Annotated in this window: 53 protein-coding genes; 35 read left to right on the top strand and 18 right to left on the bottom strand. The window is 47.4% G+C overall.

Annotation, left to right across the window (positions count from 1 at the left end):
* Positions 1-342: RNA-guided endonuclease InsQ/TnpB family protein (locus ACYVR3_RS10325; RefSeq protein ID WP_461244185.1), on the top strand; the 342-nt coding region annotated here is incomplete at its 5' end.
* Positions 343-915: 573 nt separating this feature from the next.
* On the opposite strand, the gene ACYVR3_RS10320 is transcribed toward ACYVR3_RS10325, so the two are convergent.
* Positions 916-2,304: an amino acid permease gene (locus tag ACYVR3_RS10320; RefSeq protein ID WP_461244184.1), complete on the bottom strand. Its 1,389-nt coding sequence runs from the start codon at positions 2,302-2,304 to the stop codon at positions 916-918.
* Between the two features lie 469 nt (positions 2,305-2,773).
* On the opposite strand from ACYVR3_RS10320, the gene ACYVR3_RS10315 reads away from it, so the two are divergent.
* Positions 2,774-4,393: a peptide ABC transporter substrate-binding protein gene (locus tag ACYVR3_RS10315; RefSeq protein WP_461244183.1), complete on the top strand. Its 1,620-nt coding sequence runs from the start codon at positions 2,774-2,776 to the stop codon at positions 4,391-4,393.
* Positions 4,394-4,490: 97 nt separating this feature from the next.
* On the opposite strand, the gene ACYVR3_RS10310 is transcribed toward ACYVR3_RS10315, so the two are convergent.
* Positions 4,491-4,847 (bottom strand): helix-turn-helix domain-containing protein, encoded by a 357-nt coding sequence (locus ACYVR3_RS10310; protein ID WP_461244182.1) that lies wholly within the window; start codon positions 4,845-4,847, stop codon positions 4,491-4,493.
* Positions 4,848-5,110: 263 nt separating this feature from the next.
* Between ACYVR3_RS10310 and ACYVR3_RS10305 the strand changes: the two genes are divergently transcribed.
* On the top strand, positions 5,111-6,037 hold the full coding sequence (locus ACYVR3_RS10305) for an EamA family transporter (RefSeq protein ID WP_461244181.1): 927 nt from the start codon (positions 5,111-5,113) through the stop codon (positions 6,035-6,037).
* Between the two features lie 106 nt (positions 6,038-6,143).
* Here the strand turns inward: ACYVR3_RS10305 and ACYVR3_RS10300 are convergent, their stop codons facing one another.
* Both ACYVR3_RS10300 and ACYVR3_RS10295 read right to left on the bottom strand, forming a co-directional pair.
* Complete coding sequence (locus ACYVR3_RS10300) at positions 6,144-6,581, bottom strand: hypothetical protein (RefSeq protein WP_461244180.1); 438 nt, start codon at positions 6,579-6,581, stop codon at positions 6,144-6,146.
* A 131-nt stretch (positions 6,582-6,712) separates the two neighbouring features.
* Positions 6,713-7,627 (bottom strand): LysR family transcriptional regulator, encoded by a 915-nt coding sequence (locus ACYVR3_RS10295; RefSeq protein ID WP_461244187.1) that lies wholly within the window; start codon positions 7,625-7,627, stop codon positions 6,713-6,715.
* A 192-nt stretch (positions 7,628-7,819) separates the two neighbouring features.
* On the opposite strand from ACYVR3_RS10295, the gene ACYVR3_RS10290 reads away from it, so the two are divergent.
* From ACYVR3_RS10290 to ACYVR3_RS10280, 3 genes are all read left to right on the top strand, one after another.
* Positions 7,820-9,295, top strand: a complete 1,476-nt coding sequence (locus ACYVR3_RS10290) for an FAD-dependent oxidoreductase (protein WP_461244179.1) — start codon at positions 7,820-7,822, stop codon at positions 9,293-9,295.
* Positions 9,292-9,840 carry an NADPH-dependent FMN reductase gene (locus ACYVR3_RS10285; protein WP_461244178.1) on the top strand — a complete coding sequence of 183 codons (549 nt, stop codon included), beginning with the start codon at positions 9,292-9,294 and terminating at the stop codon, positions 9,838-9,840. Before ACYVR3_RS10290 ends, ACYVR3_RS10285 begins: the two co-directional genes overlap by 4 nt.
* Before the next feature lie 1,008 nt (positions 9,841-10,848).
* Positions 10,849-11,424: a helix-turn-helix transcriptional regulator gene (locus ACYVR3_RS10280; protein WP_461244177.1), complete on the top strand. Its 576-nt coding sequence runs from the start codon at positions 10,849-10,851 to the stop codon at positions 11,422-11,424.
* A 72-nt stretch (positions 11,425-11,496) separates the two neighbouring features.
* On the opposite strand, the gene ACYVR3_RS10275 is transcribed toward ACYVR3_RS10280, so the two are convergent.
* Both ACYVR3_RS10275 and guaD read right to left on the bottom strand, forming a co-directional pair.
* Complete coding sequence (locus ACYVR3_RS10275; RefSeq protein ID WP_461244176.1) at positions 11,497-12,882, bottom strand: uracil-xanthine permease family protein; 1,386 nt, start codon at positions 12,880-12,882, stop codon at positions 11,497-11,499.
* A 19-nt stretch (positions 12,883-12,901) separates the two neighbouring features.
* A complete protein-coding gene (gene guaD, locus ACYVR3_RS10270; protein ID WP_461244175.1) occupies positions 12,902-14,179 on the bottom strand; it encodes a guanine deaminase in 1,278 nt (425 codons plus the stop codon).
* A 453-nt stretch (positions 14,180-14,632) separates the two neighbouring features.
* Here guaD and ACYVR3_RS10265 point away from each other — a divergent pair, with 453 nt between their 5' ends.
* Complete coding sequence (locus tag ACYVR3_RS10265) at positions 14,633-15,958, top strand: MFS transporter (RefSeq protein WP_461244174.1); 1,326 nt, start codon at positions 14,633-14,635, stop codon at positions 15,956-15,958.
* Between the two features lie 481 nt (positions 15,959-16,439).
* Here the strand turns inward: ACYVR3_RS10265 and ACYVR3_RS10260 are convergent, their stop codons facing one another.
* Positions 16,440-17,279 (bottom strand): aldo/keto reductase, encoded by an 840-nt coding sequence (locus tag ACYVR3_RS10260; protein WP_461244173.1) that lies wholly within the window; start codon positions 17,277-17,279, stop codon positions 16,440-16,442.
* A gap of 501 nt (positions 17,280-17,780) precedes the next feature.
* Between ACYVR3_RS10260 and ACYVR3_RS10255 the strand changes: the two genes are divergently transcribed.
* The 5 genes from ACYVR3_RS10255 (at position 17,781) to ACYVR3_RS10235 (ending at position 22,493) form a co-directional block, all read left to right on the top strand.
* Positions 17,781-18,701 carry an ABC transporter ATP-binding protein gene (locus ACYVR3_RS10255; RefSeq protein WP_461244172.1) on the top strand — a complete coding sequence of 307 codons (921 nt, stop codon included), beginning with the start codon at positions 17,781-17,783 and terminating at the stop codon, positions 18,699-18,701.
* Positions 18,691-20,310 carry an ABC transporter permease gene (locus ACYVR3_RS10250; protein ID WP_461244171.1) on the top strand — a complete coding sequence of 540 codons (1,620 nt, stop codon included), beginning with the start codon at positions 18,691-18,693 and terminating at the stop codon, positions 20,308-20,310. The genes ACYVR3_RS10255 and ACYVR3_RS10250 overlap by 11 nt, the downstream gene beginning before the upstream one ends.
* Before the next feature lie 24 nt (positions 20,311-20,334).
* Positions 20,335-20,979 (top strand): TetR/AcrR family transcriptional regulator, encoded by a 645-nt coding sequence (locus tag ACYVR3_RS10245; protein WP_461244170.1) that lies wholly within the window; start codon positions 20,335-20,337, stop codon positions 20,977-20,979.
* Between the two features lie 247 nt (positions 20,980-21,226).
* Positions 21,227-21,529, top strand: coding sequence for a type II toxin-antitoxin system MqsR family toxin (locus ACYVR3_RS10240; RefSeq protein ID WP_461244169.1), 303 nt, complete (start codon positions 21,227-21,229; stop codon positions 21,527-21,529).
* A 13-nt stretch (positions 21,530-21,542) separates the two neighbouring features.
* Positions 21,543-22,493: a type II toxin-antitoxin system antitoxin SocA domain-containing protein gene (locus tag ACYVR3_RS10235; protein ID WP_461244168.1), complete on the top strand. Its 951-nt coding sequence runs from the start codon at positions 21,543-21,545 to the stop codon at positions 22,491-22,493.
* Positions 22,494-22,600: 107 nt separating this feature from the next.
* Here the strand turns inward: ACYVR3_RS10235 and ACYVR3_RS10230 are convergent, their stop codons facing one another.
* The 3 genes from ACYVR3_RS10230 to ACYVR3_RS10220 all read right to left on the bottom strand — a co-directional run bounded on the left by ACYVR3_RS10230 (position 22,601) and on the right by ACYVR3_RS10220 (position 25,451).
* Positions 22,601-23,248: a DUF6198 family protein gene (locus ACYVR3_RS10230; RefSeq protein WP_461244186.1), complete on the bottom strand. Its 648-nt coding sequence runs from the start codon at positions 23,246-23,248 to the stop codon at positions 22,601-22,603.
* 1,052 nt (positions 23,249-24,300) lie between these two features.
* Complete coding sequence (locus ACYVR3_RS10225; protein ID WP_461244167.1) at positions 24,301-24,852, bottom strand: PadR family transcriptional regulator; 552 nt, start codon at positions 24,850-24,852, stop codon at positions 24,301-24,303.
* 62 nt (positions 24,853-24,914) lie between these two features.
* Positions 24,915-25,451, bottom strand: a complete 537-nt coding sequence (locus ACYVR3_RS10220; protein WP_461244166.1) for a phenolic acid decarboxylase — start codon at positions 25,449-25,451, stop codon at positions 24,915-24,917.
* 589 nt (positions 25,452-26,040) lie between these two features.
* Here ACYVR3_RS10220 and ACYVR3_RS10215 point away from each other — a divergent pair.
* From ACYVR3_RS10215 to ACYVR3_RS10160, 12 genes are all read left to right on the top strand, one after another.
* Entirely contained in the window at positions 26,041-26,514 is a 474-nt protein-coding gene (locus ACYVR3_RS10215) for a GAF domain-containing protein (protein WP_461244165.1), read from the top strand.
* A gap of 1 nt (position 26,515) precedes the next feature.
* Positions 26,516-27,592: a methionine ABC transporter ATP-binding protein gene (locus ACYVR3_RS10210; RefSeq protein WP_461244164.1), complete on the top strand. Its 1,077-nt coding sequence runs from the start codon at positions 26,516-26,518 to the stop codon at positions 27,590-27,592.
* Complete coding sequence (locus ACYVR3_RS10205) at positions 27,592-28,263, top strand: methionine ABC transporter permease (protein ID WP_054732428.1); 672 nt, start codon at positions 27,592-27,594, stop codon at positions 28,261-28,263. Before ACYVR3_RS10210 ends, ACYVR3_RS10205 begins: the two co-directional genes overlap by 1 nt.
* Before the next feature lie 34 nt (positions 28,264-28,297).
* Positions 28,298-29,158 (top strand): MetQ/NlpA family ABC transporter substrate-binding protein, encoded by an 861-nt coding sequence (locus tag ACYVR3_RS10200; protein ID WP_461244163.1) that lies wholly within the window; start codon positions 28,298-28,300, stop codon positions 29,156-29,158.
* A 91-nt stretch (positions 29,159-29,249) separates the two neighbouring features.
* Positions 29,250-29,723 (top strand): S-ribosylhomocysteine lyase, encoded by a 474-nt coding sequence (locus tag ACYVR3_RS10195; RefSeq protein WP_461244162.1) that lies wholly within the window; start codon positions 29,250-29,252, stop codon positions 29,721-29,723.
* 30 nt (positions 29,724-29,753) lie between these two features.
* Positions 29,754-30,536, top strand: coding sequence for an acetoin reductase (locus ACYVR3_RS10190; protein ID WP_054732437.1), 783 nt, complete (start codon positions 29,754-29,756; stop codon positions 30,534-30,536).
* 781 nt (positions 30,537-31,317) lie between these two features.
* The gene (gene pxpB / locus ACYVR3_RS10185) at positions 31,318-32,061 is read left to right on the top strand and encodes a 5-oxoprolinase subunit PxpB (protein WP_461244161.1); all 744 of its coding nucleotides are present in this window, start codon (positions 31,318-31,320) and stop codon (positions 32,059-32,061) included.
* Entirely contained in the window at positions 32,051-33,055 is a 1,005-nt protein-coding gene (locus tag ACYVR3_RS10180) for a 5-oxoprolinase subunit C family protein (RefSeq protein WP_461244160.1), read from the top strand. Before pxpB ends, ACYVR3_RS10180 begins: the two co-directional genes overlap by 11 nt.
* Positions 33,056-33,067: 12 nt before the next feature.
* Positions 33,068-33,490, top strand: coding sequence for an acetyl-CoA carboxylase biotin carboxyl carrier protein (accB, locus tag ACYVR3_RS10175; RefSeq protein WP_461244159.1), 423 nt, complete (start codon positions 33,068-33,070; stop codon positions 33,488-33,490).
* A gap of 158 nt (positions 33,491-33,648) precedes the next feature.
* A complete protein-coding gene (locus ACYVR3_RS10170) occupies positions 33,649-34,962 on the top strand; it encodes an acetyl-CoA carboxylase biotin carboxylase subunit (RefSeq protein WP_054732450.1) in 1,314 nt (437 codons plus the stop codon).
* 18 nt (positions 34,963-34,980) lie between these two features.
* A complete protein-coding gene (locus ACYVR3_RS10165; RefSeq protein WP_461244158.1) occupies positions 34,981-35,730 on the top strand; it encodes a LamB/YcsF family protein in 750 nt (249 codons plus the stop codon).
* A gap of 17 nt (positions 35,731-35,747) precedes the next feature.
* Positions 35,748-36,956 (top strand): NRAMP family divalent metal transporter, encoded by a 1,209-nt coding sequence (locus tag ACYVR3_RS10160; RefSeq protein WP_461244157.1) that lies wholly within the window; start codon positions 35,748-35,750, stop codon positions 36,954-36,956.
* Positions 36,957-37,066: 110 nt separating this feature from the next.
* On the opposite strand, the gene ACYVR3_RS10155 is transcribed toward ACYVR3_RS10160, so the two are convergent.
* Positions 37,067-38,185 (bottom strand): hypothetical protein, encoded by a 1,119-nt coding sequence (locus tag ACYVR3_RS10155; protein ID WP_461244156.1) that lies wholly within the window; start codon positions 38,183-38,185, stop codon positions 37,067-37,069.
* 206 nt (positions 38,186-38,391) lie between these two features.
* Between ACYVR3_RS10155 and ACYVR3_RS10150 the strand changes: the two genes are divergently transcribed.
* The 7 genes from ACYVR3_RS10150 (at position 38,392) to ACYVR3_RS10120 (ending at position 45,857) form a co-directional block, all read left to right on the top strand.
* Positions 38,392-38,877, top strand: a complete 486-nt coding sequence (locus tag ACYVR3_RS10150) for a hypothetical protein (RefSeq protein ID WP_461244155.1) — start codon at positions 38,392-38,394, stop codon at positions 38,875-38,877.
* A gap of 363 nt (positions 38,878-39,240) precedes the next feature.
* Entirely contained in the window at positions 39,241-39,891 is a 651-nt protein-coding gene (gene deoC, locus ACYVR3_RS10145; protein WP_054732465.1) for a deoxyribose-phosphate aldolase, read from the top strand.
* 18 nt (positions 39,892-39,909) lie between these two features.
* A complete protein-coding gene (locus ACYVR3_RS10140; RefSeq protein WP_461244154.1) occupies positions 39,910-41,100 on the top strand; it encodes a phosphopentomutase in 1,191 nt (396 codons plus the stop codon).
* A gap of 388 nt (positions 41,101-41,488) precedes the next feature.
* On the top strand, positions 41,489-42,196 hold the full coding sequence (gene deoD, locus ACYVR3_RS10135) for a purine-nucleoside phosphorylase (protein ID WP_461244153.1): 708 nt from the start codon (positions 41,489-41,491) through the stop codon (positions 42,194-42,196).
* Between the two features lie 23 nt (positions 42,197-42,219).
* Entirely contained in the window at positions 42,220-43,176 is a 957-nt protein-coding gene (locus tag ACYVR3_RS10130) for a sugar-binding transcriptional regulator (protein WP_054732470.1), read from the top strand.
* A gap of 13 nt (positions 43,177-43,189) precedes the next feature.
* On the top strand, positions 43,190-44,488 hold the full coding sequence (locus ACYVR3_RS10125) for a pyrimidine-nucleoside phosphorylase (protein ID WP_300562997.1): 1,299 nt from the start codon (positions 43,190-43,192) through the stop codon (positions 44,486-44,488).
* 247 nt (positions 44,489-44,735) lie between these two features.
* Positions 44,736-45,857, top strand: coding sequence for a hypothetical protein (locus ACYVR3_RS10120; protein ID WP_461244152.1), 1,122 nt, complete (start codon positions 44,736-44,738; stop codon positions 45,855-45,857).
* 98 nt (positions 45,858-45,955) lie between these two features.
* On the opposite strand, the gene ACYVR3_RS10115 is transcribed toward ACYVR3_RS10120, so the two are convergent.
* From ACYVR3_RS10115 to ACYVR3_RS10090, 6 genes are all read right to left on the bottom strand, one after another.
* On the bottom strand, positions 45,956-46,438 hold the full coding sequence (locus ACYVR3_RS10115; protein ID WP_461244151.1) for a hypothetical protein: 483 nt from the start codon (positions 46,436-46,438) through the stop codon (positions 45,956-45,958).
* Between the two features lie 308 nt (positions 46,439-46,746).
* A complete protein-coding gene (locus ACYVR3_RS10110) occupies positions 46,747-47,253 on the bottom strand; it encodes a hypothetical protein (RefSeq protein ID WP_461244150.1) in 507 nt (168 codons plus the stop codon).
* A 164-nt stretch (positions 47,254-47,417) separates the two neighbouring features.
* A complete protein-coding gene (locus ACYVR3_RS10105) occupies positions 47,418-47,912 on the bottom strand; it encodes a DUF2798 domain-containing protein (protein ID WP_057151744.1) in 495 nt (164 codons plus the stop codon).
* A gap of 651 nt (positions 47,913-48,563) precedes the next feature.
* Positions 48,564-48,971 (bottom strand): hypothetical protein, encoded by a 408-nt coding sequence (locus ACYVR3_RS10100; protein WP_461244149.1) that lies wholly within the window; start codon positions 48,969-48,971, stop codon positions 48,564-48,566.
* 26 nt (positions 48,972-48,997) lie between these two features.
* A complete protein-coding gene (locus tag ACYVR3_RS10095) occupies positions 48,998-49,999 on the bottom strand; it encodes a hypothetical protein (RefSeq protein WP_461244148.1) in 1,002 nt (333 codons plus the stop codon).
* Between the two features lie 294 nt (positions 50,000-50,293).
* Positions 50,294-50,680, bottom strand: a complete 387-nt coding sequence (locus tag ACYVR3_RS10090; RefSeq protein WP_461244147.1) for a hypothetical protein — start codon at positions 50,678-50,680, stop codon at positions 50,294-50,296.
* Positions 50,681-51,342: 662 nt separating this feature from the next.
* Here ACYVR3_RS10090 and ACYVR3_RS10085 point away from each other — a divergent pair.
* Together ACYVR3_RS10085 and ACYVR3_RS10080 are read left to right on the top strand one after the other, a co-directional pair.
* Complete coding sequence (locus ACYVR3_RS10085) at positions 51,343-51,789, top strand: hypothetical protein (protein ID WP_461244146.1); 447 nt, start codon at positions 51,343-51,345, stop codon at positions 51,787-51,789.
* 219 nt (positions 51,790-52,008) lie between these two features.
* Complete coding sequence (locus tag ACYVR3_RS10080; RefSeq protein WP_461244145.1) at positions 52,009-52,845, top strand: SinI family restriction endonuclease; 837 nt, start codon at positions 52,009-52,011, stop codon at positions 52,843-52,845.
* A 43-nt stretch (positions 52,846-52,888) separates the two neighbouring features.
* On the opposite strand, the gene ACYVR3_RS10075 is transcribed toward ACYVR3_RS10080, so the two are convergent.
* On the bottom strand, positions 52,889-54,307 hold the full coding sequence (locus tag ACYVR3_RS10075; protein WP_461244144.1) for a DNA cytosine methyltransferase: 1,419 nt from the start codon (positions 54,305-54,307) through the stop codon (positions 52,889-52,891).
* 236 nt (positions 54,308-54,543) lie between these two features.
* On the opposite strand from ACYVR3_RS10075, the gene ACYVR3_RS10070 reads away from it, so the two are divergent.
* A complete protein-coding gene (locus ACYVR3_RS10070; RefSeq protein ID WP_461244143.1) occupies positions 54,544-54,864 on the top strand; it encodes a nucleotide pyrophosphohydrolase in 321 nt (106 codons plus the stop codon).
* A gap of 17 nt (positions 54,865-54,881) precedes the next feature.
* Complete coding sequence (locus ACYVR3_RS10065; RefSeq protein WP_461244142.1) at positions 54,882-56,630, top strand: DUF2075 domain-containing protein; 1,749 nt, start codon at positions 54,882-54,884, stop codon at positions 56,628-56,630.
* The last annotated feature ends 69 nt before the right edge of the window (positions 56,631-56,699 follow it).

Here is a 56,699-nt window from a genome sequence, read left to right as displayed (position 1 = left end):
TCCACGGTACTGATCCAGAACCACGATTTGATCGTGTCCGAAGAACTACGCGGGAAGAATATGTTGAAAAATCATGCCCTGGCGATGAGTATCAGTGATGTGGGCTGGCGTACCTTCATTAGTCAGCTTGAGTATAAAGCTGACTTATATGGCCGAACCTATATCACGGTTAATCCGGCTTATACGACCAAACGTTGCCATTGCTGTCAGGCGATTAATCATCAAGTTAAACTAGGCCAAGAAGAATGGCGTTGTCCGAACTGTCATGTTTTTCATATTCGTGACCATAATGCCGCCATCAACATTAAAAATAAGGGATTAGCGTTGCTTCAAGAAGCTTAAGTTCCATGAATAATCCATCGGTGCCGTGGCAACTCCGGATTCCGACTCCAAATGGCTGGGGGTAACCCCGTAAATAGGTAATTAGCGTGTCAGACCAAAGTTGAACGATAACTGAGGCAGTGCTGTATCTAAGCAAGCGGAAACGGTTAGGTAGATTGATTATCGATCAGGAATGCTTCCGAAACGGTTAAACACGAAAGAAGATTGCTGCTCCATAACTACCGCTGTTTCAATCCACCTACTTTAGTGGGTGGTAGTTGAAAGCGTGAAACCCAAGTTTGGTAATGATTGCCACGATAGCGTTTGGAAGAGTAACGGTGGGCTAAATGATGGCTAAGGCGAGCGAAAATTAAGAAGCGCTGACGAAAATTAAGAAGCGCTGAATTAGTCTGGCGCTGAGCATATTTTTGAATGGCATATCACTTGGACACTAAAACTCAGGGAATCTAAGACAGCGTTGATGCTAAAATGACGCAAAAAAGAATTGTGGCTTTCCAAATCAGGAAGCGACAATTCTCATTAGTTTTTTCAAATATTAGTCATTTAATTATTTAACCATGAACAAGTTTCAACCTACCGCTCCGTCGACATTGTCGGCACCGTTGATTTCTCCCGTGATGCGAAGAACCCGAAGCCGGCACACCAGACGATACCTAAAACGGCAGGAACGAGGTTGCTGGCATCGAAGAAGAGGCTAAGATAGATGACGCCGAAGAAGACGATCAATAGCGGATCAAGGACCTTGTAGGCGGGCATCAGGAAGCCGTCTGGCATAAAGTCCGTTGATTGGCGGTAGCGATAGTGGGCAACGACTGTGAGGGCGTAAACAATGAGGTAGAGGTCGCTGGAGGCGGCTGTGATCAAACTGAAGGCATTTGACACCGCCGGCAACGCACTGATCACTGGGGCAAATAGGATCAAGACTGCTGAAATTAAGATGCCGTTGGCCGGAACACCGTGCGTTGAAATCGTTTTGAAATGGCGCATCAGTGGGCCGTGTGATTCAGTGGCCAGTTGATAGAAGTGACGTCCGGATGAGTAGATCATGCTATTCAGTGATGAAGCGGCAGAGGTTAAAACCACGAAGTTGATGACCGCGGCCGCTGCTTTTAGCCCAACTAACGCGAAAACTTGGACGAACGGACTTTGGTTCGTTGAGAGACTGTGCCAAGGATAAATCATCATAATGACGAGTAACGCACCAATGTAGAATAGTAAGATTCGGTAGATGATCTCGTTGATTGCTTTAGGTAAAACGTGTCGCGGATTCTTCGTTTCCGCCGTGGTGATGCCGATGAATTCCATGCCGAGAAACGCGAAGAACACCATTGGAAATGCGCCGATAAAGCTGTGAATACCATTTGGAAAGAGCGTGAAGCCGGTCGTCAGATTGCTCAAGCTGACCTGACCAGTCGGTGTTTTGAATTGAGAAAATACCATGAAGACGCCGGTGGCAATCATTGCCAGAATAGCTACGATTTTAATCATCGCAAACCAAAATTCAGCTTCACCGAAGAGTCGGACGGCAATCAAATTAACGCTGGTTAACACAGCTAGGAAGATGACTTGAATCACCCAACTAGCTGCATGGGGGAACCAAAACTGAACGTAAGTGGCAACGGCCGTTAACTCAGCCATGCCGACAAAGATTAACCCGATCCAGTAGGTCCAACCCGCAAAATAGCCGGTGCGTTGCCCCAAGTAACGACTAATAAACGCAATAAACGTATGTTGTGACGGGTCCTGGTAGAGCATTTCGCCAATACCGCGCATCATTAAGAAGAAAAAGAAGCCAATAATCAAATAGACCAAAATGATCGACGGCCCAGTTTTAGTAATTGACGTACTTGCCCCTAAGAAGAGACCAGTGCCAATCGTGCCACCAAGCGCAATCATTTGAACGTGTCGGTTAGATAAAGTCCGTTTCGTGCCATCAACATTTGTATCCGAATGTTTATCCATAGACTCACTCCTTTTAATTGAGTTTATTTAACCACTAAACGGTAAAATATTCAATAACTAAATTAAAAAATAATTAGAAAATTCGACAAAAACTTTGAGGCGAATTCACTACTATCCCTGTTAAATTAATGTTTCAGTGAGATTTAATTGTTAGCTAATTTAATTTTAATCGAATGGATAGTCATTTTATATATGAATAATTAGTTATATTGACGTGTGAGGTTCCGTTTCAATCTGGTTGAATCCGATAGTCCTTAAAACCGGTCACTTTACCTTGAAAGCTAATCATCGATTGAAAGCAGTCACGCCCCGTGGTCATGTCATGAGTGTTGTTCCACAGATGATTTCGACTTTAAACGGGTACCGTGATAAAAAATTTCAATCACGCGATAGAGATGATTGGCCAAATCTCGATGAGTTCGGTAAGATGAAGACAACGCAATGGTTAAACGAAAGTGGGGGAATCATTTTGAAACAATTTAGGGGCCTCATCGCTGGTACGGCGGTCTTAATCGCCGGACTGGTTTTAGCTGGCTGTGGAAAGAGCAGTACGCAGTCAAGTAAGCAAAGCATTTCACTGATGCAGACGTCCGACCTGACTAGTTTGGATAACACGAATCAGGCAACGATGCCGGAGTTCAACACGTTAACGAACATTTCGGAAGGGTTGTACCGCTTGAATGACAAGGATCAACCGGTGGCTGCTATGGCAACCCAAGTGGAAAAGCCAACGAATAACGGAACGAAGTACACCTTCCACATCCGTAAAACGGCCAAGTGGAGCAACGGTGACCCGGTAACGGCCGCCGACTTTGAATATTCTTGGAAACGGTCGCTCAATCCGGCCAACAATCCGGTGTACACCTATGTTTTTAGTGGTATCAAGAACGCCGATGCCATTATTGCCGGTAAGAAGTCTTACAAGACACTGGGCATCAAGGCAACGGCCAAGCGGACGCTGACGATCACGCTGGACCACCCGATGGCTTACTTCAACAAACTGGTCGCCATGCCAGTCTTCATGCCGCAGGACAAGACCTTCGTGCAAAAGGTTGGGGTTAAAAAATACGGGACCAACGCAGCCAACACCGTGTCTAACGGCGCCTTTAAGATCAGTGGCTGGACTGGGACTAACTCCAGTTACAAGTTGGTTAAAAACAACTACTACTGGGACAAAAAGGCGATTAAGCTGGATCAGATCAACTATCAAACGGTTAAGGACGCCAATACTGCGCATAACCTGTTCACTTCGGGTAAACTGGACGACGTCACGATTTCTGGGGTGACGGCGAAGAACCTTCAAGGCAACAAAAACTTGAAGCGGGTACCAAAGGCTTGGACCTACTACTTACAGTTGAACCAACGTAACGGCCAACCATTGGCGAACCAAAAGTTGCGTGAAGCACTCTCGTTGGTCATCAACAAGCGTCAGTTAGTGAACCAAGTCTTAGCGGATGGTTCTACCGCTGCCAGCAGTTTTGTCAGTCCGGGAACGGCAACTGATCCAACGACTGGCAAGGACTTCAGTGCCGAAACTAGTACCAGCACGGCGCGGAACGTGACGCGGGCTAAGCAACTGTGGGCGCAAGGGCTTAAAGAAGCCGGCATCAGCGGCACGGTCAAATTGTCAATTATTGGTGACGACCAAGACGTGACCCGAAACGTGGCTCAATTTGTTCAGAGTCAGGTCCAAGAAAACCTCAAGGGTGCCAAGGTCGATATCAACAACTTACCAGACAAGGGCTTCCAGGATCTTAAAACGACTGGGAAATTCGCGATGAGTCAGTGGTACTGGTTGGCGGACTTTGCGGATCCAATCAACTACTTGGGCATCTTAACGAGTGGCAATGCCATGAACCCGGGTCACTATAGTGATAAGGTTTACGACAACTACGTGGAAAAGGCCAAGTCGGCCACAACAACGGCGGCTTACTGGTCAAATCTGCGTCACGCGGAAGCGCGGTTGCAGTCACAGGCCGGGATCATTCCGTTGTACTACGTGAAGGAATCACACTTGGTTAACGACAAGCTAACTGGGGTCGCCTACCACATGGCGGGCTTTGCGGATTATACGCGGGCGTCGAAGTAACGCATTGTTAGCGTGAAAATTGAGAAATAAAAAGGTTAGTCCTGAATACCTCTTTTGAGATATTTAGCGACTAGCCTTTTTGAATTCTAAAATCAATTTATTTAAATGCCCGCACGATCTCCGGCACAAACCACGTCAGCCAACCACCAATTGCGAAAATCAACCACCAGTATTTGGCCGCAAACTCCCAGAAATTCATGTGGTGTTCTGGTATGGTAGGGGTAGTTGGTGCGGTAGTTACTGGCGATGCTGGTGCATCAACGCCCCTTACCAAACTATCCAAACTGACTTGGAACAGGTCGCTCATCTGAACGAGCCGTTCGACGTCTGGATAGGCGGTGCCCAGTTCCCACTTGGAGATCGCTTGACGACTAATATTGAGCTTATCAGCGAGAACGTCTTGCGTCCAAGCCAACTTTTCCCGTTCTGTTTTGATGCGTTGTCCTAGTAGCATCGTGTCGTCCTCCTATAAGTTGTTGTTATCTTTATTATCACGGACGGGTGGGGAAAATGCACGCGATTTGCTGATGCGTTTTTTGCCACCGACAGTTGCGCCGATAATCGGCGAGTTAACAACGTTTTAACGTGGTTGCGCAACTCAAAACAGCGCGAAATGGTGAGCCCGTGATAGAAATATTAGAAGGGGGTTTACTTTGGCGCCAAAACTTTCTAAACTGATACTCATGACATTTTAATTTAGAAAGTGAGGTGGCACGGATGACGGATAAAACAAAGGGCCTGTGGTTGGCGGTTTCAGGTTGTACTTGTTGGGGCATGTCGGGGGTCGCGGCGCAGTACCTATTCACAAAAACGACGGTCACACCGATGTGGTTAGTTGGCGTCCGACTCTTCATTGCGGGCGTCTTGCTGATTGTTTGGGGTCTGGTGACGTCGCCCAAGGAAGTTTTCGGTGTCTGGCGGCACTGGCAAGACGCCGTGATGATTGTAGTGTTCGCGTTTTGCGGCATGATTCCGTCCCAGTTTTCGTATTTTATGGCGATCAAATACGGCAATGCGCCAACTGCCACCATTCTGCAGTTCCTCGGACCACTCTTCATCATCGCTTACCTCGCCATTGCGCACTGGCGGCTGCCACGACGAATCGATGTGGTGTCGATGGCGATCGCCTTGTTCGGCACTTACCTGTTGGTGACCAAGGGCCAGTTTGACAGCCTAGAGCTAGCCCCGATTGCAGTTTTCTGGGGTGTGATGGCCGCGGTCGGTCAGGCGTTGTACACGTTGACACCGATTCGCTTACTGAAGCAGTTTGATGCTAAGCTAGTGACCGGTTGGGCGATGTTAGTTGGCAGTGTGGCGTTTACGCCCCACGTGGTGATCAGCCCAATGCCACATTTATCCGCGTTGGGCTGGGGTGCGGTGTTGTTTGTGGCAACGATTGGGACGATGCTGGCGTACATGCTTTACCTGCAGAGTCTCAAGTACATCTTGCCGGCAACAACGGGGATGTTGAGTTCATTCGAACCCCTCACCGCAACGGTGTTGTCGATCCTTATTCTACATACGGCGTTCGGCTTACCGGAGATGCTGGGTGGCTTATTTATTCTAGCCACCGCGTTTCTACAGGCGTGGGCGGTGCACCGGGTCCCAACGGTTAAAAAGAAGCGTCGTCCAAACCGCGTTTAGGTCCCGGAATATAAATAAAAGTGACGTTGTCCTTCGTTTATGGAAAGGCAACGTCACTTTTGTTTTACCTGGTTTGAACCCGATTTAGGCCAGATGATGAGGCTGCTTATTTAATCAGATGGGCAGTCTCAGTATGCTTAAAGCCGTGCTTTTGGTAATAGCTGTAGGGTGCCAGTTTCAGGTACTTCCCCTTACGGTAGATCATGTAGTTCTCAGTACCACCCAAGTACATGCCGGACTTGATACCGGTGCCCTTGAGGTGGTAGTACTTGCCACGCTTGACGTAGTAGGTGTTTTTAACCTTAACCTGAGGCATGCCGGAAGCTTGGTCAATTAGGTATTTGGAATTAATGGTAATGATTTCGCCGAACCCGAGGGCGGAATGTTTTGGCAGATTGTACTGAAACTTGCCGCGGAGTGCTTTGGGCGTACCCTTAGTAACGGCACTAGCGGTGGTGGGTTGCTGCGTCTCGATGACGGCTAGGCCACCAACGAGTGCGACTAGGACTAACGAACCAGACAGTAGGTGCTTTGCTTTAATCATGTAATTTTCCCCCAATGATCGTAATTGTTGTAACAACGACAGCTTTATTATAGCGCCGCCGACGGTTAAATACTGGTGTGAGGGTAGAGATGCCACGATAAAGGTGATGATAAACAAAACAGAGCCGGCAATTACCGGTGTATTGACTCGTCTTTTTCATTGCTCATAATCGCTAACAACCGCTTCAACATCGGGTTCGCATTTCCCGGGTTATGCAACGCGACGATCTGATAAGCCTGCGACACGTCACCCGCCATTGGTAAATACCGCACCTGACCATCAGCACTCTGTTGGTTGTCAGCCATTAACCCACTAGGATAAAACGCGAACGCTTGGTTCAACGCGACTAACATGTGCATCTGTTCCGCACTGCTGACCCGTTGAATCTGGTCGTAGTCGTGGAGAAAACTCATACTAGCGAGAAAGCTCTCCAGCAAAAAAGTGGAACTTTCGGGACTGTAGTAGAGAATCGGGCGTTCGGTCAGGTCTTCAGGCAGCAGTTCGGCCTTTTGACTGAGCGGGTTCAACGTGCTAACCCCCATCACCATGGTACTTTCGAACAGCGACTGTGAGACCAGCTCGGAGGTCGTTTCAACCGCGGATTTTCCGTAGCTGATGGACAACGCTAAGTCGAGGTTGCCATTGCGGACACTCTGGGTCAGGTGTTCGTTACTCCCTTCTGTGACGGTCAATGACAGATCTGGAACTTCCTTTAGTAGCGTAAACAGTGGTTGCTGCAGGAGTGGTTGCTCGAAAGCGGAAAAATAGCCCACTCGTAATGTATGCTGGGTATCGTTAAATTGTTGTAAATCTGTAAGCGCACTCACGTAATGATTCACAATGTCTTGCGCGGAAGACAGAAAGAGGTGTCCTTGGGGCGTAAGCGTAATTTTGTTTTTTCCTCGCCAAAACAACGTCACCCCAAGTTCGACCTCTAACTGGGTAATTTGTTTGGAAATGGCGCGTTGCGAAATGAATTCACGTTCAGCAACTTGCTTAAAACTGCCATACTGAGCAACTTTAAGAAACGTTTGGAGCCGGTTAATATCGATAAGAAGTCACCTACTTTAGTAGAACTAAAAGTTCGCCTGGGGAACAATTCGGCGGTTTAAGTCCGTCACCCGACTCGGTATGATTGAGGAGAAATCAAGTGAGTGACGATTACCATCCATTATACGGATGTGTTTTTTTAGCGTCAAATGCTCACTAATACACTTACCAATCAGGAGGACTCATCCATGTCATTTACCAAACAAGAACGCTATGATGTTGTCGTTGTCGGCACCGGTGCCGCCGGAACCAGTGCTGCGTTAGAAGCTGCCCAACACGGCGCTTCAGTGCTACTGTTGGAAAAGGGCCGTCACACAGGTGGTAGCAGTAACTACACCGAAGGCCTGTTTGCGGTTGATTCGTATTTGCAAAAGGAACAGGGCATCAAGGTTTCTGGGACCGATGTGTTGAAGGAAGAAGTCGAATACTCGAAGTACAAGGCCGATTCTCGCATCTGGCGCAACTACGTGGATGACAGTGCCAACACCGTCCAATGGTTAAAGGACCAAGGCGTTAAATACGAAGGCGTTCAAGCCATGGGTGCCGGTGAAGCCACTTGGCACATCTACGAAGGCATGGGCCAATCCGTGTTACACGATGCGCTCTTACCTCAAGCAGAAAAGTTAGGCGTTGAAGTCCGGACGTTGACGACCGCTATTGCGCTTCACCAGGATGCCGATGGTGCCATTAACGGTGTGACGATTCGCGATGAAGCCAGTCAAGAGACGCAAGACGTTGCTACGAGCGCAGTTGTGTTAGCTGCCGGTGGGTATTTGAACAACCCCGACATGATGGCTAAGTTGACCCAGTACGACACGTCACGGTTGATTCCAGTTAGTTCTGGTAAGGGAACCGGTGATGGCCTGCAATTAGGCTGGAAGGCCGGCGCAAAGCAGTACGGGACCGGGATGGCCATGCTGTTTGGTGGTTACTTGAAGGATCCAGACGAACCTTCATTTAAATTCATGGCCTCACAAATGAACACGGCTGCTGGCCAACAACCACTGCTGTGGGTCAACGAACACGGCGAACGGTTCGTGGATGAATCCGTTGTTTATAACTTCTCATACGCGGGTAACGCACTGTACACCCAAAACCAAGTTTACAGCATCTTGGACCAAGGCGTGATCGACAAGATGGCCAAAGACGGGAACTTCATGGGCTTGGGCGTTTACGTTAAGCGTGGCGAAAAGATGGACAAGTTACAAGCTGAAATCGATGGCGCTGTTGCAGCCAACAAGCCATTCATTTTCAAAGCTGATACCATCGAAGCATTAGCCGAAAAAATGAACGTGCCAGTTGACCAATTGACCAAGACCATCACGGACTACAACGACTATTGTGAAGCCGGCGATGACAAGGCATTTGGGAAAGACGCTGAATACTTGGTTAAGGTTGCAGAAGGCCCATTCTACGGCTTCAAGTTAAACGTTGGTGCGTTCTGCACTATGGGTGGCTTACAAGTTACGACCAGCAACGAAGTGTTAGCTGAAAACGGCTTGCCGGTGGCTGGCTTATACGCCGCTGGGAACGACGCTGCCGGCTTGACTGGTGACACTTACGGTCCTAACATGCCCGGCACTTGTGTGGGTTACGCCTTCTACTCAGGCCGCAACTCAGGTAAGCACGCAGCCGCCTACGCCAAAGCAGGGGTGACAGCATGAAGTTAATTGGATTAGTCGGGAACAATGCCAGTCAGTCCTATAACCGGATCTTGTTGCAGTACATGGCTCGCCATTTCGGCCCAGAAGTCGAAATTGAAGTTCGTGAAATACAGGACTTGCCACTATTCAATGAGGACATTCATGATGCGCCAGACAGTGTCATGGACTTGGCAGCCGCAATCGAAGCCGCGGATGGCGTCATCATTGCGACACCGGAATACGATCACTCGATTCCAGCTTGCTTGAAGAGCTGCATCGAATGGTTATCGTATGCTGCCCACCCGTTGACCGATAAGGCCGTGATGGTCATTGGCACTTCGCTGGGTCAACAGGGGACGTCGTTTGCACAAACCCAACTTCGCGAAATTTTGAACTCACCCGGCGTTAACGCGCGGGTGTTGTCCGGTCACCAGTTTATGCTGGGATTTGCCAAGAAGCAGTTTGACGAGGAACAAAACCTGACGGATGCCCGGACGGTGTCGTTTTTGGAACAGTGCTTTGACGCGTTCAAGGCGTTTGTCAACGCTGTGCCGGTAACTGAATAGGCTTGAATTGAAACACACTTGCTGATTGTTTAGTGAGTGTGTTTTTTGCTGTCGTTTGTGTCCAGCGTAAGCATGTTTAGCTTGTGAAATTCAGTGATTCTGGTTTTATATAGTGGGAGGGTGCCGCGGGAGGCTCCGGCGCTATGCGAGGCTGGAACGCAGTGGCGGGCCTACGAGCTAGGAACGGAAGAAGACCACTTCCGTGCCGGATCTCTCCGGACCCGCGTATGACTAAAGCAGTCGTAGCCCGAACCCCACGGACTACGACTGCTTTAGTCATACCGACACTGCTGAGCCTCGCGCGCCTCCGCCTCCCGCTACATAGTACGTTGTCGGTAACAAAACAGCTGACTGTCACATTCTGAAGTTGATGAAACTGCGCGATAGCAACGTTAGATGATAACTCAGCAACCGCAAGAAACGATTGTGGTCAATATTCGGCAACCACAATGAATCAATGATTGCGTGATACTAAATCTGTCAGTCGTGCATCATGTTTGCGTGGACTTATTACGTTCACCTCCAGACATCCATTGCGATTCTGAAGTGTTGATTGATGTTCAATTCTGTTGTTTGTTGAATCAACGATAGTCGTTGCAATACTGCCGTAAACCGTGCAGTTAAGCACTTGAGATGCTCTACAACAGTGGCGAATTGCGTCAATGTAAGATTCCGGTAAGCGGCTAGGTGGATGCTGTGTCGCGATAATTGGTGGTTGTTAATGATCTTTCAACAACCACCAATTATCGGGGACGAATTCAAGACTCGCACGGGTTTTGGCGAGGCTTGAATTCGAGGCCTGAGACCGCCCTTCGGCTCAGGCCGGCCCCACAGCAGGAACCTAGCTGCTTACCGGAATCGTAAGTCCACGCAAATCACCGCAATTCACAAACTGAACAGAAAAATGCTTACGCTGGACACAAGCATAAGTCATCGATGACCAAGAATTTTGACAGCAATCATCCCTCATACCTGTCATAATAAAGGCAACGAAGGGGAGTGAGCACCATGCGGTTAGGGAGCGTATTGGTTGAATACCGAAAGCAGGCCGGGTTGTCTCAGGAAGCGTTGGCGGAGAAGGTGTACGTGTCTCGGCAGACGATTTCCAACTGGGAAACGGGCAAGACGTATCCAGATGTGCAGAGTTTGGTGTTGTTGGCGACGATTTATCATACGACGGTGGATGTGTTGATCCATGATGATGTGGGAGAAATCCAACGCCGGGGCATGCAGCAGCGGACGCGTTGGTTGATGATTGGGGTTCTCGGCTGTATCGTGGCGACTTATTTAGCGTTTTTGAGTCAACGGTGGTTATCGCCGGTCATCAGTGCGCTGTTGATCGGGGCGTTCACAACGATTGGTATTGCGTTGATCGTGATAGGGAGCTTAACTGCCAAACGTCTCCAACTACACACGATGCGGCAGATTGCGGCTTATCTCAATAACGAGCCGGTGCAAGCGCACGACAAAGCTTCCCAAATTCGGGTTATTTCCCAGGCAATCTTGGGGGCCATTATCGGGTTAGCGCTAGGTGGCGGCTTGCTTTGGTGGTTGGCGACCACGTTTCTTGGGTGGTCATTCTAACAAAAATAACGACACGCAAAAAGGGTACCACCCGGTAATATTTCCCGGGTGATACCCTTTAAACTTTATCAATTAACGCCCAGTGACCTGAGCGGCAGTTTCAGAAGTTGACTCAGTTTTGGTTTCAGTTGCTTCAGCAGGCGCTTTGCTGCCCATGACTAAGTTCAAAATAATTGCGCTGATGGCTGCAATCGTAATTGGTGACCCCAACAGGTACTGAAGCATTTGTGGTGCTTCACTCACGACCTTGCTTGGAATCAAGACGAGAGCCATGGTCAACACGATTGGAATGCCGATCACGTAGATGGCACTTTCGCTGGTCTTCAAGTCACGGATCACGTTCAAGCCGTTTAACATGATGATGACGCAGATGATGGAGTAAACGCCACCGATAACGGGGGCAGGAACGGCTGCGAAGAAGGCCGATAACTTACCGCAGAAACCAAGGATCACGAACCAGATTCCGGCAGAAACGAAGACCCGCTTGCTGGCAACCCCAGTCACGGACACAACGCCGGCGTTGGTTGAGTAACCAGTCATTGGCGTTGCCCCTAATAGGGCTGAAATCAAACAGCTGAGGCCTTCACCAATGATGCCCATGTTCCACTGCTTTTTACTGATCTTTTCACCGGTAACGGCACTCATGGCGAACCAGGTCCCGGTGGTTTCAGTCGTTAAGACCAAGTAGATGACAACGAAGGTCAGAATAGCAGGAACGTTAAAGTTCAAGCCGTAATGCAGTGAGGTGAATTTAGGTAAACTGAACCAATGAGCTTGTTGCACCGTTGACCAGTCGAAGCGGCCCATAGCGGTCGCAACGGCTGAACCGACGATCAAGGCGATCACGATGGAGCTGACCTTGAGCGCTTTTTTCAGTTGTGGGACCCGGAGACTCAAAATAATGGCAATTAACATGACAACGCCGGTGGTCCCAGCAATAATAATGTTTTGGTTGACGTTACCGGTTGCTTCAAAAATGTTGTCGTTTAAAGCACCGGGCAAAAGTGATAGTCCCACGCAGGTGATGATCGTCCCACCAACGATGGCTGGCACGAGTTTGGAGATCACCTTTTGGAAGACGCCGGAAACCCCTAATGCAATCAGTAAGAACGAACCGACGACTAATGACCCTAATACCGTCGCCATACCGCCATGAGCCCCGCCATTTGCGAGGTAGATGCCGGCAACGGCGCCAACGGGAACGAAGGATGGTCCTTGTGAAACGGGCAGCTTCATGAAGAATCTGGTTTGTAAGATCGTTCCAATCCCACACGCGATAAAGGCGGCTTGTAAGAAGCCGGTCTTTTGCGCAGCGCCCATCGATAACAGTCCCGCCATGATGATCGGTGCGACGTAAACGTCCATCGCCAACACGTGTTGCAAGCCTAAAAAGCCGGATTGCACAACGGGTAACTTGTCTTCTGGTCCATACAGTAAGCCATTTTGTTTGCGGTTCATAATTTAGTTTATTCTCCCTTTATTTGACAGTTTTTCCTTGAACAAATACATGATCAATCGTGTGCTTAGTCGTTTGAATCATTAGCTTTTCAAAGATGGCCGAGGCGCTATCAGGTGGAATGGGGGTCGATAGCGAGACGACCTGTAAGTCGGCTAAGTAGCCGGGGGCGATTCTGCCAGTTTTGAGGTGCAAACTTTCAGCACCGCCCACAGTTGCGAGGTAAAACGCGGTTCGAAGGCCGATTGCACTATCGGCAACCCCGCGGTTAATTGGTGATAGTTGATTGTCAACGCCGTCAGTCAACTGTCTTGAGGACAGAACGGCTTGACGGATGTTTTGGTAGAGACTCGGTGAATACCCACCGGAAATGTCGGTGCCGAGGCCCAACTTCACGTGGTGCGCCATGACCCGCTTAACGGGCAACACAGCGTTACCAAAGTAGACGTTTGAGATAGGACAGTGCGCGATGGCGGTCTGTCGGTCGGCAAATAACTGGTAGTCAGCCTCGTTCAACATGGTGCCGTGCGCCATCACTGCCTTATCAGTCAATAACCCGTAACGGTCTAACACTTCAGCATCGCGGATGTGATAGTGCTCCCGGGCGTAGCCGTCTTCCCAGTCGCTTTCGCTGGCGTGGGATTGAACCGGCAAATCGTATTTGCGGGCTAAATCACCTAAACCAGCGAGACTTTCTGGGGTGCAACTTGGCACGAAGCGGGGTGTGATGACCGGCGTTTGTTTGAGGTCGGTCGTTCGGTTCAGTTCAGTCAGCTGTTGAATGAACTGTTCGGTGTCGGCAACCGCGCTGGTAGCTGACGCATCTCGGTAGTACTCGGGCGTCTGGTCGGGGTTGTCCATGGCCACTTTGCCGATGAACCCCCGTTGACCATTCTGGATACAAGCCTTAGCCAGTTCCAGGTTTGCTGGGTTGTGCACCGTGCCAAAATACAGCGCGGTGGTGGTCCCGTTGGCCAACAGTTCATGCACAAGGTCTGCGTAAACCAATTTGGCGAAATCAGTGTCCTGATACTTGGCCTCTAATGGGAAGGTGTAAGTATCGAGCCATTCATTTAGCGGTCGGTCTAATGCAAGACCGGCATTGGGCCACTGGGGCGCATGAATGTGAAGGTCGATGAAGCCGGGAAGCACGTACTGATCATCGCGGAGTTCAGTCAACGTCTCGGCGTTGGCGGCCGCTTGTTTGACCGATGCATAATCGGCTTCAGATGAATCAATTAGGCGGGCGATATAACCACTCTCGTCAAAACAAATCAGTTGGTGCTGTTGAAACGCCACTTCAGTTGCGGATAGTGGTGTAAAAAAAGAACCTGCAATTACTCTTGAAAACGAAATGGGTCGTCGCCTCACTTTGAGTTGAATTAAAAGCGTCGGGTATGAAAAAAGAGCCGAAGTTACGATCTGTATCCCCAACTCTTGGTTGACTCGGTTTTATAACCACGAACAAATAGAACACATTTGAGATAATTTGTTCGTAGAAATGCTTTGCAAGCTATTATAGACACTATTTGATGACCGTTCAATGTAATTTCACGAACTATTTTGAATTCTAATTTGAACTGGTTTTTATCCTAAATTGAAAATTTTTTTGAGACCGTTTTAGCCGTTAGTGACAAGGGTTTAGACCACTTTTGCCGAAAATAATAAATAGTCGTTTCTTGAATAATTAGCCAAATTAGATTAGAATATCCTCTAATCTAATTTTAATGTTTTTGGGAGGTGCCGGTACATATGGATAATCCAACGGTTAAACGAAGTGAACGACAAATTGCAGCGAACATTTTTAAGGGCTCGCTGGGCAACATGATCGAATGGTTTGATTGGTACGTGTATGCGTCATTTGCGGTGTATTTTTCAGTGGCGTTCTTTCCCTCAGAGAATAAAACGGCAGAGTTGCTGTCAACGGCGGCAGTTTTTGCGGTTGGTTTCTTGATGCGACCACTGGGCTCATTTATCATGGGCCGGTTTGCGGATCGCCATGGTCGGCGGGCTTGCTTGACGTTGTCAGTCTCGATTATGGCGGTGGGGTCACTGATCATTGCGGTGACGCCGGCGTACCGGACGATTGGCATCTGGTCACCGATTATTTTGGTGCTGACCCGGTTGTTCCAAGGCTTGTCACTGGGTGGTGAGTACGGAACTTCAGCAACGTATTTGTCAGAAATGGCGTCACCTAAACGGCGCGGGTTCTACTCATCGTTCCAGTACGTGACGCTGATTTCAGGCCAATTGGTGGCTCTGTTGGTTCAAATCGTGTTGCAACGCCTACTGACGGATGCGCAACTATACGCGTTTGGTTGGCGGATTCCGTTCGTAATCGGGGCCTTTGGTGCTGTGGGCGTACTCTGGTTGCGGTTATCGATGGAAGAATCTGACCAGTTTACCGCGAAAAATAAGAAGAGCAAGAAGGCTGGGACGTTGACGTTACTGTTCCAGTACCCCAAGCAGTTCTTCACGGTGGTTGGTTTGACCTTTGGTGGGACGATCTGCTTCTACGCCTACACGACCTACCTGCAAAAGTTCATGATCAACACGACGGGGTTAAATACCCGGGTGGTCTCTGTCATCAACTTCTTCGCCCTGTTGATTATGCTGATCCTGCAACCAATCTTCGGTCACTTGTCAGATAAGATTGGCCGGAAACCACTGCTGTTGTGGTTCGGGATTGGTGGCACGTTGTTCACGGTGCCGATTTTCACCTTATTGGCGCACGTGAAGTCCGCTTGGGCGGCCTTCTTCTTGATGTTGGCTGGGGTTGTCATCGTGTCCGGGTATACGTCAATTAACGCCATCGTAAAGGCAGAACTGTTTCCAACTGAAATTCGGGCGCTGGGCGTTGGCTTCCCTTATGGCCTGACGGTTGCTATCTTTGGTGGAACCGTGGAGTACGTGGCCTTGTGGTTGCGGGCAGCTAACTTGGAATCACTGTTCTTCTGGTACGTGGCCTTCGCAACGCTGGTATCGTTGTTCGTTTACTGGCGGATGATCGAAACGTCGCACGTGTCGACGATTGATGCGGATGATGTGACGCAGTCGACGGAAGTGCAGCGTGGATAGACTGTGAAATGAATAATGAATAAAAAATGATGCTGACGGTTATTGGAGTTGACCGTTAGCATCATTTTTTGTGACGTGGAGATGTGAGGGATTAATATAGTAGGTTTTTATGTTTGATGAAGGTAATTTTTATGGGTTGAATGACTGTGGTTATTGGAGTTGGACTGGATTGAGAAGTGTTAGCGATGTGTGTTGCGGTTACTTTGGTTTCGGGGCTTCCTGAAATTGGCGAGTCTGCCTAATGGCGGTATAAAGGGGACGCCCGTTTTTATTTCACACTCAATATAAAAAGCCCCACGAGAATTTCGTAGGGCCTCTCTTATATACATCAGCTAGTTAACTGAAGTCTCCGTAGCTGATGCCATAAGACATATTCCATTTGCCAAACAGCATCACCTCCTCTTTGAATTGTAGCTATAATAACGCCTCCAATTCTGGAAGTCAATGGTTTAGCTCAAAAAAGTTGTGAAAATCTACACAATTAATCAAATTCCTCGTATTCGTTGGGATCTTGATTGGTTGTGCGACCATCTGGTTTGGTTAATCCGTTGATGGCGGTCATTTCATCTGGACTTAATTCGAAGTCGAAGAGGTCCAAATTCAAACGTTGGTGCACTAAGCTACTCGACTTAGGAACTGGAACGATGCCGCGTTGCGTGTGCCAACGCAGAATGATTTGACCGACGTTCTTCCCATACTTAGTTGCCAATTTTTGAATGAGTGGTTCTTGCAATACGGCACTGCCGCGACCTAAGGGACTCCAAGCTTCCGTCACGATGTCAAGGTCAGCGTTGGCCTGCACGTTCTTGGCGTTGATCCAGTAGGGGTGAATCTCGATTTGGTTCACAGCTGGGGTAACGCCGGTTTCGGTAATGATGCGGTCGAGGTGTTCGGGTTCGAAGTTGGAGACTCCGATTGACCGGATGAGCCCCAGCTTTTGAGCCGCAATCAAGGCCTGCCAAGCTTCAACGTAGTGGTCACGTTTTGGCAGTGGCCAGTGAATCAAGAAGAGGTCGAAGTAGTCCAGCCCCATCCGCGCTAGTGATTCTTGAATCGCCATCAAGGCGTCGTCATAGTGGTGGTATTTCCCGGGTAATTTTGACGTGACGTAGAGGTCACTGCGAGGCACCCCGGAACGACGGATGGCTTCGCCCACGATGCCTTCGTTGTCGTAGTTTGTGGCGCTATCAATGGCCCGGTAGCCATCATGAATGGCGGAAACGATTTGGTCGATCCCTTGACCGCCACGAATCTGGTAGGTCCCCAGACCGATCATTGGCAGTTGGTGGCCATCGTTGAGTAATACGTTTGGAATTGTCATAGTCCAAAACCTTCTTTTTTCATGGATGAGTTTAGTGTACAGGTTAGAGGGGGGTGTAAGTCAAGAGAACAGAGCGATGCAAAACTCGGTTAGGTCCCAGAATGTAAGGCAGTGAAGCCGTGAATTCCCGATCCTGGAATTTGCGGCTTCACTGCCTTACATGGCCGGGACCTGAGTTTTGCATCGCGTTTAGGCTAGATAACAGTCTCGAAGTTCATTAAAAAATTTAATTGATTTTAAGTCAAGAAACCCAGTTCAATCCTGATCAATATAGCCGACAAATTAGCACCAAATCCAGATTAAAATTCAACCAAAAATCGATAAATACAAGTCGTTTAAACACCGTTAAACCAACCTTTAAACCCAATCAAAATGTCATAATCGAATTTATTGACTCACGAGTCATTGACTTACGAGTCAACGAGCTTTATACTATCGGTGAAATCAAAATACAACCTGGTTGAGCGACCCAACTGCCGCTCCCCATAGGAGGGATTCACAATGACACAAACGGTATTAAGCATTCAGCATTTACAAAAACACTTTGGTAAGTTTCAGGCGTTATCCGACATTACGTTCGACGTGAACGCGGGGGAAGTTTTCGGGTTTATCGGGCCAAACGGCGCGGGTAAATCGACGACGATCCGGGTGCTGTTGGGAATCTTAAAGGCGAGTGGTGGCCAAGCGACGATTTTTAAGCAAGACGTGTGGTCGCAGGCCGTATCGATCCATAACCGAATCGCCTACGTGCCCGGTGACGTTTATTTGTGGCCGAACCTGACTGGTGGTGAAATGATCGATTTCTTGTTGAAGTTGAATCATCAAAAGCACACTGCGAAGACGGATGAGTTAATTAAAGAGTTTGAGCTTGATCCTAAGAAGAAGTCGCGGACCTATTCGAAGGGGAACCGGCAGAAGGTCGCCTTGATCGCGGCATTTTCAACCGAAGCTGATTTTTACATCTTTGACGAACCAACGAGTGGGTTGGATCCGTTGATGGAAGAGATTTTCCAGAAGCATGTGTTGGCGCTGAAAGAAGCCGGCAAGAGCGTGCTACTATCTAGCCATATCTTGTCTGAAGTGGAGCGGATGTGTGACCGAATCGGCATCATTAAAGCCGGTAAGATCGTTGAAACCGGGACGCTGGACGAAATGCGTCAGTTGACCCGGACGCAAATCACGGTCGCTACCCAGCAACCACTCGACGCAGTGGCCCAGTTAGCAGGTGTTCACGGCTTTACGCCAGACGCCACAACGACCAACAAAGCGACCTTTGCGGTGGATACGGCTCAGGTGGGTGCCGTGATGAGTCAGTTGGCGGATTACCAAATCGTGACCCTGCAAAGCACGCCACCAACACTTGAAGACCTGTTTATGCGTTACTACAACGCTGAGGGGGAGGGCGATTCTCATGAAGCGTAACCAAGAAACCGCGCAAACCGGTTACCTGACGCGGATGTATTTGCGTCGGGACCGAATTGCCATCTTAATTTGGTTGTTAGGGATCGTTGGCGGTGCCGCTTCTGGTGCCAGCAAAATCATCGGTCTGACTGGCAATGACAAAGCGGTCGCATCATTGGTTCATACGATGGACACGCCTGCGATGGCGGCGATGTTTGGGCCGTTCAAGGCCACCCAGTCTGCCAGCACAGCGTCAATTTTCTCAGCCACGATGATGGTGTTTATGGGGCTGATTATGGCCGTTATGAACATCTACTTCGCCATCCGTAACACCCGAACCCAAGAGGACAACGGCGTGTTAGAAATGGTGCGGGCGCACAGTGTTGGTCGTCAGAGTTCGCTGTTAGCTACGCTGTATGAGTTAATCATCATCAACTTGCTAAACGGCGTCCTCATGAGCGTTACATTGCAAGCGATGAACATGGACGGCGCCGATGCGACTGGTAACTGGCTGTTTGGCATGGGCCTAGCCGCTTGCGGCCTGATGTTTGGCGCCTTCACGCTACTGATCGCCCAACTCGCCAGCGACGCCCGTGGTGCTACAACAATGAGTTACAGCTTACTTGGTATCCTGTACATTCTAAGAGCGTTAACCGACGTGCAAAATACCGACTACACTTGGTGGACCGTATTCGGCTGGGTTGAAAAACTCGGCGTTTATGGTAAAAATAACTGGTTTCCGGCACTGTACATGATTGCCCTCGCAGCCGTTGTCTTAGTTATCACCTTCGTGGTCAGCGCACAACGGGACTTAGGCAGTGGCCTGTTACCAGACCGGCCCGGTCGTGCTCACGCTAGCGCCTTTTTAGCCGGCCCGACTAGCTTAATTTTCCGGTTGGAACGCACGAGTTTGATTGCGTGGGTTATTGGCCTGTTCATTTACGGCGCCAGCATGGGGTCATTATTTGATACAATTGGTGATATGATGAATAGTAGTCCAATGGTCGTTAAGATTATCGGCCCCGCGGCAGCTCAGGCTGCTGGCCGGACGATGACCTTGGAATTTGCATCAATGATGGCAACGGTGATGGCGATTGGGGCGAGTGTCCCGGTGATTGCCACGTTGCTTCGGTTAAATAGTGACGAGCAAAAGGGCTGGTTGGAATCGATGCACGCTCGGCCAGTCTCTCGGTTCCAGTTGTTCGGTGCCTATAGCTTAGTGGCAACAGTCTCAGGATTACTGACCTTGTTTGCCGGCAACATTGGGATGGCAATTGGCAGTCAGGGCATGAAGCACGCCTTTAGTGTCGGGCGGTTGATGCGCGCCTTTTGGGGCTTTGCGCCAGCCATTTTAATGACGGTCGGGATTGCGGCAGTTGTTGTTGGTTTGCTGCCTCGCTTGCAGAAGTTGGCGTGGATTCTCCCAATTTACGCCCTGTTATCAATTTACTTGGGCGGTCTCTTGGACTTCCCAGAATGGACGAAGAAAGTAACCCCGTTTGGCTGGATCCGCAAAGTACCGCTACACACGGTACAGTGGGATCAAGTGGGCTTGCTGGTCGTAGTCAGCTGTGTGCTGGTCTTGATTGGTTACAGCCTGTACCGTCGGCGGGATTTGATTGAAAACTAACCCAATTTAAGAAAGGACGTTGTGATGTTAGCCCTAAACCCAGAAGTACCCAAGGATCCAGAAAAAGTTGACCGGATCATGAAAAGCGCCACCCATATCTTTGCAGAAAACGGCTACCTTCAGGCGAAAACGGCCGACATTGCGAAAGCAGCGTCCGTGTCGAAGGGCATCGTGTTTCGGTATTTTGGTGACAAAGGCCACCTGTATTTGGCCGCGGTAGAATACGTGATTGAGCACCTGACGTCGATTGCGGACTTCAGTGTGTGGCGCGACGCCAATGACTTAGGTGATATGATCGAACGGGCGGTCCGCTATAAAATCGAATTACAGTTACAGTCTCCGGATGAGTTTACGCTTTCGGTACGCTCGTTTGGTGAACTGGGCAGTTTGCCGGAAGAGATTCAGGGCGAGATTGCCGAATTGTGGCGCAATCAAACCACGATGGGCATGCTGGAGCTAGAGCAACCCGTCATTGACCGAATGCCGATTCGAGACGATGTGGATCGTGGCACGCTGCAACGCTTATTATCAGCGGTAGCGGACCAGGTCTTCGGCGATGCACAGCAGTTTATGCAGCAGCACCCGAAAGCCAAAATTGAGGATTTTGAACCCATTATTCGGCAAATTCAGGATGAGTATCGGATATTGGAGCATGGATTCTTGAAGTAGCGTGACAAGTTATTAAAAAGCGAAATAAAGCGTCTCAGGGATATCATTCAGAGTTTTAATGATATTACTGGGACGTTTTATCGATTATTTGGTTCTATGACGTGAAATGCAATAAATCTTTAAAAATGGTAAAAGCGGTACAGATTATCGGGTATGAACCGGATGTACTGATTATGCTACTATTTAGTAGCAGATGTTAGAGGAATACGCTACACTATAGGTAAATAGAAGACAGATGGAAAAGTTTATGAATAAAACCGAAGCACTTACGTTAGCTAAATACCTAATGGAAAATGATCGATTTCAAATTTCTAAGCGTCGCGCAATGCATGCCCAGCCGATTAGTAACGCATTGGCTAAAGAAATCATGAGACAGTTAAAAATTACTGATTTTGTCAAATATGAAGAAGATCGCAATCCTGATTATAGCGGTGAATTTGCCTGGGTATTTGAAACTCAATTTGGTGAGCAGTATTACATCAAGTTTAAATTCAAAAACAATAACACCCTTATCTGGTTTATCTCATTTCATCCGAGCCTATACAACTGAGGAGGAAAGCATCATGAGTGATACTTATTTAAAAGATTACACGAATACGTTTGATATTAAAGGCCATTCGTATACTGTAACTGCGCCTGCGCGTTTTGATGTTGTTACGGGTGAATTGGTTGATGACCGGGTTCTTGATGATCAAGCAGTTGAAATCGCGAATGATATGTATCGACATGAATTTGATATCGTTTCGCCAGTCGATATTAAAGCGTTTCGGCATAGATTGATGTTAAGTCAAAGAGATTTTGCTAAGTTAATCGGCGTTAGTCCAAACACAATTGCACTTTATGAAGCGGGCGCGTTTCCAACAACGGCGCATAATCGACTACTAAAATTATTAATGAACGACGATAACAGTCTCCAGAGTTTTATCAAGGCAGATAAAAATAATATTCCGTTGCCGATTCGACATAAAATTACTGATGTCCTTTATCCTAATAAACAGCTGAATTCAGCCAATGACGATTCTAATAATAAATTGACTGGTGTTACAGGGTATTCATCGGTTCAACTGGCTAATTGGTTTCGAGTAAAAAATCATTTCGATAGTTTGATTGATAAAAACGTTGAGGAACTCTCCCAGATGAAAGTTGTTAAGTTACTTTATTTTGCGTTTGGCAGATATGCACAACGAACCAACCAAAAATTATTTAACTCAAACATAATCGCTATGCCATACGGACCAGTTGTTGAAGAGGTTCATCAATGTTTTAAGGGACGAACAGGAATTGTTGGTAATAAACTTGAAGATAGCGCTTATGATGATTATGCGCTGATAGCGAGTGATTTTGAAATTAACGAGTTATTAAGTGAAATTGATACCGATTATGGTGATAAGACGGCAGTTGAGTTAAGCCGAATAACGCATCGAGAAGGTTCACCATGGAGCGTAACTGAGCGAGGACGCTCAATTGATGAACGGTTAATTCTGAAAACCTTTAAGCGTGGTGTTGAACAGTAACTAGCTATTGAAAGTCTGTGGAGATTAAAAAATGTGATACAGGTTGCCAGCTAATGGTGGCAGCTTGTATCACATTTTTATTTACGGTTGAACCAAATACCAGTAATTTAAACCGTCGGCGTCCCATCCCCCGAAGGTTTCACCCGGAAGTTATGGGTCAAATGCGGCCAGATCAATTTATCCGAGGTCGCAATCAAAATGCCATTACATAAGATTGAGAACACGGTCGCCACGTTGACTGATAAAATTTGGCCAGTCGCAAAGAAGGAGATGATGATCACAATGATCGGTGGCGCAAAGTCCAACAGTTGTGAGGCAGTTGCGTTGCCCTTAACGTACATGAACCGCAGAATGTTAGTGGTGTCATCGTTGGGGTGCATCACGATGTTGGCCCGTTGGTAGAGTGAAATGCCGACACAGAAGACCACAACCCCACCGGCACTGATTAGAATCCGCACTGGAATTGAAGCGGTGTTCGCACCTAAGCCGTCTAGCCAACCCGCAAAGAATTGGACAAACGAGCCGTAAAACATCACGAAAATCACTTCGCCAATTAACCGCTTGGGATCAAAGCGTCGAATCAAGAATTGGTTGGTTAACGCATTGATGATTCCGATACAGGTCAAAATCAAGCCCAGACTGACACCAGTCCAGTTATGTAAGTTCACCGCGGAAGCTGACCAGACCCCGCTACCCATGTTACCGGAAATGGACATCGCATTCCCGAACGCATTGATGAACAAGCCCGCAACCAGGCCGATCCACCGTTCTTTTAGCGTGTTTTTCAAATTGTTCGCCTCACTTCGTATGTTGATTAGTTTAGCATGCCTCGCGTCAGATTTGAATGGCTGAGCGAGATGTTGAAATATTGAGCAAACTGGTTTGGCACAGGACGCTTGTTTAAAAATCAGCAATTAGGCCATTCTGTATTCTGACATCGTTTACCGATAGTTACTGTCGCTTGTGTCCAGCGTAAGTGTGCAGAGTTTGTGAAATTTGGCTTCGTTGGCGCGTTAATCATGGATGATATTGTGGGCACAACCGGTCGGGCAGAAAATTTGGGCTGGAACGCCGTGGGCACGATTCTGAGCCGGAAAAACACGTCTCAGAATTCGGCCTTTCACTAAGCTGGAAGTTCACCAGCTAAGTGAAATTTCACGGCTGAGCCCAATTTTCTGACCGACCTCTTGTTTGCGGACTTTCGGCATCGGGACCGCACTCCCGAAAATTTATCATGAAGGGCCAAACTGTCGTATGATGACAACCGCAAACATCTCAGTAAGTGCTGAACGGTAACGTTACCGCATTGAGTTAACAATACGTTCAAGCGCGTTGAGTCATCGTTCAGAACAGATTGATGGTTTGTTCGTCGTGCTGATGAAGTGTTAACTGATGACCAATTTTGACGTTGAGCGACTCAACCTCAGTCGTTGCAATACTGCAGCTAATCAGTCAAGTGCTTGAGATGATTTGCGATAGTATCGAACTGCGCCAATGTAAGATTTCGGTAAGCGGCTAGGTGGATGCTGTGTCGCGATAATTGGTGGTTGTTGATGATCTTTCAACAACCGCCAATTATCGGGGACGAATTCAAGACTCGCGCGGGTTTTGGCGAGACTTGAATTCGAGGACTGAGACCGCTCTTCGGCTCAGACCGGCCCCACAGCTGGAACCTAGCCGCTTACCGGAATCGACAGTTCAAGCAAATCACCGCACTTCACAAACTAAGTGGAAGAATGTTCACGTTGGACACAAACAACAGCAAAAAAGCCCTGAAGTATGTTCTCCAGAGCTTTTTTAGTAATCACTAATGTTCAGTTAAATTGTTCAACAGTTCCGTCAACCAACTCACATAATTGCGTTCCCGCTGAATCCCACGGGTCAACGTGAGGTAGTGGCCATAGTGTGTCTGAACCTCAGCATCAGTTGGGAAAACGATCTGTTGGCGCCCCTTAAGGTACTCGAGGCGGTCGGTACTCAATTGTAGTTGTTGTTGCAACAACGGCTTCAGTAACGGACTATCCGGCTGATCCAAGAAAAACAGTTTCAGCGGAAACAGCTCAGCGGAGGCTGCCGTTAGCGGCTCTGCCAGCCAATCATGGAGTACCGCTTGACCGGTGGTGGTGAGTTGATAGTAAATTGGGTTTCGCTTGGAATCGGAGTTGGATGACAACGTCACAGGCGTCAACCAACCATCATCGGTCATGCGTTGGAGTTCCGGGTAGATTTGGCTGTGAGACGCCGTCCAGAAGTCGCTGATTTCGTTTTTGAATTCCTGCATGATTTGGTAGCCAGATAACTGATGGTTACTGTTGATCAACCCCAGCAGGATGTAGGGGAGGGTACGTTTTTTTGGCAAGGCTCATCGCTCCAAAATTAGGATTTAATCCCATTATGGCAGGTTTTGGAAGTGGTGACTAGTTACTTGTTGATCCGCTTGTAGTCAGCGTCGAAGTAACGGGCTTCACGGATGTCGTCAACGATGCCGTCGTATGGGGCTTCAGAGATTACGTCTTCGTTGTTTTGACCGGCGTCACCCATGTAAGTGATGTGGGCAAATTCTGGAACAACCAGCTTAGGATAAGTGTCGTACTTTTCACGAGATTCTTCCATCAAATCGATGTGTTCGTTTTGGTAAGTGACGGTGATTTCTGGGTGATCTTGAACCCACTTTGGGAAGAAAATCGTGCCGTTTAACTTAAGTTCGTTTGGTACGAAATCAAGCGCAACGTCGGTCCCAGTTGGTTCCGTCCAAGCAACCTTGTAGATGCCTTCAGTCAACATGGCAATGTGGGCTTCTTGGTCGGTTACCCAACGGCCAGCAACCATGCCGCCGTGGATTCGGTAGTCAACGGTGTGGTCGTTCTTCGCGTACCATTCGTATTCCCAACCGTTGTCGTAAGTGTAAATGAAGTGGGTGCCAAGGAAATCGTCTAACGTTTTAAATGTTTTCGTCATGTTAAAGTGCCTTCTTTTTAAATTAATATGTCGATAACGACACTGATTACTATAAGTCGTTATCGACATATAGTCAAGCAAAACAATTTTTTAAATTTTTTTGTCATTAATTTAGATTGCGCAAAATTAAAGCGGCCGTAAGCGTGAGCACGGATCGTGATTCAAAAATTTAACCCTCGTGATTAAAAAACTTTAATTTAATCTTGACACTTACTCATCATCGCGCCATAATAAGCACCAGTCATTTATACGAAACGAAACGCAAGGATGAGTAAGTTACCGATGATCTTAAGAGAGCACCGTTTGGTGAAAAGGTGTGTTGATCGTTAACCGAATATGGTCCGTTAGCGCGTTCCACTGCTGAACCTGTTGGGCAAAGTGGTGGCGGGTACGCCCGTTACAGGGTCAGGGTATGCACGTAACAGTAAGTACTATCACCGTTAGTTTGTCGCGTACTCAATGAGGAATTGCCTGTGAGGGCGATTTAAACTAAGGTGGTCCACGGAAGCATTTTCGTCCTTAAATCAATTGATTTGAGGATGAAAATGCTTTTTTTGTTTTTACCAAGTTAAACGGGGAGGCAACAACGATGAGTGAGAAAACGGAACGTTATGAACTATTAAAATTACAGGCAGCCAGCCTTCTAGAAAATGAATTTGACTTGGTCGCCAACATGAGTAACTTGGCATCGTTGATCTTCAACAGCCTGCCAGACTTGAACGGGACCTCGTTTTACCGCTTTAAAGACGGCGAGTTGATCCTTGGCCCGTTCCAAGGTAAGCCAGCCTGTATGCACATTGCGGTTGGATCCGGCGTGTGCGGCACGGTGGCGCAAAACTTGAAGTCGGAAGTGGTGCCAAACGTGCACGAGTTCAAAGGCCACATCGCTTGTGACAGTGCTTCAAATTCTGAAATTGTTGTGCCAATCTTCCATGATGATCAGTTCTGGGGCGTGCTTGATTTAGACAGTCCCAAGTTTAATACCTTTGATGAAATCGATAACCAATACTTAAGCGACATCGCCCCGATCGTCTTCGGGGTCGCAGCGAAAGGACGTGAGTGAGATGCCAGAAGCAACCCAAAACGCAATTGAATTAAAGGACATTTCAGTCACCTTCAAAAATAGCGGTCAGGAACTTCACGCGGTTGACCACGTTGATGTTCAAATCAAACGCGGTGACATCTACGGCATCATCGGGTACTCCGGTGCCGGTAAGAGTACGCTGGTTCGGGTGATCAACCTGTTACAGCGACCGACTGCAGGGACTGTTACGGTAAACGGTGAGGAGATTCAAAACTTACCAGCTGCCGGGTTACGTAAGGCGCGTAAAAAGGTTGGGATGATTTTCCAACACTTCAACTTGATGAAGTCCCGAACCGTGTTAGGTAACGTTGAGTATCCGCTGCTTAGTCAAAAGGTCAGCAAGCGTGAACGCATTGACCGGGCACAGGAGTTGCTCAAGTTGGTCGGCTTGGAAGAATACGCGGATACCTATCCCAGCAAGCTCTCCGGTGGCCAAAAGCAACGGGTCGCCATTGCGCGGGCCCTGGCCAGCAACCTAGAGATCCTAATCTCTGATGAAGCCACTAGCGCCTTGGATCCTAAGACCACGAAGTCGATTCTGGAACTATTGAAGAAATTGAACGATGACTTAGGCTTGACCATCGTGTTGATCACCCACGAAATGCAGGTGATCAAGAGTATTTGTCACAACGTGGCCGTCATGGACGCGGGCCGAATCATTGAACGTGGACCGGTTGCCAAGGTCTTCACTGATCCACAGGCGCCGTTGACCAACGACTTCGTGGAAACCTCCACGAACGTCAAGGACGCTATCGAGCGGATCACGAGCACGATCGATATTGAAGGTTTCAATGATGACCAAGAGTTGATGTATTTCAACTTCATCGGTAATTCGACGCAGCAAGGGATCGTGTCGCAGTTCTCGCAACAGTACAAGGTGGATGTGAACATCTTGTTTGCCAACATTGACCAAATTGATGGTCAAAACGTGGGCTACATGATCGCCGTGATCACCGGGAACCTTGAGGTGTTCAACGATGCGATCCGCCAGTTGAAGGGTGAAGGCGTTAAGGCCCGCATCCTCAACGGCAAAGCAACGAAGGGGGTTGAGGTTTAATGGCAGCGTTAATTCCAAACGTGTTAGCGATGAAGGGCGAATTTATTCAGGCAATCTATGCCACGTTGTACATGACTTTCTTTTCAGCAATCGTTTCAGCGGTATTGGGGTTACTCTTCGGGGTTCTACTGGTGATTACCCAACCGGGTGGCATCTTGGAAGACAAGTTGACCTACTCGGTACTGGATAAAGTGGTCAACCTGTTGCGGTCGATTCCGTTCATTATCTTACTGGCCGTGATTTCACCAGTCACCAAATTCCTGGTGGGGACCACCGTTGGGATGACAGCGTCACTGGTCCCATTGATTTTCGGGATTTTCCCGTTCTACGCGCGACAGGTACAAAATGCCCTGCTGGACGTGGACCGCGGGGTGGTTGAAGCGGCGGAAGCCATGGGCTCTAGTCCGCTGGAGATCATCTTTCGAATCTACTTACGAGAAGGCCTCGCCGATATCTTGCGGGTCTCCATCGTGACCATCATCAGTTTGATTGGATTGACCACCATGGCCGGTGCCATCGGTTCTGGTGGGTTAGGGGACGTGGCTATCAACATCGGCTATGCCCGGTTTGAAAATGACATCACCTTTATGTCAATGATCGTCATTTTAATTTTGGTGTTTGCAGTTCAACTGATCGGCGATTGGATCGTCCGGCGGGTTGAACGGTATTAAATAAGAGAATTTAAGAGAGTGGGAGTGTTGTCATATGAAAAAAAGTGCTTATTGGTTAATTGGAATTGTGGTAGTCATTATCGTGGCTGCCTTCGGGATTCACAGTATCAGCAGCAGTCATTCAGCAAGCAGTGCCAAGTCCAACAAGATCACCATCGGGTCTGAAGGGTCTGATATTGATATTTGGAAACACATTGCAAAAACGGATGATGCTAAGAAGTTAGGCTTGAAGATCACCGTTAAAAACATCGCTGATGGCGTTCAATTGAACAAGGCCACCGCCGATGGTGACGTGGACGTCAACGCCTTCCAGTCATGGTCTTACTACGTGACTTACAACCAACAAAACAAGAGTAACAAGTTAGCCGCATTAGGGACGACCTACTTGGAACCAATGGGGATCTATTCTAAGAAATACAAGAACGTTAAGCAGATTCCAAATGGCGCCACGATTGCCATCGCCAACAACCCATCACAAGCTGCTCGTGGATTGCTACTGCTTCAAAAAGCGGGTCTGATCACCTTGAAGAAGGACTTCGGTATGCTCGGAACGGTTAAGGATATCAAGAGTAACCCTAAGAACATCAAGTTCAAGGAAATCGACGATACCACTGGTCCACGGATCATCAACGATGTTGACGCCGTCTTGATCTCAAACACGGTTGCCTTGGAAGGTCACTTGCACGTATTGACGGATTCAATCTTCCACGAAAAGGTTGACCAAAGTACTAAGGACAACATCAACATCTTGGCAACGTCTGCTAAGAACAAGAACAACGCCAACTACAAGAAGCTGGTTAAGCTCTACCACAAGAAGGACATCCAAAAGTACATCAAAGACAAGTACTACGGCACCAAGATCGAAGTTAACAAACCATTGTCATACTTGAAGTAAGGTTAAATACGTTAAAGAACGCCGCATCGTTTGCGGTATTTAAAAAAATCAGTCACCTCGAGCGACACTAAATTAAAGGGAGATTTTAATTATGGCTAAAGTTGAAAGTTTTACGTTGGATCACACAAAGGTAAAGGCACCATACGTTCGTTTAATTACTGAGGAACACGGGACTAAGGGCGACCTGATCAGCAACTACGATTTACGGTTGGTTCAACCCAATGAAAATGCCATCCCAACGGCCGGCTTACACACCATCGAACACTTATTAGCTGGCTTACTCCGTGACCGCTTAGACGGCGTCATCGACTGCTCACCATTTGGTTGCCGGACCGGTTTCCATTTGATTACCTGGGGCCAACATTCAACTACTGAAGTCGCTAAAGCACTTAAGGGGTCATTAGACGAAATCGCCAACAAGACCACTTGGGAAGACGTTCAAGGCACTGACATCTACAGTTGTGGCAACTACCGCGACCACTCATTGTTCTCTGCTAAGGAATGGGCTAAGAAGATCTTGGACGAAGGTATCAGTGACGAACCATTCGAACGTCACGTGATCTAGTTAATTAATTTAGAAAGAAGGTAATTCATAATGGCAAATGCAGACGCAAAACTCGCAATTATCACTGGTGCTGGTCAAGGAATCGGCGAGGGCATCGCCCACCGGTTAGCAAAGGACGGCTACAGTATCGCCGTCGCTGATATTAATGATGAAACGGCACCCAAAGTCGCTGCTGACTTAGTGGCCGAAGGTTATCAGGCGAAGGCCTACCACGTTGATGTGGCCCACCGGGACGAAGTGTTTGCGTTAGTTGACGCCGCCGTGTCAGATTTCGGTGATCTGGCCGTCTACGTCAACAACGCCGGAATTGCCTTCATTGATAACTTCGTGGATTCAAAGCCAGAGGACGTGGAACGCTTACTGGACGTGAACTTACGGGGCACGTATTGGGGCATTCAAGCAGCTGGCAAGCAGTTCAAGAAGCAGGGTAACGGTGGTCGCATCGTCAACGCAGCTTCATTGGCCGGCTACGAAGCCTCAGCGCTCCAAAGTGCCTACTCAGCTTCAAAGTTCGCGATCCGCGGCTTAACCCAATCCGCCGCAAAGGAATTTGCGAAGGATAAGATTACGGTCAACGCCTACAACCCAGGCATCGTGCGCACCAAGATGCGTGACGCCATCGATAAAAAGACGGCCGCCATCAAGGGCAAAACGATCCCAGAACAACAAGCAGATTGCCTAAGCGAAATCGCAATCGGCAGAGAAGCAACCCCAGCGGATGTCGCAGAGGTGGTGGCCTGGTTCGTGTCACCGGCTGCTGGTTATATTACTGGGCAGTCGTTGCAGGTTGATGGAGGGATGAGATTCCATTAGACAGAGTGCGGAGAAAAACGTTTTGAGAGCGGAGTATAAGGGCGACCCGGCATAATTGGCCGGGCTTTGGCCAATTATGCCGGGTCGCCCTTATATGCAGCTCTCAGTTTTTCGCAGCACGTTTCGGCGCGGTGGCCTAAAAGAACCATCGCCGACAAACTACCCAATGAAATCGATCACCCAAAAAACGTGAGCTTAATGAGGCGCCGAAAACAAAGTAACCGCAATGCTCGTCGCCCCAAGCACTCACCAAAGCACAATTAGTAAACTGAAACAGCTTAACAATCAAAAAGCGTGCACCATCCTACATCGGGACGGCGCACGCTTTTTATATAGGAAGTTTTCCGCCAAAACTCACGCCAAAACGAGCACGACACCCCAAACCTCACATGCTCCTGTAATCTTTCAACCCCAAAAAGCGCCATGTAAGCGGTTATCTCCCCCGAAATGTCACCAACTAAGCACTAACAATTATTAAGCATCCATTGTTCACAATTTAATTATTCATTTTAAAAGATGTAACAATTACTAACATTGCCGTAACCGTTGCTATAACAGCGATGGTCGCTATATCATAAAATGAATGTTCTGAATAATAATGAATATCATGTAATAATATTTGATTTTAATTTATTTTTAATTTAGAATACAAGTAATCCGAAAGTTGACCTTAAGATAAACCTCATCTAATAACGATGACTAGTCAACGTTGCTAACAATCGATAACGACGAAAGTCCCCGGTTAAATAACCACAATGATGAACAAAAAGGAGGCCATGACATGTTGGCATATCAAATTTTACCCGCTGGTGATACTGCGGTGAACGTGACATTCGAGCGGCAGGTGAGTGTGGCGATCAATCAACAGATCGCGCAACTGCAACAGCGGTTAGTCCAATTAGCCGTCCCAGGAATTCGAGGGTTCTTGCCCGCGTTCCGGACGTTAACCATTTTTTACAACCCAGCTCAGTTGAACTTAAAACAACTGAAAGCGACCGTCAACACGGCGATGCTGGACGGACGCCAAGCAGCCGTGGCCACTGTTAAGCGGGTCCACATTCCGGTGTGCTACGACACTGAATTTGGGCCGGATATTGAGACGGTTGCTAAGCAGGCGCATTTAGACGCCGCAACCGTGATCGAACGGCATAGTGAACCTGATTACCTGATTTACATGCTGGGCTTCTTACCCGGATTTGCGTACCTTGGTGGGTTGGCGCCAGAACTGGCAACGCCACGGTTAGCGACGCCGAGACTGAAAATTGCGCCGGGTTCGGTGGGCATTGCTGGTGAACAAACCGGCATGTATCCAATCGAATCACCTGGTGGCTGGCAGATTATCGGCCGAACGCCGCTTCAACTGTTCCAGCCTGATAAACAGCAACCGTTCTACTATCAAACCGGCGATTACATTCACTTTGATGTGATTTCAAAGGCCGAGTACAGCCACATTGCGGCGCACTTAGATGAGTATCAGGTGCTAACGGAACCGGTCGCAGAAGAGAAGGTGCAACATGGCGCTTAAAATTCTCGTGAGCGGGCCACTAACGACCGTTCAGGACCGGGGCCGAACCGCAACCCAGAGTAGTGGTTTTTCGGTTTCTGGTGTGATGGATCAGGATGCGGCCAACGTGGCGAATCGACTTGTCGGTAACGGGCTGGATGCGGCGGTCTTAGAAAGTAGTTTACAGGGGCCAACGTTGACTTTTACGCAGAGCAGTCACTTTGCGGTGACGGGGGCCAACGCAACGGTCACACTGAATGGCCAACCGATTCAGGCCTATCGCAGTTACTTCGCGCGGCGGGGTGACAAGCTGGCCATCGGTATTTATACCACGGGGCGGTTTGGCTACCTCGCCGTCAGCGGTGGCATTCAGGTGCCCGTTGTGATGGGCAGTCGGTCGACCAGTTTGCGTTACCAGCTGGGTGGCTACCATGGCCGGCAGTTACAGGCGGGTGACTTATTGCAAACGGTACGCGATGTGATCGATCACTCCGCCTATCAGCAAGCAACCGCCTATCCGTACAGCCAAGAAGATATCACGAAGATTCGAGTCACCCCTGGGCCACAAGCGCGGGACTTTCCGAGTCAACAGCGCCAACAGTTTACCCACCAGACGTTTGAGATCAGTCAACAATCTGACCGAATGGGCGCCCGGTTAAGCGGGACGGCCATTGATACCAGCCGAGTGGCGGAAATGCTATCCGAAGGTACGGTGCTCGGTGGCATTCAAATGCCGCGCAGTGGCCAGCCCATCGTGCTACTTGCTGACCGCCAAACAACTGGCGGCTATCCCGTGATTGCGGTGGTCGCCCGGGTGGATTTGCCGAAACTAGTTCAACTGGTTCCGGGACAACAACTCCAATTCCAGTGGCTGGACTCAGAAGCTGGGCAGCAACTTTACAAACAGCAGTGCGGTAGCGTTACCGCCATTGAAACGACCCACCAGTTCCGGACGGTGCCAATTACCACACGGCAGGTCGCGGACCGAGTCGCTACACTCTTTGCGCATGAATAGAGGAGGATCACTTTGGAAATCACACAAATTGAACAATTGATGAAGTTGATGACGGCCAACGGCATCAACGGGTTAAAGTATAAGACTCAAGACGCAACCATCGAACTGTCACGAGGGGCAGCCAACGTCGCCCCCGTTGCGGCACCAGCAGTTGCGCCAGCTCAAGCAACGCCCGCTGCCGAACCGGCAACCAGTGCGCTCACTATTAAGGCGCCGTTTGTCGGCACGTTCTACACGGCGGCTAGTCCAGACGATGCGCCATTCGTGCAAGCGGGTGACACGGTGAAGGCCGGCCAGACGATTGCGGTCGTTGAAGCCATGAAGATGATGAACAACGTGACGGCAACTCAGGATTGCCGCATTGTGAAGGTGTTGGTCGATAACGAGGATCTTGTGGAATTTGATCAGCCGTTGTTTGAGATTGAGGCGTTGTAGCGGGGCTAGTTTACATAGCCGAAACGCGCGTAGAAAAGCAGGAGACTGCGTGTAACGGAAAATAAACCAAAATCCAAGACCGGGATTTTCGTTTATTTTCCGTTACACACTGTCTCCTAACCGCTTCCCTACGCGCTCTATTACAAGGAGTGTCACACATGGAAAAAGTACTAATTGCAAACCGGGGTGAGATCGCGGTTCGCATTATCCGAGCTTGTCAGGAGCTGGGACTCAATACCGTTGCCGTGTACTCAACGGCCGACCGGGATGCGTTACACGTTAAGCTGGCGGATGAGGCCGTTTGTATCGGTGCTGCTAGTCCGACCAAGAGTTATTTAAATATGACCAATTTACTAGGTGCGGCCCAGATCACCGGGGCGGATGCGATTCACCCGGGTTATGGCTTTTTGTCTGAAAATGCCGAGTTCGCGGAACAGTGCCTGAAGGCCGGTTTGACCTTTATCGGCCCTCGTCCAGAAACGATGCGGTTGCTGGGGGATAAGGCCCGGGCGCGTGAAGCCATGAAGGCCGTTGGCGTCCCCGTGACCCCTGGGAGTGATAAGGAACTGACTTCGGTGACGGAAGCGCAAGCCATCGCTACCGAAATCGGCTACCCAGTGATGGTCAAGGCCGCTGCTGGTGGTGGCGGTAAGGGAATGCGCTTGATTGAAACGCAGGCCCAGCTCCAAGAAGGGTTCACCATGGCACAAAATGAAGCCGTGAAGGCCTTTGGCAATAACGAAATGTACCTCGAAAAATTCATCGAACGGCCCCGACACATCGAAGTTCAGGTGCTGGGATTAGCGGATGGCACTGGAATTGCAATCGGCGAACGGGACTGTTCGTTACAAAATCACCACCAAAAAGTGGTCGAAGAAGCCCCAAGCAACATCGATCCCGCAACGCGCGAACACTTATTAGAAGTCTCGAAGCGGGCGGTTGAAGAACTGCACTACCTTGGTGCCGGGACGCTGGAGTTTCTCTACACTGGCCCAAACCAAGTCTACTTCATGGAAATGAACACCCGGATCCAAGTGGAACACCCAATTTCAGAATTGGTTTCTGGTTGGGACCTGGTGAAGGCCCAATTGTTGATTGCGGCCGGCAAACCATTGCCAGAGCGAACGGCTACCAACGGTTATTCCATCGAGTGTCGGGTCAACGCAGAGAGTGCCGGGACGATCACCGGACTGCATTTACCAGGCGGCAACGGCATTCGGGTGGATACCGCGCTGTATCAGGGTTACAAGGTACCGCCGAACTACGATTCGATGATCGCTAAAATCATCAGCTACGCGCCGGACCGGGAAACCGCTCGCCGCAAGCTGATGGTGGCCATCAACGAAACGGTGATCAGCGGGATCCAAACGAATTTGGACTTTTTGAACGAACTACTGCAAACGGAACAGTTTAAGCAAAATGATTTCGACATTGACTTTATTGAACGCGAATTACTGCCACAACAGGCGTAGAACGGGGAGGTTCTCATTGTGACTCAGGTTGATTTAAATTGTGATTTAGGGGAGAGTTTTGGCCGTTACACGCTGGGACTGGACGATCAGGTGTTGCCATACATTACGTCGGCCAACATTGCCTGTGGCTTTCACGCTGGTGACCCAGAAGTGATGCAAAAAACAGTTGATTTGGCCGTGGCGAACAACGTTGCGTTGGGCGCGCACCCGGGCCTTCGGGATCTAGCAGGCTTCGGTCGTCGCAAGATGCAGATTGCCCCCGCAACCGCGAAGGCGGAGATCAAATACCAAGTAGGCGCCCTTCAAGCATTTGCGCCAACCCACCGCTTGCACCACGTGAAGCCGCACGGGGCGCTGTATAACATGGCGGCAAAGGATTACGATTTGGCTTACGCGATTTGCGAAGGCATCAAGGAAGTGGATCCTGAAATCAAGTTGGTGGGACTTGCCAACAGTGAACTGATTCGGGCAGCTCAGGCGATTGGGTTGCCGTACGAACAAGAGGTCTTTGCTGACCGCGCTTACGAAGCGGATGGCAGTTTAGTTTCCCGCCAGAAGCCGGGTGCTGTGATCGAAGATACGCAAGAAGCCGTTGACCGGACGATTGCGATGATCAAGACCCACCAAGTGACGACAATTGACGGACAGACGATTGCGATTGAACCAGACACGGTTTGCGTGCACGGTGACGGTGTGAAGGCCGTGGCCTTTGTGAAGCAGATTCATCAAGCGCTGCTGGCTAATGGTATCGATGTCATCGCAGGTTAGAATAAAGGAGCATGAGAATGAAAGAGACGACCTCAGTAACGAAGAAACGCTCGCCATTTAGCGTCGCCATGGGCGCGGCCTTTATGATGGCGATGGCCGCCGTTGGACCGGGATTTTTAACCCAAACTGCCATGTTTACCGGGCAGATGGGGGCTAACTTTGGCTTTGCAATTTTACTCTGTATCATCGCCGATATTATCGTGCAATTGAACATCTGGCGCATTATTATCGTGTCCGGCAAACGGGCACAAGTGTTGGCGAACGAAGTTGTTCCCGGTTTAGGTTACGTGTTGACCGGGCTGATTTTTATTGGCGGCTTCTTCTTTAACATCGGTAACATCGGTGGGGCCGGCCTTGGCCTCAACGTGCTGTTTGGCATTGACCCTAAGAACGGGGCGCTGATTGCGGCCGCGATTGCGATCACGGTATTTGTGGTGAAAAATGCCATGACGGTGGTCGATCGCACGGTGCAATTCCTAGCCGTTATCAAAATTGCCGTGTTGATTTACATCTTGGCCGTAACGACTGTGCCAGTGGCAACGGCCGTTCACCATACGTTTATGCCAACTGAGATCAACTTCTACTCCATTGTAACGATCGTTGGTGGGACCGTTGGGGGCTACATTTCTTTCTCCGGCGGGCACCGTTTGCTGGAAGGTGGCGTGCGCGGACAAGAAAACATCCGCTACGTCAACGAAGGCGCGTTAACCGGGATCGGGGTCGCTTCGGTGATCCGGGTCATGTTATTCTTAGCCGGTTTAGCCGTTGTGCTGGCGGGTCACACGTTAGACCCAGCCAACCCAGCAGCGTCGATTTTCCAAATTGCTGCGGGTAACTTTGGCTACAAGTTCTTCGGTCTGTTGCTGTTAGCAGCCGGGATGACCTCGACGTTGGGCTCAACCTTTACGTCGATCTCGTTCTTAAACTACTCTCAAAACAAAGAGTCGTGGGTGAACAAGTACCGGTCAGCGCTGATCATTACCTTCATCCTCGCCTCAACCCTGATTTTCTACTTCATTGGTAGCCCAGCCAAAGTGCTGGTTGTTGTGGGCGCCATGAACGGGATGATCTTGCCAATTGCGTTGGCCATCCTGTTGGTCGCCGCTGTGAAGAAGAACATCATGGGCACTTACCGCCACCCAAAGTGGTTGTTGTTTACGGGCTGGATCGTCGTCGCCTTTATGGCGTATGCGGCGGTGCAGACGTTGTTGACGATTAAGTTATAAGATTAAATTTTAGCAGTCAAAATAAAAAATCGCGTGATCTCTTGTAGTTAGAGGTCACGCGATTTTTGTTGATTGTCGTAAATGAAATAGCACAGCTTTTCGGTTAAACCTTAATTTGTTTTGCCAATGGCTAAGCTATACCAAGCCGTTTTTCCTTCACCATTGTTGTAAATAGAGATGTTGTTAATGTTATAAATCCCTAACTTATAATCAGTCAGTTTAGCGCGCTTAGCCGCCGGATAACCCGCTGCAGCAAGCAACTTCTTCACGCCCGCAATTTTAGTGGCGTTTGACGCCGTTCGGTGATTGTACAAATAGGCTATAACCGATTTAAACGGCACGATGTCAGTATAACCCGATTGGTCGAGTGGGTCTAGATCGCTATCACCATCTTCGATGGTCTTTGCCCCATAGGTATACGCCGCAATTTGTGATAAACCGAGATCAACGGGAGTGTTTGGGAATAACGCCATTATTTCCTGAGTTAATTTTTGATACTTACTCTGTTTGATGTAGTCGAGATAGTTTGCCGTTGTTGCGAAGGTTAACGGATACCGCGCCGTCACACCCGCGTAATAGGTTGAATAACCCTTCTCAACTAAGCTTGCGGAGACGTAACCCGAAACGTCGCCTTTGGCGGTTTTAACAGTTGTGTAGTAGTACGTTCCTTTTTGACCATTATGTTGCATCACAACGGTATGGCTCCGAAGCAAACTTTGATTGAGATAGTGCTTCAAATTGACCCGTTTCTTGGTGTGAGACCAATCCCAGAGGTAGGCATTCTTTTGAGGATTGGTGACATGGTAGTACCCCTCACCATAACCGGGACCAAATCGCTTGCTAATGATTTGGTAACCCTGAGTGTTATAGCCCTTTTTCAAATAGCCGCTCCAAATCCAGCCCTTGATTGTCTGAGGCTGATTGGAAACTTGGATCCACTTGGCGTTGCCCTTTGTAGCCGTAGCTGTCTGGAACCAAGTGTAGGTTGGATGAGATTTAAGATTCGAAAGTTTCTTGGTGTGCGTGTCGTTCCAAATATAAGCTGATTGCTTAATCGATTTTGCGTGGTAGGTGGTCACCTTCGTGTATTGGTTATACTCGAAGGTTGAATCTGCTTTAATATTGCTAAATGCTGTCTTGGTAGTGCTTGCTGAAGCTTGGCTTGATAGGCTCGCCATACCAAGTGTGAGTGTAACCCCGCTTAAAATAATTGCTAACATTCTTTTCAAGGTAAATCGTCCCCAATTATTATAGATTTATCAGGTAAAGCATATCATTAAACCGGTTAACGGGGCTGACTTTAAGGCGAAATTAAGGGAATATTAAAGCCGTTGCTGTCAGCAAATAATTTGGTGAGCGCTAAATCAAACCTAGTATCAAAAAACGCAGAAGCGTACACTAATGGGTAAGTTCAATTGATTAGGGGGAGAAGTACATGCACATCAAGTCAGTTATCGGGCTAGCGCTCACTAGCGTCGCATTAGGATTAGGTATCAGTTCAGTTAACAGCAATCAAGCACAAGCGAAAACAACCGGCACCACGCCAACCGCCATTCGGGGGACGTTCTACCGCTACAATGGCGCGCATACGTGGTCGAAAATTAAGGTTGCAGCGCATTCAGCTTACATTCAAAATCCGGGTGAATCAGTTTTTAAAATCACGTCGACGAGTAAGTCTAACGCACACAAGTTGGCTTATTCCGGGAAGTTGACCGGCAAGAAGTATTTCACACTGCAAGCCACCATTAAGGCCAGCTACCTGAGTCCGTTTCCGGAACTGGGTTTTCGGTTGACCAGTCGAAAGATCAAGGGGCACAGCTATAAGGTGCTTCGGGGGTATCAGGGCGGTTATGGCTTTGATTACATTAAGGGCAAGAAGGTTAGCCGGGACTATTCGCACCGGGCGGATGGCAGTTATTAGTGAGTATTAAGAGGCGACATGGGACTCAATTTGAGCACTCGTGTCGTTTTTAGTTTGCCTTGGTTGTTTAGCCTTTTTATGTGACAGGGAGGATGATGTTAGATTTTTAACTGTTCTCGAGTCGAAACGAGTTCCGAAGGGCAGAAGGTTGCATATAAGGACGGACAGGCAAAAAGCCCCAAGCCCAGGGCTTTTCGCCTGCCCGTCCTTATACACCACCTTCTGAACGCCCTTCTCCACTCTCTGAAATTTTACATTAGTTCAGCACAACGGTTTACAAATGTTCAAAAACACGATAGAATGTAACCGGTTACAAAAATACGTACGGCACCTCCGGATTGGGGCGCCAAAGGAGAACTACTTATGAAATTAGCTAAATACATTGACCACACCATTTTGAACGCCGATGCTACGCAAGCCGATGTCGATAAGGTGATCGAAGAAGCCATCAAGTACGATTTTGCGTCTGTTTGCATCAACCCATACTGGGTAAGCCGGACTGCCGCTGCGTTGAAGGATTCAACGGTGAACACTTGTACCGTTATTGGCTTCCCTCTGGGGGCAACCTCAACGGCCAGCAAGGTGTTTGAAGCCCAACAAGCTATCAAAGATGGGGCGGATGAACTCGACATGGTCATCAACATTGGTGAATTAAAGGCTAAGCATAACGATGCCGTTGAAGCGGACATCAAGGCGTTAGCTGATGCCATTCACGCTGAAGGTAAGTTATTGAAGGTAATCATTGAAACCTCTCTGTTGACCGACGAAGAAAAGGTTCGCGCTTGCGAATTATCCGAAAAGGCCGGCGCCGACTTCGTGAAGACCTCAACTGGCTTCTCAACTGCCGGTGCTAAGGTGCCTGACGTTGCCTTGATGCGCAAGACCGTTGGTGACCGCTTAGGTGTTAAGGCTTCAGGTGGCGTTCACTCAAAGGCCGAAGCTGAAGCAATGATCGAAGCCGGTGCCACTCGGATCGGTGCCAGCGCCAGCGTTAAAATTGTGACAGAAGACTAACGAAGGAGGTCCGTTGTGATGCGGTTTAAACGAGTATTTGGAATTGTGATCGATTCTGTTGGGATCGGTGAAGCGAGTGATGCAAAGGACGTTGGTGACGTTGGTGCGGACACCCTGGGCCATATTGGCGCCCACTTTAAAGGTGACTTGAACCTGCCAAACCTTGAGAAGATGGGGCTGTCCAACATTCGGGAAAACAACCCGATCGAAGGCGTCGCAGTGGTCGCTGACCCGTCAGCGTTCTACGGTAAAATGCACGAAACGTCAGTCGGCAAAGACAGCATGGACGGCCACTGGGAAATGATGGGCTTACCGGTTACGGAACCCCTCGGATTCTTCCCACAAGGCTTCCCAGCTGAACTGGTCAAACAAATCGAAGACTTCAGTGGTCGCAAAGTCATCGTCAACAAGCCATACTCTGGCACCGATGTCATTCACGACTACGGTGAACACCAGATGGCCACGGGCGACCTGATCGTTTACACGTCAGGTGATTCCGTACTCCAGATTGCGGCACACGAGGACGTCATTCCGTTAGAAGAACTCTACAAGATCTGTGAGTATGCGCGGTCGATCACCATTGACCAACCTTACCGGATCGGCCGGATCATTGCGCGGCCTTACGTTGGCCCGGATAAGGATCACTTTACCCGGACAGCGAACCGCCATGATTTTGCCTTAGAACCAACCGCTGAAACCGATATGGATCGACTTAAAGCAGCCGGTTACGACGTTTTGGCTGTGGGTAAGATCAACGATATCTTCTCCGGTCACGGCATCACTGAAGGCGTGCACACCGAAAGCAACGCTGACGGGATGCACCACACGATTGCTAACGCTGGAAAAGACTTTACTGGCTTTAGCTTTACCAACTTAGTCGATTTTGACGCGATGTATGGCCACCGCCGTAACCCACAGGGGTACGGCGAAGCACTGATGGCATTTGACCAACAACTGGGCGATCTGCTGGCAATTTTGAAGCCGGACGATCTGTTGATCATCACTGCCGATCACGGGAACGACCCTGGCTTTAAGGGTACCGACCATACCCGCGAATACGTGCCATTGTTGGCCTATAGTCCAAGCTTGCCAAAGGGTGCCTCGTTGGGTATTCGGCAGACTTATGCGGACTTTGGAGCGACGGTGTTGGATAACTTTGAGGTTGATGGGAATCCGGTTGGGACTTCGTTTTTGGGTGAGTTGAGTTAGGGATTGCTGCCTATATTTAGGAAAAATTTTATCTAGTTGAAATGTGCTCCCTGGTGCATGCAGGGAGACTTATATCTAGCCGAAACGTGCTCCGAGAAGCAGAAAGCTGCACGTAAGCGACGTTCACCACAACTCCCAAAACCCGGGAGTTCTGGCAAACGTCGCTTACGCTCCGCTTTCTAACCGCTTCTCTCCGCACTCTGGCTACAAGTGCTCCCTGACACCTTCAGGGATAATCATATATAGCCGAAACGTGCTCCACAAAACTGGGAGCTGCACCTAAGGCAACTCGAACATAAAGCCAAACCCGGGCTTTATGTCCGAGTAACCTTAGGCTCCGCTCCCAACCCGTTTTGTTCCGCACTCTGGCTACTAGGAGGACACTACCATGAGTACACACATTGGCGCCGAAATGGGCGATATTGCAGAAACGGTTTTAATGCCAGGTGATCCGTTGCGGGCGAAATACGTGGCGGAAAACTTCTTGGAAGACGTGGTTCAATACAACTCAGTCCGGAACGCATTTGGCTACACTGGGGCCTACAAAGGACACCGGGTATCCGTTCAAGGGACTGGGATGGGGATTCCTTCCATTTCCATCTACACGAACGAGCTGATCAAGTTCTTCGGCGTGAAGCACTTGATGCGGATTGGGAGTATTGGTGGGTTTGGCGAGGCCGTTAAGATTCGCGACATTCTGATCGCCCAATCGGCCTCAACTGATTCGGCTATCATCCAAAACACCTTCAAAGCGGGCGTCATCTACGCCCCAACGGCGGACTTCAACATGCTGTTAACGGCGTACGAAGCCGCTAAAGCAGCTAACGTACCGGTTAAAGTCGGCAACATTTTCAGTGCTGACCGCTTCTACAACGATGAGATCGATTACCAACAATTAATCGATTACGGCGTCCTCGGGACCGAAATGGAAACCGCAGCCCTCTACATGTTGGCGGCCAAGTATGGCGTTCAAGCATTGTCAATCAACACCGTAAGTGATAATCTAACCACTGGCGAAGCACTTTCCGCAGCAGAGCGGCAAAGCTCCTTCAGTGAGATGATGACGGTGGCCCTCGAAACGGCCATTAAACTATAAATTGAGAATGGGTTGATGACAAAATGACTAAATCCGCAACTGACAAACGAATTTCAGATAGTATCCGGGTCGCACGGCTCTACTACGAGTCAAAACTGGGGCAGGCTGAAATTGCCGATAAACTGCATATCTCTCGGCCAACCGTGTCGCGATTGCTGCAGTTTGCGCAGGATGAGGGTTATGTTCAGATCAAGATCGTCGACCCATTTTTAAGTGTCGCCAATTTGGAAGCAACTCTCCGGCAGCGGTACGGGTTAAAGGAAGCTCACGTGGTCTACACCAGCACGGCCGATTATCAACGACTGATTGCTGATTTGGGCAAATACACGGCGGACTACCTCACTCAAACCACGCAAAACAACGATGTGATCGGGGTCAGCTGGGGCCGCACCATGAATGCCGTCGCTAACCACTTGGGTGCCCAGCGGGCTGAAAACGTTCGTATCGTGGAACTCAAGGGCGCGATGACCTACACCCCAACGCCAGTTTATGCGGAAGATATCGTGATGAAGTTTGGGGCTGCGTTCCAGACTTCACCAAGTATCATGCCGTTACCCGTAATTTTTGAAACCCAGACGACCCACGACATCGTGATGCAGGACCGCCACATTAAAAAGTTAATTGAACTCGGTCGGCAGGCTAACGTTGCCATCTTTACGGTGGGGACGGTGCACGATGACGCGTTGTTGTTCCAAACGGGGTATTTTTCCAAAACCGAACAAAAACGAATCCAAACCAAGGCGATTGGCGACATCTGTTCCCGGTACTTTGATGACGCGGGGCAAGTGGCAGTACCCGACATTGATGCTCGCACGGTGGGCATTCAACTGGCGGACTTAAAACAAAAACAAAAATCGATTCTGGTTGCAGGTGGTGACCGCAAGTACGACGCCATTTTAGGCGCCTTAGCTGGAGGCTACACAAACTGCTTGATCACCGATATTGATACAGCTCACCGGTTAGTGTCTCAACCAGATTAAGGAGCGAATCACGATGAGAATGGTCGATGTGATTGACCACAAACGAAATGGAAGCGCTTTAACGAAGGCCGAAATTGAATTCTTCGTCAAAGGTGTGACCGATGGCAGTATCCCAGATTACCAAACCAGCGCGTTGCTGATGGCAATCTACTTTAATGGCATGGAAAATGACGAACAGGCTGAACTCGCGATGCAAATGCTGAAGTCGGGGGACCAACTGGACCTTTCCGATATTCCGGGCATCAAAGTGGACAAGCATTCGACGGGTGGCGTTGGTGATAAAACCAGTTTGCCACTGGCACCGATGATTGCCGCACTGGGGATTCCGATTCCAATGATCTCCGGTCGGGGCCTCGGCCACACTGGCGGCACGTTGGATAAACTGGAAGCCATTCCGGGATTCAATGTTGAGCTGAGTGAAGCCCAATTTAAGCAACAGGTTAAAGACATCAACTTGGCCATCGTTGGCGCAACCGGCAACATTGCCCCCGCTGACAAGAAAATCTACGCGCTGCGTGATGTGACCGACACCGTGGACTCAATTCCGCTGATTGCCGGCTCCATCATGAGTAAGAAGATTGCTTCAGGGACGGATGCCTTGGTCTTGGACGTGAAGACCGGTTCCGGCGCCTTCATGAAAGATGAAGACGATGCGCGAGATTTGGCCAAAGCCTTAGTTGGTATCGGTCAAAGCGTTGGCATGAACTGCATGGCCGTGATTTCGGATATGAATCAACCGTTGGGCCGAATGATCGGGAATGCGCTTGAGATTCAAGAAACCATTTCAATTCTGAAGGGTGAAGGCCCCGACGATATTACCGACTTGGTCTTGACCCTTGGGAGCCAAATGGTGGTACTTGCAAAGAAGGCGGCTACGTTGAAAGAAGCCCGGCACATGTTAGAAGGCGTCGTTGCGGATGGGAGCGCGTTGGAAAGCTTCCGTCAAATGGTGATTGCCCAAGGTGGCAATGGCGATGTTTGTGACGACCCAACCATCATGCCGCAGGCCAAATACAAGGTTGAATTACCGGCGCAAACGAGCGGCGTTGTCGCTAAGATGACTGCCGATGAGATCGGGATTGCGGCCATGCTATTAGGTGGCGGCCGTCAAACCAAGGACGACAAGCTGGATTACGCTGTAGGATTAGAGCTCCACAAAAAGGTGGGGGATCCGGTTCAGGCGGGCGAATCGCTGTTGACGATTTACGCTAACCGGGAAGAATTAGCGGACATTAAGGAACTGCTGTATGCCAATATTGAGATTGCGGCGGAGGCGGAACCGATTAAGTTGATTCATGAGATCATTAGATAAGTACATGTCATGGATTAAATGAGTTTTTAGGATATTAAGAATAGCACCGTAACTTCTGGGCGTTGGAACCGGGAGCTACGGTGCTATTTTGGTTGGTTTAGCGCAAATTGATGGTTCTTAAAAAACAGATAAAAAAGTGCCATTTTCCACACGCTTAGAAATGGATTTGCTACACTATCAATGACAAACACACAAAACTGTCAGTTCAGTAGGAGACTGTTAGGGGTCTCTAGGGGAGGAACTTCAGATGCATAAACGATTAGGGTTAGTTGCAGCGAGCTTTGCTGTGGCGTTAGGGTTGCTGGGCCTTGCGGGGCAACCGGCGAGTGCGGCGGTGAAGACGGCATTTAGTAATATTCAGGCAAGTAGCGACTTTATGTACAATAGTTACACTAAGGTTGTGGCTTATCACGCGAAGTCGACGACGAAATCAGCCTATATTTGGAACGATACACACACGAAGAAGTTATATAACTTAAAGTCATATCCGACTTACAGTTGGTACCAACTGGCGACGGCAACTAAGGGGAAGTCGAAGTGGGTTCAGGTGACGAACTTTCCCAGCACGAAGCGGGGCTGGGTCTGGAGTGGCTATCTGAAGAAGGGTTACAACCCCAAGGGCTATCAGGTGACGAGTAAGCGGTATGCCATGCCAACTTATGCGGGTGGCCAATATCACGTCACAAGTACAACGAAGAACGTCTACATGTGGGATTGGTCGCATACCAAAGTCCGCGCTAATTTGAAGAACTACGCCAATCAGAGTTTTGGCCGCCGGCATTCGATTCGGCTGCTGCATAACGGCACCGAAAGCTGGTACTACTATGTTGGCGTCAAGACAAGTAAGGGATACATTTACGGTTACGTTGCCGCTAACAATCTGGCAGAAGGTCAAACGACCTACCATAAGCTGACCGATACAGTATTACCGTATCAATTCGTGTCTTCCGCGGATTACATGAACTACATCAAGACGAATAACTATCAAAAATTGACCCGGGCAATGGTTGCGCTATTTCCAAATACACCGGTTGATTTAGACTTAACCAAAATCACGGCATATTCCTCACTTCTTGCTGAGCGGAATTTCCACGAAGACGATGATGATGACGTTGATGACACAAACTATACCAAGCTTGTGTCGTTCCCAACGGTAACAAAATACCTCTATGATCACCGAACGGCTTCCAACGCCACGAAGATTGCGGCGGTGAAGAAATTGTTAGCCGAACAGGGCTACACCCAGGCGAAGCGAAATCAATTAAGTGACTACAAATTAGGTATCTATAACATTAACAACATTATGGTCAATCAGTTGAACCCGAATACCAAGACGGCTTGGTATGGCTTGGCAATCGCTAAAGAATAAGTTGATTGATGATTGAAAAGGCGCGTCACAACGGTAGCGGAGAGCTACGGTGTGACGCGTCTTTTATTGAGTACTTTTAAAATTCGAATTGAAACACCCTAATACCAATCGCCACCATCGTGATCGTCCCCGTGCCACAGATTATATTCATCGTAGCCGGCATTGTAGCCATCCTCCCAGCTATCGCTGTAGCCAGAACCGCCACCACCGCCACCTTTACCAGAGAAGAGCCAATTAAGAATCAGTAAAATAACGATAACAATCAGCCATGGTAAGGCCTCCAAAAAGATGTAGGCAATGAACAGGGCGCCATAGTAAATCACTTTCCAAATCGGATGCCAAAAAATCACGCCTAGAACCAGTAAAATACCGATGACCCAGCCACGCGCGGAGTGTGTCTGTTGAGGTGCTGTCGCTGGTTGAGTAGCAACAGGTACGGCTTGTCCTGCAGGCACACTATGCCGAGGCTGATAAGGTTTCTTCTTATCTTGATGCAGCACAAAATTATACTGCACCGGCTTATCAGTCGCTTTGAAATTGCCACTGGGGATAATTTTAGGTTGTTTTGGAGACTCAGACATCGCGCTCACTTACTTTCTGATTAGTGGTTTGATTGGATGACTTAATTTACGCCTACATTATATATATTACACTAATGTATTTTTGGGACAGAAAAGCTAATTTTGGGGCAATTAAACGAGCGCGAACGGGTATTTTTCAAAAATCTTGATTCAGTAAATTAAGGACGACAGTTGGGAGTCGTGTACGGATTTATTTTTGAAGTTAATTTACCGGTTACGTAGTCATCGTTACTGGAAACGTAAAGCGTGCCAAACAACGTACAAGTAAACTACATTATGGGCACTTTTAAAGTTAATAGTAAGTGATGTTAATACCAATCACTGCCGCCATCACCATCGTAGTCATCATTATTATCGTGACCATATTCGTGCCAGAGCTGATATTCATCATAACCGGTGTAGTAGCCGTCCTCCCAACTGTCACCGTAGCCAGAACCGCTGCCACTGCCGGTGTCGCCTATAAGCCAAATAATAAAGAACATGATAGCAAGTCCAATTAGCCACGGAATGGTATCTATAAAGACAATGAGGATGAATGCCACACAGATGTAAATAATTCGCCAAATCGGATGCCAAAAAATCACGCCTAGAACCAGTAAAATACCGATGACCCAGCCACGCGCGGAGTGTGTCTGTTGAGGTGCTGTCGCTGGTTGAGTAGCAACAGGCACGGCTTGTCCTGCAGGCACACTATGCCGAGGCTGATAAGATTTCTTCTTATCCTGATGCAGCACAAAATTATACTGCACCGGCTTATCAGTCGCTTTGAAATTGCCACTGGGGATAATTTTAGGTTGTTTTGGAGACTCAGACATCGCGCTCACTTACTTTCTGATTAGTGGTTTGATTAGATGGTGTAACTTACACCTACATTATATTACACTAATGTAGCTTTGGAACACTAAAAGGCCGATTTCGAGGCCAAACAAAAACAGCGTTACCACGTTGATGATGCAACGGGTAACGCTGTTGTGAGTGATTAGTCTAATTCTTTTTCAGGTGCAGTTTCCTTAGCCTTATCAGCAGCGGCTTGCATCTTACCTAACACACCACGGGCGATTGGGCCAACGATGAGTAATTGTAATGGCAAGGCAACGATGACGTTAAAGAGCCAAGCGTGACCGTAAGCGGCCCAGCCAAGGTTGTGGGCCATGATGATCCCGAAAAGTGACATGCATGATACCATGCCAAGGACCATCAAAACGGAAATCGTGATCCCGATGAAGATGACGTTTTTCTTCATGTAATCGTTAATGATGTATTTGAACGCCAAGCCCTTTGCGATTGGGCCAACGACTAACATATCCAAGATGATGGCGACCAACAGACCCAGTGGGTAATCGGCGAGTGAGGCCAGCAACCAGCCCTTGGTGAATCCTTGCACCAGCACAACGTTATAACAGACCATCACGAAGACCATCAGGCCAGCCATGATAGCGGTAAATACAGCTTCTTCTTTAAAATTACGTGGCATTATATAGTTTCTCCTATTATTCTATTCTCGACACAACGTTGGTTAGTGTAACAGAACAGGTAGGGGCTTCATAAGTAACAATTTGGTTACAAATTAGTAAGGGGTTACATAAATATCAGTTTTGGCTACTTAATTGGTGATTGATTAGCCGATGATAAGTGCTATTCTAGCAATGAGGGAGTTGAAGTCGATGTTGTTTGATATGATAGTGGGGCTACTTGGGCCGGGTTGTGCGGCGGTTGTATTTTTTTTGCTGACGATAGCTGGGATTGCGTTGTTTATTGGAGTGATGATGACGAATTAGAGAGTGGGCCAAAACTCGGTTAGACCCCAGAATATAAGCCATTATTCCGGTAGCTTCCTGGGCTTGGAAGTTACCGGAATAATGGCTTATATGGCCGGGGTCTGAGTTTTGGCGCACGTTTAGGCTATAGATAAGTTTCGAAGTTACGTTCGTTGCTATGGGAATGATCAGTTAAGAAAATTATTTGATCCTTATCAATATAAATTTTAGAAGAATAACCAACCCAACATTAAGATTTAAACAAACAAAACGATACGTAGAAAACGTGATCTCAAACGGCTAAAAAGCTGATTTGAGATCACGTTTTTTATAATTATAGTTTAGCTTTCAGACTGTCCGACAAGTTATTAGTCGTTGTCAGGAAATTCTGCCGATAAATCAGCCGCTAACTGACGAAGATCTGCTGGAAAGTGGGGGCTGTCTTTTACTTGATGCAACCATCCGGAGTTGTATGATCTGGTTCGACGCCCCATCCATCTTTCGCGGGCCATCGCTTTGTCAACGATTTCTGTCTTTTCGTAGGGAATCACCGCCCACGAGCCGTCTTTTAACCTGTTAAGAACGGGTTCGACCAGTAAACGTAATTTGGCATCGGTTTCTGGGGTGTCACTGAGTTCCCAGGCCATGTCTAACTGCCGGCAGTCGGGTAAGCCAATTTTTGAGATCGATGGTGTGTTGAGAAATTGATTGAGTGCTTCTTGAGGTTCGGTAGTAACTTTAACGAATTCGTTGTTGAAAAAATAAATTTGAGTCATGATAGTCTCCTTTGTAATAAGTAAGATTAGGCTTCAACTACCACCAAAGGGTCGTTGATTAAGTTGGCGGCGGACTGGCGGATGTCGAGTGGTAGGTAGTGATTATTGGTAAGGCTGTGTAACCAGCTGTCGCAATCCGCAATACTGTTGACTGAAAAACGGTGAGGGATGGGGATGACGGCATCGTTGTCTAAATGACCGTCAGTTTTAGCACGGCCGTAAGCTAAAATGGCTGCTCGCTTTTGGCTGATAAGGGCTAACCAAGGAGCCAAAATCGCGTGAACGGCGTCCCGGTCAGCAGCTGTTCGGCAGAGTTGCCACGCAATTGAGACTTCTCGGTCACGCGGTAATAAGTCGGCTTCAAGCGCGTTGGGTGAGTAAACGGTTTTGGCGGCGCGCCGTTGTTCGGCAATGAAATAATCTTGTAGCGGATCTGGGTTCTTTTCGGATTTCTTGTGCAATCTGTGATTGGCGTAGAAAACGGTGTGCGGTTGGTCATGGTTGATCGATGGTCCCCGAAAGTCGGTCGTGCCTAAAATGCTGGCGACTTGCATGCGAATGTCTGGTGGAAATACTGAATCGCGGCCGATCTTTTGAAGCCACTTTTGCGCGTTGGTTAACGTCAGGGTGTATTTCAACGAATAGAGGTCGTCTTCGTCCTGCGCTTGACCAGCCAAGCGGGTCCAGTAACTGCAAATGGACTCATGAGGGTGCCGCTTTAAATCAGGATTGGTGCCAAGCTGCTGATTATAGGGGTCGCGCCATTCTTGTTGCAGTTGCGCTTGGTTTTCCTTGAGCGGTGCCACGTACTGCGCGAAAAACCAGCGGAAGTCAGCTTCTTGATGACGGGAGACGCAGAGTTCCCAGAATAAATGCAGTTGGTAAGGATCGAGGTGGTGGGCGCGCTGCTCACCATCTTGATCGCGCCATTCTGAGATTTGGAACGTGCCTAGAAATTGGTTGATGGCGGCACTGCCGGTGCGGACGTTGCTGTAGAGGTGGCCGTATGAGCTGTAGAATTTTTGCATGGTGAATCCTCCTAGGGTTGAAGTGTGGTGTGAGACATTGACTGTTGAGTAAAAAGGTTGAATTCGGTTTGATAAATTGAACCAGATGGATAGCTGTGGTATTTCAAATTTATGCAGTAGCTGGGAACAACAGCGCTCATATAAAATTACCATTCAGGTTGAAAGTTTTTCGAAGCTTAAGCGACATGTCAGTGTTGATTGGGGTTGCTAGTGTGAATTGGATGACGCGATAGTTGGATGAATTGTTAACTGTGATAAGCATGATAAATTGCCTCCTGATTTGAGTAGATCGGTTTAATTGAGTTCTGCCAACAAGGCCAAAGCCCGTTGCCGTAAATCCGCTGGTAAATGCGACATTCGAGTCAAATCTTGCACCCAGTGGAATTCCTGATCCGCATCCTGAATGTAGGTCATGAACTGGTCGTGGGAGAGCGACTGGTCGTTGGCGTGCTGCACCGTTGGCCAGCCCTGTTTTTCTAACTTAGCGAGCGTTGGAATCACTAAGTTGCGAAGTGCCCGGTCGTCTGCGGGATACTGGCAGAGTTGCCAAGCGAGGTCGAGTTGCTGACAACTAGGCAGGGTGTCAGCTTGATGTTGTTGTTTGATAAAATTCATAAGCACATCGGTGGGATTGTAGCGAACCTCGTAAAGGGTATCGTGAATTGAAAATATGTGGGTCATGGTGGGAACCTCCTAATTTGGGTGAATGAGTTGTTGAAATTCCGGCACAACGGCGTTTAACGAGACTGTAATTGAAATTTAGCCAATAAAAAAAGCCGCACGGATGCACGACTAGTTGGGTTGCATCCAATCTATGGCGGAGCACGTTGCCGCGATTGCGGTACGTTGCTGGTTGGTCATTGTGCATAGTCACTACCAACACTCTAAATGCGGTATTCAGTTTTGTGGGTTGGCGATCCGTTCGGGCTGTTTGATCTCGAACGGATGCGCCTTAACTTGAATCCATGTGTCATCACTTCCTTAAAGCGAAGTAATGCAGAATATGAAAAAAGCCGTGCGAATGCACGGCTTACTACGTCCAGTCTGCATCCTACTATGGTGGGGCACGTTGCCGTTCTCACGGTACGTTGCCGGTTGGTCATTGTGCATAGTCACTCGCAACACTCTTGATACATATTTGATTGACACCAGTGTAGGCTGAGTTGGGTTGGATGTCAATGGAAATTTTTTAATGGTGTGATAAATTCGAGCCGATTATTAGCTGAAAATCGGGATTATTCGGTAGTTTGGGTATCGAAATATTTTTGAATGATTTAGTATTAGAGGTGAAGAATGAACGGATAAATTTTGAGTAGATAATGCTGATTGTAGGGATGGTAGTTATGGCGGATCAACAGGATAAAAAGCACGGAACCGAACAGCAAGTGACTGAACAACCAGAGGGCCAACCTGAGACAAAAACGACTATCAACTGGCACTATGTGGCGTTTGGTATCGGGAGTTTGATTGGCTTGATTATGGTTGTGCAGGATTATGGCTTTTCGCGGTCGTCGTTGCCGTATTGGCGGAACTTTGTGATTGGGATTGTTGCGCTTTTTGCGGTGATTTTGCTGGTTCGGTGGTTGTGGCGGAAGTTGGTGAAGTGGGCTGGGGAGCAGTCGGCGGCGGATGAGGTGGAAGGTAAAATATCATCAGATGATACAGAAGTAAGTTCCAAAATGAATATGCAAACGGACAAAAAAATTGAAGTATACACGAACGATATTCAAGAAAAAAAGTGGGTGAAAGATAACCCGACTGTAAATTGGAACTACCGAAAATTTCCATGACAAAAAACGGAAGAAATATATATAAAAACGCCATAAAAGTTTATACGAACCGTAAAACTTTCATGGCGCTAACTATAGTAGTTGTTGCAAGGCCATTATATCAATTTTTACAATTATTGTCAGTTTATTGTTACGGTTTTTGTTGTAAGTAGTTATACTTAAACTAAATGAAAATGATTTGTTAATAATGGGATAACTGTGAAGTATGTGGAGGACGACATGGCTAAAAGTAAAAAGATAGCAGATTATACTAATTATAATATTACACAACTTTTAAATGAGTTCGATAGTGTACTTTCAAGAAGTGAATTTACGGCAATTTTTCCAGATAATTCGGAGATTAAAGCCAATTTTAGAAAATTATTTGAAATCGCACTAAGCGATATGAATCATTTATTTCCGAATTTAAATGTCAAAGCAACGTCGACAGATCCTAAAGATTATATTACAAAGTGGGTAAATAGATATAAAAGTGCACTTCAAACCCCACCTAGTTCACGAATAGCTGAAATTTCTAAAAGTGCAGTTGATCCTGTTTTGGAAATTATGGTTCAAGAATATCAAAAGTTATCTAAGAAAGAGGTTGAAGAAGAAAGTAGAGTGCACCAGTTATTTATGAGTGCGGAGAATGTTCAAGGTAATCTTTTAGAGGAGTATATAGCTAGTGTTGCAGAACCTCAGGGCTGGATTTGGGCCCGCGGTGAAACATTACGAGCATGCGATTTTGTGAAGCCTCAAGGAACCATTACTAGTTTTGTTCAAATTAAGAATAGAGATAACACTGAAAATAGTTCCAGTTCCGCAATTAGAGAAGGAACACAAATTAAGAAATGGAATAGACTGAAAACTATTACGCGAAATAAAAAGCCACTTCCATGCTTTATGTGGGACAAACTAAATGAATTAATGGAGCTCGAAGGAGTAAAGACATCAGAAGAAGACTACGAACATTTCTTAAGAGAGGTAGTTAAAGTTAACCCCAATGTGATTATTAATTTAGTAATAAAAAAGCAGCATCTAGAATTTGAATTAACGAATTTTAGGTGCTGTCTTTGATATAATTAAAATTAGATTGATTTTGCTTAAGTAGAACGTAAAATTAAAACAAGGACAATTGATTGTCTAAGTTAATCAAATCTTTTTGTGACTGTTTTGACGTTTTACCAGCAATACGTAAAGTCTTTTCTTCCCAATCATGATCACGAGTGTTTTTATAGCGTGAATTTTTAAAAGAGTCGTAGTCTTCAGAAAGTTTATGGCCGTGCTCATCAGCTATAATCCTATCACCAATGGCTTTAGCTAAGGGAACAGGAACTGCGTTTCCAATTTGTTTATATTTATCTAGTAATGAACCTTCAATAACCCAATTATCAGGAAAACCTTGAATTCGAGCGTATTCTTCAACACTTAACGGTCTATCTTCAATTGGATGAATTAAATCTGTTGCAGGCATAGTTGGGTGAGTAACTAGTGTTGGGGCAGGCTTACTAAATGATAGGCGCCGATAAAAGCCAGTTTTTCCACCAGGAAGACCGTAGGATTTACCCATTGCCTCACGTTGTAAAGAATCAGAGAGGCTACGCCAGTTTCCGCCTTCAGGAATATGTTTAATATATTTCATGCGTTTTACTGGATAGTCGATAAAATGTTGTGGTTTATTCTCGATATCGGAAACAACATCGTTAAAGGTACGCCATTTAGGAAGGTTAAAATTTTCGTCCATACTATTAGTAGGTTGGAGATAGTCAACTTTTTGGTTTCCTAATTTAGCGATAATAATAACTCGTTCTCGAGTTTCAGCAGCACCAAAATTAGCTGAATTATATAAATCAAACGATACAGTATAACCAAAACTACGTAACTTTTGGAGAGCGTATAATAGTACGCCGCCTTTAATACCAGTTTCTGTAGAATCAAATATTGCTGGAATAGACAATAAACCACGTACGTTTTCTATAACGGCGTATCTAGGCTTAATTTGACCAATTAGTTCTAGATATTTGATGAAAACATCTCCACGAATATCATCATACCCGCGGCGTTTACCGGCAGTCGAGAAAGCTTGGCATGGAGGGCCGCCAAACATATAATCAACGGTACGATCTCGAGGAATTTTTGCATATTCATAAATTTTATCAGCATCATATTTGGTTACATCGCCAATTAACGCTGCATCCGGATAATTTTGAGAAATGGATTTGCGGGCGTGTTTGTCAATATCGCTAACCAATAGAGGATGAATTCCAGCTTGAGCCATCCCTATATCAAGTCCACCGGCACCAGTAAAGAAGCTTAGAGCAATTTTTTCAGGAACTTGAGTACTTGCTCTAGGATGGTCATCAGGTTCGATAATGAAGTTTTGCTTGTTAATCCAGTTATCTAAATTAGATTTTGGTATAATCCAACTTCCACTTATTTTATCTGCTTGGAGATAATTTAACTGAATTTGTTTTCTTACAAATTGGGAAGATGTCTTTAAAATTTGAGCGCAGTCTGCAATAGAAAGTAAAGAATCCAAGTTAACTCCTCCTTATAGGTATATTTTTTAGAAAGTAAATGTTTTTTTTATAGACCCTATCATAACATGGATTCTTTCTTTTACAAAACCAAATGTTGTAGGTCTTGTACTGAAAAATAAGTATAAGCGGTTGAATGAGTATTGTTGAGTGACAATGTTGAAAAAAATATCGATAATGAAAAAAATAGTGGTGACTAACAGCTATTCATTATTAAAAAGATAAGGAGAATTAAAAGATGGATTATAATCAAGTACTATCAGAAATCATTGATTTTCGTAATGAACGTCATTGGCAAAAATATCACACGCTCCCAGCACTTGCGAGAGCTTTAAACATCGAAGCCGGAGAAGTTAGTGAACATTTTTTATGGCAGGACGCTAAATCAGATGATGAAGTAATATCTGATGACAAAGAAAAACAAGAATTAGAGATGGAATTAGCTGATACGTTGACGTATGCCTACTATATGTGCGAGAAATTAGGTGTTAATCCTAATGACTTAGTTCATGAAAAGTTGCAGCAAAACAAACAACGCCATTGGCGATTTGATGATTAATAGTTGGGGATGATAGTGTGAGCGATATAAATCCGCCGGTGGTTAAAAAAATAGATTACAATGCTAAGGCGCTTAAGGAGTTAAGAGAAGAGACTCACAATAATGAGCTTCTTTTCGACTATCCGACTGTATACCTGATTTATAAAAGGGATGCGCATGGTCAGTACAACGTTTATGTAGGGGAAACGAATAATATTCGGCAGCGGACTAAGCAACATTTGATTGAGGATCCAAAGACTCGAAAGGACTGGGAAGCTTTTCGTAAAGAAAAAGGCGTTAATATGATTGTGATTGGGCATGAGCAATTTAACAAGTCACTGACGCTTGATATTGAAAATAAAATGATGTTGTATATGTCTGGTGTAACTAGCGTTAAGAAGTTAAATAATCGCCGTGAAAATGATCAAAATAAATATTATACCGAAGAAGTCCGGGACAATATTTTTTCGAAGGTGTGGCGAGAACTTCGGGAATTAGAAGGCAATTTATTTCCGCTGGAGAGAATTATTCAAGATTCAGCACTGTTTAAGGCTTCGCCATTTCATAAATTAACTTCAGAACAAATTGAAGCAAAAGATTTAATTTTGGAACGATTGATGACCAGTCTACTTTCTGAGCAAGAGAATCAGTTGGTCTTAGTAGAAGGTGAAGCGGGTTCTGGTAAAACGGTACTGTTAAGCTCAATATTCTATTTGCTACATCAGTATAGCAGCGGTAATGAGCACCCGGAATTTAAAAATCTTAGTAGCTTTTTGTTAGTTAACCATGATGAACAACTGAAAGTTTACAACGATATTATTAAAAAACTGGGAATTGATAGTAAAGAAGTGGTATCGAAGCCAACACACTTTATTACGACGCACGATCCTAAAGAAAAAGTAGACGTTGTTTTAGTGGATGAAGCACATTTACTTTGGACGCAAGGAAAGCAAAGTTATCAAGGTAAAAACCAGTTAAAAGATATTATGGCACGTGCTAAAGTCGTAGTTGCTATTTTTGATCCGAAACAGGTATTGAAAACAGAGGGTTACCTTGAATATACTGCGATTAAAGAATTGGAAGCGCATGCTAAATCACAGAAAAATCTTGTTCGACTAGAAAATCAGATGCGGATAAATGCAGACGAGGAGACCGTTAACTGGATTCGTGCACTGACAGATCAACGTGAAGTTTGGCCAATTCACCAAGACAGTAAAGGTTATGACTTGAGAATTTTTGATGACCCGGTTGAAATGTATCATCAAATTAAATTGCGAAACGAAGACCGAGATAATGCTGGCTTATCACGGATGGTAGCAACTTTTGACTGGAATTATAAGCAAAAAGGCAAGCCTGATGATGGTGATTATTGGATGGTTGATGCGGATAATCTTCATCTACCTTGGAACCTGCAACTACCAATTGATGAAGATCAAAAGCACATGGCTAAGAAATTAGCTTGGTCAGAGCAGAAGCAAACGATTGATGAAATTGGTTCGACTTATACGATTCAAGGCTTTGACCTCAACTATTGTGGTGTAATTATTGGGCCATCTGTGAAGTATCGGGATGGGAAGATTATTTTTGATCCGAATGAGAGTCATAATAGTAACGCAATTCGGCAACGGACACTTGATAATGGGCGCAAGGAGTATGTGAGTGATCAGTTGTTGGCGAATGAGTTGAATGTTTTGTTGACTCGTGGGGTTAATGGGCTTTATATTTATGCGGTAGATAGAAAATTAAACGAAAAACTAATAAAAGTTAATTTATATATTGATACCTGAATTATTCATACCTTTCAAAAAAGTCGTCAGTTTTCATGTTTTTCAAAAACTGACGGCTTTTGATCTTGC

Source organism: Secundilactobacillus muriivasis, assembly GCF_054785195.1.
Note: the sequence above shows the minus strand (reverse complement) of the source record. Positions and strands in the feature narration are given on the sequence as shown.

Coding starts and splice junctions, on each gene's coding strand:
- ACYVR3_RS10320 (WP_461244184.1), bottom strand. CDS start 2,304: ATGGATAAACATTCGGATACAAATGTTGATGGCACGAAACGGACTTTA.
- ACYVR3_RS10310 (WP_461244182.1), bottom strand. CDS start 4,847: ATGCTACTAGGACAACGCATCAAAACAGAACGGGAAAAGTTGGCTTGG.
- ACYVR3_RS10305 (WP_461244181.1), top strand. CDS start 5,111: ATGACGGATAAAACAAAGGGCCTGTGGTTGGCGGTTTCAGGTTGTACT.
- ACYVR3_RS10300 (WP_461244180.1), bottom strand. CDS start 6,581: ATGATTAAAGCAAAGCACCTACTGTCTGGTTCGTTAGTCCTAGTCGCA.
- ACYVR3_RS10290 (WP_461244179.1), top strand. CDS start 7,820: ATGTCATTTACCAAACAAGAACGCTATGATGTTGTCGTTGTCGGCACC.
- ACYVR3_RS10285 (WP_461244178.1), top strand. CDS start 9,292: ATGAAGTTAATTGGATTAGTCGGGAACAATGCCAGTCAGTCCTATAAC.
- ACYVR3_RS10280 (WP_461244177.1), top strand. CDS start 10,849: ATGCGGTTAGGGAGCGTATTGGTTGAATACCGAAAGCAGGCCGGGTTG.
- ACYVR3_RS10275 (WP_461244176.1), bottom strand. CDS start 12,882: ATGAACCGCAAACAAAATGGCTTACTGTATGGACCAGAAGACAAGTTA.
- ACYVR3_RS10265 (WP_461244174.1), top strand. CDS start 14,633: ATGGATAATCCAACGGTTAAACGAAGTGAACGACAAATTGCAGCGAAC.
- ACYVR3_RS10260 (WP_461244173.1), bottom strand. CDS start 17,279: ATGACAATTCCAAACGTATTACTCAACGATGGCCACCAACTGCCAATG.
- ACYVR3_RS10255 (WP_461244172.1), top strand. CDS start 17,781: ATGACACAAACGGTATTAAGCATTCAGCATTTACAAAAACACTTTGGT.
- ACYVR3_RS10250 (WP_461244171.1), top strand. CDS start 18,691: ATGAAGCGTAACCAAGAAACCGCGCAAACCGGTTACCTGACGCGGATG.
- ACYVR3_RS10245 (WP_461244170.1), top strand. CDS start 20,335: ATGTTAGCCCTAAACCCAGAAGTACCCAAGGATCCAGAAAAAGTTGAC.
- ACYVR3_RS10240 (WP_461244169.1), top strand. CDS start 21,227: ATGAATAAAACCGAAGCACTTACGTTAGCTAAATACCTAATGGAAAAT.
- ACYVR3_RS10235 (WP_461244168.1), top strand. CDS start 21,543: ATGAGTGATACTTATTTAAAAGATTACACGAATACGTTTGATATTAAA.
- ACYVR3_RS10220 (WP_461244166.1), bottom strand. CDS start 25,451: ATGACGAAAACATTTAAAACGTTAGACGATTTCCTTGGCACCCACTTC.
- ACYVR3_RS10215 (WP_461244165.1), top strand. CDS start 26,041: ATGAGTGAGAAAACGGAACGTTATGAACTATTAAAATTACAGGCAGCC.
- ACYVR3_RS10210 (WP_461244164.1), top strand. CDS start 26,516: ATGCCAGAAGCAACCCAAAACGCAATTGAATTAAAGGACATTTCAGTC.
- ACYVR3_RS10205 (WP_054732428.1), top strand. CDS start 27,592: ATGGCAGCGTTAATTCCAAACGTGTTAGCGATGAAGGGCGAATTTATT.
- ACYVR3_RS10200 (WP_461244163.1), top strand. CDS start 28,298: ATGAAAAAAAGTGCTTATTGGTTAATTGGAATTGTGGTAGTCATTATC.
- ACYVR3_RS10195 (WP_461244162.1), top strand. CDS start 29,250: ATGGCTAAAGTTGAAAGTTTTACGTTGGATCACACAAAGGTAAAGGCA.
- ACYVR3_RS10190 (WP_054732437.1), top strand. CDS start 29,754: ATGGCAAATGCAGACGCAAAACTCGCAATTATCACTGGTGCTGGTCAA.
- pxpB (WP_461244161.1), top strand. CDS start 31,318: ATGTTGGCATATCAAATTTTACCCGCTGGTGATACTGCGGTGAACGTG.
- ACYVR3_RS10180 (WP_461244160.1), top strand. CDS start 32,051: ATGGCGCTTAAAATTCTCGTGAGCGGGCCACTAACGACCGTTCAGGAC.
- ACYVR3_RS10170 (WP_054732450.1), top strand. CDS start 33,649: ATGGAAAAAGTACTAATTGCAAACCGGGGTGAGATCGCGGTTCGCATT.
- ACYVR3_RS10160 (WP_461244157.1), top strand. CDS start 35,748: ATGAAAGAGACGACCTCAGTAACGAAGAAACGCTCGCCATTTAGCGTC.
- ACYVR3_RS10150 (WP_461244155.1), top strand. CDS start 38,392: ATGCACATCAAGTCAGTTATCGGGCTAGCGCTCACTAGCGTCGCATTA.
- deoC (WP_054732465.1), top strand. CDS start 39,241: ATGAAATTAGCTAAATACATTGACCACACCATTTTGAACGCCGATGCT.
- ACYVR3_RS10140 (WP_461244154.1), top strand. CDS start 39,910: ATGCGGTTTAAACGAGTATTTGGAATTGTGATCGATTCTGTTGGGATC.
- deoD (WP_461244153.1), top strand. CDS start 41,489: ATGAGTACACACATTGGCGCCGAAATGGGCGATATTGCAGAAACGGTT.
- ACYVR3_RS10130 (WP_054732470.1), top strand. CDS start 42,220: ATGACTAAATCCGCAACTGACAAACGAATTTCAGATAGTATCCGGGTC.
- ACYVR3_RS10125 (WP_300562997.1), top strand. CDS start 43,190: ATGAGAATGGTCGATGTGATTGACCACAAACGAAATGGAAGCGCTTTA.
- ACYVR3_RS10120 (WP_461244152.1), top strand. CDS start 44,736: ATGCATAAACGATTAGGGTTAGTTGCAGCGAGCTTTGCTGTGGCGTTA.
- ACYVR3_RS10115 (WP_461244151.1), bottom strand. CDS start 46,438: ATGTCTGAGTCTCCAAAACAACCTAAAATTATCCCCAGTGGCAATTTC.
- ACYVR3_RS10110 (WP_461244150.1), bottom strand. CDS start 47,253: ATGTCTGAGTCTCCAAAACAACCTAAAATTATCCCCAGTGGCAATTTC.
- ACYVR3_RS10105 (WP_057151744.1), bottom strand. CDS start 47,912: ATGCCACGTAATTTTAAAGAAGAAGCTGTATTTACCGCTATCATGGCT.
- ACYVR3_RS10100 (WP_461244149.1), bottom strand. CDS start 48,971: ATGACTCAAATTTATTTTTTCAACAACGAATTCGTTAAAGTTACTACC.
- ACYVR3_RS10095 (WP_461244148.1), bottom strand. CDS start 49,999: ATGCAAAAATTCTACAGCTCATACGGCCACCTCTACAGCAACGTCCGC.
- ACYVR3_RS10090 (WP_461244147.1), bottom strand. CDS start 50,680: ATGACCCACATATTTTCAATTCACGATACCCTTTACGAGGTTCGCTAC.
- ACYVR3_RS10085 (WP_461244146.1), top strand. CDS start 51,343: ATGGCGGATCAACAGGATAAAAAGCACGGAACCGAACAGCAAGTGACT.
- ACYVR3_RS10080 (WP_461244145.1), top strand. CDS start 52,009: ATGGCTAAAAGTAAAAAGATAGCAGATTATACTAATTATAATATTACA.
- ACYVR3_RS10070 (WP_461244143.1), top strand. CDS start 54,544: ATGGATTATAATCAAGTACTATCAGAAATCATTGATTTTCGTAATGAA.